The organism is Mycolicibacterium komossense, from assembly GCF_025822605.1.
Classification (GTDB): Bacteria; Actinomycetota; Actinomycetes; order Mycobacteriales; family Mycobacteriaceae; genus Mycobacterium; species Mycobacterium komossense.
The window spans coordinates 1-57,100 of sequence record NZ_JACKTY010000020.1 but is presented as its reverse complement, the minus strand read 5'-3'; the positions used below and the strand labels follow the sequence as shown (position 1 = coordinate 57,100).

Genomic DNA, 57,100 nt, shown 5'->3' with positions numbered 1-57,100 from the left:
GATGATCTACGAGCGGTACTCGCAGCCGTTCTTCGACGGCGACTATCGGGTGCTGCGCGGTGGCTCGTGGGCCGTCGGTGCCGATGTGCTGCGGCCCAGCTTCCGTAACTGGGACCATCCGATCCGCCGACAGATTTTCTCCGGCGTGCGACTGGCCTGGGATCTCTGATGTGCCGGCACCTCGGCTGGCTTGGGGCACCGGTCTCGGTGAGCAGTCTGCTACTGGACCCGCCGAGCGGTCTGCTCGTCCAGTCGTATGCCCCGCGCAGACAGAAGCACGGCGTGGTCAACGCCGACGGCTGGGGTGTCGGCTTCTTCGACGGTGCAGTGCCGCGGCGCTGGCGCAGCGCGTCCCCGATTTGGGGTGACGCCTCGCTGGCCTCCGTCGCGCCCGCACTGACGAGCGGTTGCGTGGTGGCCGCCGTCCGCTCGGCGACGATCGGCATGCCGATGGACGCCAGCGCCGCCGCCCCGTTCAGCGACGGCGAATGGCTGCTGTCGCACAACGGTGTGGTCGACCGAGCCGTGCTGCCGGTGAGCCCGGCCGCCGAATCGGTGGTCGACAGTGCGCAACTGGCGGCGCTGATCTTCGATCGTGGTCTCCACACGTTGGGTGACACGGTGAGCGAGGTCGGCTTGGCGGATCCGTCGGCTCGGCTGAACATCCTGGCCGCCAACGGTTCCCGGCTGTTGGCGACCACATGGGGGGACACCCTGTCGATCCTGCGGCGCTGCGACGGCGTGGTGCTTGCCAGCGAACCCTATGACGACCACCCCGAATGGCGCGACGTGCCCGATCGACACCTCGTCGATATCAACGGTGCCGACGTGACACTCACGCCCCTGACCGCGTACGAACGACCGCGTAAAAGAAAGGTGCCTCCCCGATGACGAGTGGGACCAACCTGTCGTTGGCCAATCATCTGGCGGCCGACTATGCCGCGCAGGCCCTGCGCCACGATGTCGCCGACGGCCTGACCCGGACGCCGAAAACCTTGCCGCCCAAGTGGTTCTACGACGCCACCGGTAGCGATCTGTTCGACCAGATCACCCGGCTGCCCGAGTACTATCCCACCCGCGCCGAAGCGTCGATCCTCGCCGAACAGGCCGCGGTGATCGCCGCGGCCAGCGGTGCGGACACCCTCGTCGAGCTCGGCAGTGGCACCTCGGAGAAGACCCGGATGCTGCTCGATGCGTTCCGCGATCAGGGATCGTTGCGCCGGTTCATCCCGTTCGACGTCGACGCGTCGATCCTGGAGGTGGCCGGCGCGGCAATCCTGGACGAGTACCCCGGCGTCGAAATCGATGCGGTCTGCGGCGACTTCGAGGAGCATCTCGGCGAAATACCCGATGGTGGAACTCGATTGGTGGCGTTCCTGGGGTCCACCATCGGCAACCTGACCACCGGTCCACGGGCGGAGTTCCTGGCTTCGCTGGCCGCAGTTCTGCAACCCGGCGACACGCTGCTGCTGGGTACCGACCTCGTCAAGGATCCGGTCCGGCTGGTGCAGGCCTACGACGACAGCGCCGGCGTGACGGCCAGGTTCAACCGCAACGTGCTGACCGTGGTGAACCGGGAGCTGCGCGCGGACTTCGACATCGCGGCCTTTGAGCATGTGGCGAAGTGGAACACCGATGAGGAACGCATCGAGATGTGGCTGCGAGCCCGCGGAGCGCAACAGGTCTTCATCGCCGCTCTCGACCTGACCGTCGATTTCATCGACGGTGAGGAGATGCTGACCGAAGTGTCGTGCAAATTCCGGCCCGACGGCGTCGCCGCCGAACTGGCGGCCGCGGGGCTCACGCGCAGCCACTGGTGGACCGACGTCCCGGGAGATTTCGCGCTCTCCCTCGCCGTCAAGTGACGACGCTCGCCGAGGACGATCTCGCCCGCGACTGGCGGTCGGCGCGGCCGGTCGCGGCCGGCGTACACGTGGATTCGGCGGCCTGCTCCCGGCAGAGCTTCGCCACCATCGACGCCGCAGCTCAGCACGCCCGCCATGAAGCCGAGGTCGGCGGCTACGTGGCCGCGGCGGCGGCACAGTCCGTGCTCGATGCGGGTCGGGCCGGGATCGGCGCGCTGATCGGCATGGGCGCCGACGACGTGGCGTTCACGACCGGCTCCAACCATGCGCTGGATCTTCTGCTGGGCAGCTGGCCGGGCCCCCGGACGGTGGCCTGTGCGCTCGGCGAGTATGGTCCGAATCTCGCCTTGATGGCCGCCCACGGCTTCACTGTCTCGCCTCTTGCGGTCGACGAGCACGGTCGGGTCCGAGCGGACGCGGTGGCGGCCGCCCTGCACGCAGACTCGCCGGCGTTGGTTCACCTCACCGGCATCGGCAGCCATCGCGGTGTGGCCCAGCCGCTGGCCGAGGTCGCCGACGCCTGCCGGACCGCCGGTGTGCCGCTGGTTCTGGATGCGGCTCAGGCGCTGGGCCAGCTCGACTGCGCGATCGGGGCCGATGCCGTCTATTCATCATCGCGGAAGTGGATGGCCGGGCCGCGCGGCGTCGGGTTCCTCGCTGTCCGGCCCGGGCTGGCGCAGCGGCTGCGACGACGGGTACCGCCCCCGGAGTGGGAGCTGCCAATCTCTGCGATGCAGAGCTTCGAGCAGCATGAGGCGAATCTAGCTGCGCGCGTGGGATTTTCCGTCGCGGTCGGGCAGCACCTGGCGGCTGGGCCGGCGGCAGTGCGGGCCCGACTGGCATCGATCGGTCGTGCCACCAGAACTCTGCTCGACGGTGTCGGTGGCTGGCGGGTCGTGGAGCCGCGCGATGAGCGGACCGCCATCACCACGTTGGCTCCGCCTGCCGGTGTGCAGCCCGCCGTCGTGCGGGACTGGCTGATCACCGAGCGCGGAATCGTCACCACCGTGGCCGAATCGGCGCGCGCGCCGTTCGAACTGACCGGGCCGGTGCTACGGCTGTCGCCGCACGTGGATGTCACGGCCGCGGATCTGCAGGCGTGCGCCGAGGCCCTGGAATCGGCGGCTACGACGCCCATACGTACCTGACCTGCGGGCGGCCGGCCCGACCGTACTCGGTGGCCCGCCCGACGGCACCGTCATCAGCCAGACGTTCCAGGTACCGCCAGGCGGTGACTCGGGAAATGCCGAGTCGGGCAGCTGCTTCGGAGGCATTCAACCCCGCCGGAGTGTCGCGGAGCGCACCGGCGATGAGGTCAAGGGTGTCAGCGGAGACGCCCTTGGGCATCGACGACCGCTGATCGGCGCTACGTAGGGCGTTGATGGCCCGGTCGATTTCATGCTGGCCCGCTGCTGCTCCGCCCGAGCCCAGGGCTTCCCGGTACTCGCGGTAGTGCTCCAACTTGTCCCGGAAGGCCGCGAAGGTGAACGGCTTCAACAGATACATCGCCACGCCGTGGGCGACAGCGGACCGAACCACCGCTAAGTCACGTTCCGAGGAGATCGCGATGATGTCCGGGGCGGGGCGGATACCTCCGAGGGCCGAGGCGACATCGATACCGCTGGCATCGGGCAGACCGATATCGAGCAGCACCAGGTCGACGGGTGTCCCGTCGGCGGCGGCCGTCGCGGCGGCGCGCAGTGCGGCATTGCCGGTTCCAGCGGTGGCATAAACCACGAAACCCGTTAACCGTTCGGTGTATTGGCGGTGTGCTTGTGCGATGAGCGGGTCATCCTCGACGATCAAGACACGGATCATCGGCGTGCCTGCGCAGACTGGTGGGCCGGAATCACGGCGGTGATCACCGACCCGTAGGTGTTCTCGGCCGTGATGGATCCGCCGTGCGCGGTGATGACCTGCCAGACCAACGCCAGCCCGAGGCCGCGCTCCCCGGATTTCGTCGAATAGCCGCGGGTGCGGGCCTGGTCGAACGCGTCGGCGGACATCCCGGGCCCGCTGTCCGCGACGATCACCATCAGCTCCGACTCGGATCCCCGGACCGTCACCTCCACCCAGCCGGGCAGGTCCGCGCGAGAGGCTGGGTTTGTTGCGCCCGGCCCTTCCTCGCCCTCGTTCCTCGAGCTCGTCGGCCGGGCGGCATCGATCGCGTTGTCGACGAGATTGCCGACCAGCGTGATCAATTCACCCTGGGTCAGTGCCACGGTCGCCGGATCGTCGAGCATCGATTCCTCGGTGACCGTCAGCTCGACCCCATGATCGCGCGCCTGGCTGATCTTGCCCAGCAGCAGTGCCGCCAGCGCGGGTTCGGCCACCGTCGACATCAACCGGTCGATCAGGTGCTGCGATACCGCCAGTTCCGCGGTCGCGAAGTCGACGGCCTCCGCGGATCGGCCGAGTTCGACCATGGTCACCACCGTGTGCAACCGGTTGTCCGCCTCGTGTGCCCGCGACCGCAGCGATTCGGCGAACTGGGTGACGGAGCTGAGTTCACCGGAAACCCGTTGCAGCTCAGTGCGATCCCGCAACGTCATGACCGTACCCACAGTGCGGTTCCCCCAGCGCACCGGTTGTTCGTTGACCACCAGTACCCGGTCGGCCGTGACATGGGTTTCGTCGGTCAGGACCTGCCCCTCCGCGGTCTGTAACGAAGCCGGCAGGTCGGCCCGCGTCACCGGACCGGCCGGCAACGAAAGCAGCCGGCGCGCTTCATCGTTGACGATCTCGGCGGATCCGTGGGTGTCGAACACCAACAGGCCTTCGCCGATGGCGTGCAGTACGGCTTCCCGCTGCTCGTAGAGGGCGCGCAGATCGGAAAAGGACAGCCCCAAGGTGCGGCGGCGCAGCCGGCGTTCCAACGCGATGGCGCCGACGAAGGCCAAGAGAAGCGCCGTGCCGACCGCCAGCCCGATCGCCGGCAGCGTAGACAGCACAATGGCCGATACTTTGGCCTGGGTGACACCCGCGGACACCAGGCCGATGATGGTTCCGCCGGGACCGCGGACCGGTGCCACCGCGCGGATCGACGGGCCGAGTGTGCCCGGGTAGGTCTCGGTGAACGTCTCACCCGCCAGCGCGCGGTCGATGTTGCCGGTGAACAGACCACCGATCCGGGTGACGTCGGTATGGGTGAATCGCGTTCGGTCCGGGGCCATCACGACGATGAAGTCCATCCCGGTGGCCTGGCGGATCGACTCGGTCTGCGGCTGCAGCACGGCCGTCGGGTCGGAGCTGTCGATGGCCGCCGCCGTCGACGTCATCCGCGCCACCGACTCCGTCACCGCGATGACTTTCTGCCTGGTGAGTTCATCGGCATCCCGACGCGCGTCGAGCACCGCGGCAGCGCCGGCCCCCAGGATCAGGATCAGTAGCAGCGCGAGCTGCCAGATGAACAGCTCGCGCGCGACGCTCCGGTCGACGTGCGCGTCACGGTTCGTGGTTCGCACGGTGGGCCTCCTTTCCGGTGTTCGTGAACGAAATGAACTTATTAGTGACTTGGCTCACGTTCGCATCGAGCATTGCATCACTGCACGTGATCCGCCCGATTCAAGGAGTGTCCGATGGCTGACCGAACCTCGACCGCAACGACGCCGCGAAAGCGGGACAAGACCCACTGGCTCTATCTGGCGGTGATCGTCGCAGTCGTCGCCGGCATCGTGGTGGGACTGGTGGCCCCGCACTTGGGATCGAGCCTCGGCGTGCTCGGCACCCTCTTCGTCAGCCTGATCAAGATGATGATCGCCCCGGTCATCTTCTGCACGATCGTCCTGGGAATCGGATCGGTCCGCAAAGCCGCCTCGGTCGGCAAGGTCGGTGGGATCGCCCTGGTCTATTTCCTGGTCATGTCGACGGTGGCGCTCGGCATCGGCCTACTGGTCGGCAACATCATCAGCCCCGGGACCGGGTTGAACATCGCGAGCAATCCTGGTGCGGGCGCGAAGCTGGCGGATACGGCACACGCGTCCGGCGGGACGATGGAATTCATCACCGGCATCATCCCGACGTCGCTGCTGAGCTCACTGACGGCGGGCAACATCCTGCAGGCCCTGTTCGTTGCGCTGCTGGTCGGATTCGGACTGCAGGCCATGGGCCCCACGGGTGAGCCGGTCCTGCGCGGTGTCGGGCTCATCCAGAAGCTGGTCTTCCGGATTCTGGCCGGCATCTTGTGGCTGGCGCCGATCGGTGCCTTCGGTGCCATTGCAAAGGTGGTCGGCGACACCGGTTTCGACGCAGTCATCCAGCTCGGCGTGTTGATGCTGGCGTTCTACCTCACCTGCGCGATCTTCGTGTTCGGTGTGCTGGGCTTGATCCTGCGCTTCGTCGCGCACACCTCGATTTTCAAGCTGGTTCGCTACCTGGCGCGGGAGTACCTGCTGATCGTGGCGACGTCGTCCTCGGAATCGGCCCTGCCGCGGTTGATGGCCAAGATGGAGCACGCTGGAGTGCAGCCCGCGACGGTCGGCATCGTGGTCCCCACCGGGTACTCGTTCAACCTGGATGGCACCGCGATCTACCTGACCATGGCATCGCTGTTCATCGCCGATGCGATGGGCAACCCGCTGGCGATCGGGGAGCAGCTTGCGCTGCTGGTCTTCATGATCGTCGCGTCGAAGGGTGCCGCTGGGGTCAGCGGCGCGGGTTTGGCGACCCTGGCCGGCGGACTGCAGGCGCACCGACCGGACATGCTCGACGGCATCGGCCTCATTGTCGGGATCGACCGGTTCATGTCGGAGGCCCGCGCGGTCACCAATTTCTCCGGGAACGCCGTCGCCACCATCCTGGTCGGGGCGTGGACCAAGTCGGTCGATCACCGCAAGCTCGCCGATGTCCTCGACGGCAAGGACCCATTCGACGAGCAGACCATGGTCGACGACCATTCGGGCCCGCAGGTCGAGACCACGAAGGAGCCGATTGCAGTCTGACCTTCTTTCCCGCCGCAAGCCGCCGCCCCTGCCCGAATGGGCAGGGGCGTGCCTGTCCGGTCGTGTCGACTTCCGCTGTCTGCGGACGAGTCTTGCCCTGAGACTGTTCCCTGCGTCACACCTACGTGCCTACGTTGGCCATTGACAGACCACTGACACGCTGTGCTGCATCGCGAAAGGACGACCGGACATGAAGGTCGAAGATCTACTCAAGCCATTCCCTATCAAGGAATTTCACCCTTTCCCACGCGCCATGATGGGCCCCGGCGCCCACGAGATGGTCGGGCCGGAAGCGCTCAAGATGGGCTTCAAGAAGACCCTGCTGATGTCGTCTGGTCTGCGCGGCACCGACATCGTGCACAACATGGCCGAGTCGCTGAAATGGCACGGCCTTGAGGTCGTGGTGTATGACCAGGTCGAGTCGAATCCCAAGGACTACAACGTCATGGATTCGGTGAAGCTGTACCAGGAGCAGGAATGCGACAGCTTCATCTCCATCGGCGGTGGCTCCACGCATGACGCCTGTAAGGGCGCGCGAATCTCGGTGGCGCACGACGGTCGCAATGTGAACGACTTCGAGGGCTTCAATATGTCCGAGAATCCGAAAAACCCACCGCACATTGCGATCTCCACCACCGCGGGTACCGGCTCGGAAACATCCTGGGCGTACGTCATCACCGACACCACAACAGATCCCGACAACCCGCACAAGTACGTGGCCTTCGATGACGCCTCGGTGGCGACGCTCGCCGTTGATGATCCGGTCCTTTATTACAGCTGCCCGATCGACTACACCGCGCAGTGCGGGTTCGACGTGCTGGCCCACGCTTCGGAGCCGTATGTCTCCCGGCTGAACTTCGAGCCGTCGCTGGGCAACGCGATCCGGGCCATCAAGCTGACCGCCGAGAACCTGCGCGAGGCGACCTGGAACGGTCAGGATCTCGCCGGCCGCCAAGGCATGATGTACGCGCAATACATTGCGGCGCAGGCCTTCAACTCCGGCGGCCTTGGCATCATCCACTCCATCTCGCATGCGGTCAGCGCGTTCTACGACACCCACCACGGGCTGAACAATGCGATCGCGCTCCCGCGGGTGTGGGCGTTCAACATGTCGGCGGCGTACAAGCGATTCGCCGATATCGCACAGGCGATGGGTGTCGACACCTACGGCATGACCGACGTGCAGGCTGCCGACGCCGCACTGGCCGCCGCGATCCGGCTGCTGCGTGACGTCAACATCATCGAGAAGTTCACCGACGTCAAACAGGACAGTTACTCCAAGAACCGCCTCGGTCAGGGCCCGACCAAGTACTACGAGAACGCGCCGGTGATCAAGGGCGACAAGGCTGACGTCGACCGGATCACCAACCACGTGCTCGGTGACGCCTGCACCCCCGGCAACGCCAAGGAGTGCACCTTCGACCTGGTCCGTCCCGTCGTCGACCACTGCATGAACGGCGACCTCGACGATCTCCTTTCCTGATGCTCGATTCAATCGACGAGGTGCGTGAGGCACTCGCCGGCGAGGGCTACATCGCCGACGAGCGCCTTGCGACAACGGTTTTCCTGCAGACTAAGCTCGACAAGCCGCTGCTGATCGAAGGACCGGCCGGGGTTGGCAAGACCGAGTTGGCCAAAGCCCTTGCCCTGGCGACCGGTCGGCGCCTGCTGCGGCTGCAGTGTTACGAGGGCCAGGACGAGACCAAGGCGTTGTACGAATGGGATTACGGCAAGCAGCTGCTGTACACCCAGATCCTGAAGGAGAAGATCGGCCAGATCGTGGCTGATGCGGGCACTCTGGATGAGGCCGTCGATCGGATCGGTAAGCAGGAGAGTGTGTTCTTCTCCGACCGGTTCCTGGCCTCTCGGCCCTTACTGGAAGCCGTCCGGTCCGAGGAGCCGGTGGTGCTGCTGATCGACGAGATCGACCGGGCCGACGAGGCACTGGAAGCGGTCCTGCTGGAATTGCTTGGTGAATACCAGGTTTCGGTACCCGAGATCGGGACCTTCACAGCCAGGCATGCGCCGTATGTCATCCTGACGTCGAACAACACTCGGGATCTGGCGGCCGCCCTGAAACGGCGCTGTCTGCACCTGTTCCTCGACTATCCTTCGGCCGAGCGGGAGTTGGAGATCGTGCGGTCCAAGAACACCGGGCTCACCGAGGCGGTGGCAGCGCAACTGGTCGACGTCGTCCGTGGCTTGCGCGAGCTGGATCTGCGTAAGGCGCCGAGCATTTCCGAGACCATCGACTGGGCCCGCACGTTGGCCGTTCTCGGGGTCGGGGAACTGTCTGCGCAGGTGCTGTCCGACACCGTCTCGGTGGTGGTCAAATATGACAAGGATGTTCGCAAGGCACTCGACGCGTTGCCCAGACTGGTCGACCCGAATGCGAAAGTTCCTGCCGCACTGCACAGTCATAACGGGCACGCGCATGAGCACGGTCACAGTCATGACCACGATCACGGTCATGATCACCCACACCCGCGCGAGGACACCGAGCCCGAACCGGACGGCAAGGCGATCCGGCAGGCGAAGGACAAGCCGGGCCGATTCAAGGACGGGTATTACGGAACACCCAGCAAGACAGCCTCGTTGGGCCGTCGCCGGCCGTTCTAGGTGATGTAGATGGAAGCAACGCTGCACCGATTCGTTCGGCTGCTTCGCCTCGGGGGGCTACGCGTCTCGATCCCCGAGGCGCTCGATGCGATGCGGTGCGCAGGGCAGCCCGGTGTCCTGTCCTCACGGGCTACCCTGCGCACCGCACTTCGGGTATCGCTGGTCAAGGATCAACGCGACGAGCCGATGTTCGACGAGATCTTCGAGGCCTTCTTCGCGTTGGTGCGGGTCGCCGGGGAGGAAACAGCGCACGGGCACAGCCATGCCCACGACGACCTCGTCGACGCCGGCGAACTGGAGTCCTTCACCTTGTCGGAGGAACCCAGTGACAAGCCGGAGGAGGGGCACGAGCACGGCAAGCCCAAAAGCATCCGCGAGTACTTCAAACAGGAAGACCTGGCACAGCAGTACAACCTGCATCAAGAAGCCAACAAGATCGACCTCGCGGCGCTGACCGACCAGATCGTCTTCTCGAAGGAGAGCGCGGGACTCGACGACAACAAGTACCGGGTGGAACTGTCCGCGGACCGGCTGCAAGGGGCGGGTCCGCCCGGCACCCTCTCATCCTCTTCGGGCGGCACCAGTGTCGACGCGTCGCTGACCATCGCCGAACAGGACGCACTTCTGGGTTGGCTCAACGCCATCGAGGACCTCGATGGCGAGGGCGACGAAGCGGATGCGGCCGCATTGCGCAAGCGCCTGACCGGCGTGCTGGAGAACCTGCCGGCGGCGTTGAAGCGACACCTCGAGGCGCTGCTTGCTCTGGAGAGCAAGATCGTCGAGACCCGCGAACTCCGCGAAGCGCGGCTAGATCGAATCGGTGAGACCGAACGAGCCGAACTCGAGGACTCCCTGCGCCGGCTGGCGCGCAGCCTGCACGGCGCCTTGACCCACCGGCGGCGGACCGCCGCGGCGGGCCGGGTGGACTCCGGTCAAACGATGCGTCGCAACATGCGGTTCGACGGGATCCCGTTCATGCCGGTCACTGTGCGCCGGGCCGAGGACCGACCGCGGCTGGTCGTCCTGGCCGATGTCAGCCTTTCGGTTCGGGCGACATCGCGGTTCACCCTCAACTTGGTACACGGCCTGCAGGACTTGTTCACCCAGGTCCGATCGTTCGCTTTCGTCGCGGATGTCGCCGAGACCACCGAGCTGTTCCGCGACTACAGCAGTGAGAAGGCCTTGGGTCTGATCTTCGGTGGCGACGTCATCGACACCGCCGAAAACTCCGATTACGGCAACACCTTCGGGGAGTTCCTCGCCGAGCACGCCTCTGCGGTGACCCGGCGGACCACCGTCGTCGTCCTCGGTGACGGCCGCAACAACGCCAACGACCCCAATCTGGCGGCGTTCGAGGAGATCACCCGACGCGCCAGGGAAACCGTGTGGCTGACGCCGGAGCCGCGGTATTCGTGGGGGCTGGGCAGCTGTGACCTGCCTGCCTACGCCGAATACTGCAGCCGGGTCCGGGTGGTCCGCGATCTGTCCGGGCTCGAACACGCTGCCCACGACTTCGCCGTCGGGACGGTCGGCAGGTGAGCCTGCGAGGTCGTAGGCTGGAACCTGATGTGTTACCCGGGTCACAGTCGGTGTACTCGGAGCACGGTGGGCGAGGCGGGATTGTGGCGAATCAAGAGCGGGTGCGCACCCGCTATCCGGCACTGTTGCCGGAAAGTGCGCACGCCCGCAGATCGCCGCAGCCCACCCGGTTGCTGAAGTTCCACGCGCCAGAGATCGTCTTCGGGATCGACTCGATGATGGAGGCAGCGCACGCGGCGGTCCGACTGGGCGCGCTGCGGCCGATGCTGGTTACCGATCCCGGTCTCATCGAGGCCGGCTGGGTGGACGAGATGGTCGGCCACCTCGCGGACCAAGGGGTGCAGTGTCGTCTGTGGAGCGCCCTGACGCCCAACCCCAAAGACCACGAGATCGCCGCCGGCTACGAACTCTATGCCGAGCAGGGCTGCGATGTGATCGTCGCGGTCGGTGGCGGCTCGGTGATCGACGCGGCGAAGGGTGTCGCGATCCTCGCGGCCAACGGCGGCCACATCCTCGACTACGAGGGCGTCGACAGAGCGCAGATGCCGATCCCACCACTGGTGGTCGTGCCGTCGACCTCCGGAACCGGCGCCGATGTCTCCCAGTTCTGCATCGTCACCGATACCGCGCGCAACGTAAAGATCACCATCCTCGGCCGCGCTCTGGTGCCCGATATCACCGTGATCGATCCCCGTCTGCTGACCACGATGCCCAGCTGGCTCAATGCAGCGACAGGACTCGACGCACTGACGCACGGTATCGAGGCCTTTGTCTCTCTCGGTCACAACCAGCTCACCGATCACCACGCGTTGAGGTCCATCCAGCTGGTCACCGAGAATCTGGTCTGCACGATGGAGCGCCCCACCGAGATGCCGGCACGGGTGCTGATGGCCCAGGCGGCACTGGAAGCCGGGCTGGCCTTCACCAACGCCATTCTCGGTGCGGCACATGCGATGAGTCATCAGGTGGGTGGTTTGCTCGACCTCCCGCACGGGGTGATCAACGGGATACTGCTGCCCCACGTGATCCGGTTCAACGCCGAGGCCGACCCCGAGCCGTATGCGGTGATCGCCACTTGCCTCGGGGTGGCCGATCCCGGTGCGCCTACTGCGGAAGCCGCACTTGCGCTTGCTGATCGGATCGACAAGTTGGCCATCGACGTCGGGGTGCCACGTGGGCTGGCACAATTGGGCGTCAGTAAGGAGAACCTGCCGATCCTGGCCCATAATGCGCTTCACGATGCCTGCATGAGCACCAATCCCCGCTCCGCAGACGAGGCGCAGATGCACGCGTTGTTCCTGGCGGCGATGTGACGTCCAGCCCGGACCTGGAGCAGCTGACCGGGCTCCGCTCGGGCAAGGGCACGTTCTACCCCGAATTCCGGGTCACCGCAAAGCGGTTGGACCGGGTGGTAGCCGCACTCGACACGATCTCCCGGGCCTTGGTTCAGACGACCGAGGGGCCGGAGAACCTCGTTCGCGCGGTCGCCGAGGCGGCGCGCGCCCACCTTGACGCCGACTGGGTGCTGTTGGCACTGGCCGACGGCGCGCTACCCGAAGCCAGCCCGCGACACCTGATCCTGGACTCTGCAGGAGCCCCGTATGCGTTCGAAGGGCTTTCCGGGGCACGAGATCCCGGACCACACCTGCCCGGTGTGGTACTCAACCGGCTCAACGACATCCTGCGCGGTCAGCTCGGCCAGTTCCGGCTGCCGGTGATCGAACGACAACACGCGCATGTTCCTATCGAACTTGACGGTGGGGTGATCGGCGCCTTCGCCGCCTGGACGCCGCCGCACCGCACACTCGACGCCACCGACGGGTCGGTGATGCGGATTCTGGCGAGTCAGACCGCCGTCGCCTTGCAGAATTCGGCGCTGTACTCGAAATCGAGGGTCTTGCTTGCCCAGTCGGAGGCGCGTAATGCCGAACTGCTGGCCACGCAACGCGAGTTGGGTGCGGTGCAGCGTCATCAGGTGCTCGACTCGGAACGGCATCGGATCGCGCGTGAACTCCACGACAGCGTCGCGCAGACTGTGCTCTCGGCCGGGATGCAGATCGAAGTGTGCCGAAGCGAGGTCGAATCTCTTTCCACTGCTGTCGAACTCGTCGATCGCCTGGATCTCGCCAAGGATCTGACGCGCTCGGCCACCGAGCAGTTGCGCTCCGCCATCTACGCGCTCAATCACCCCGGTGACTCGCACCGGTCCAGCCTGGCCGAGATGCTCGGTCAACTGGCGACTGTGCACATGCCCGAGGATCTGCGAGTTTCCCTGCGGGTCAACGGCGCGGCGGCCGAACTGCCCAGCGAGATCGAGCATGCGCTGCTGCGGATCGCCGGTGAGGCCTTGTTCAACACAGCCATGCACGGTCAGGCCACCCGGGCGATCGTCCGCCTGACCTACAGCCACGCCGCGGTCACTTTGTCGATCGCCGACGACGGTGTGGGCGAACCCGACAAGCTGCGCCTGATGTTGCGGCTGGCTGAGGCCGCCGATGTCGACGGCCGGCACCGCGGCCTGGCGAATATGCGGGCCAGGGCCCGCGAACACGGCGGCACATTCGATGTGCAGCGATCCCGGATCGGCGGGGTTCGAGTGGTGGCGCGTATTCCCCGCACGGCGGAAGGTCAGAACCCATGAACCCCATCCGGCTTGTCCTGGTCGACGACCATGCCATCTTGAGACAGGGCCTGCGCTCGCTGTTGGAGCGCGACGACGATCTCGTCGTGGTCGGAGAGGCGTCTTCCGAGGCCGAGGCCGAAGCCGTCGTGCGGGCAACCTCACCCGATGTGGTCCTGCTGGATCTGAAACTGTCCGCCGGTTCGGACTACGAGGGGTTGTCCTTGTGCACCAAGCTCTCTGGCGCATATCCCGATTTGGGGCTACTGGTGCTTACCACGTTTCTCGACGAAGACCTGGTGGTGCGAGCCGTCCATGCGGGCGCCCGTGGCTATGTCGTCAAGGATGTCGACACCACCGAACTGGTGCGAGCCATTCGGGCGATCTCCGGCGGAGAGAGCGCTTTCGACGCGCGCAGTGCCGCCGCGGTGGTGCGCTCGATGTCGGGCCGGACCGCCACCCGCCAGCAGCTCACCGACCGGGAACTCGAAGTGCTTCGACTACTGGCAGCGGGCCTGTCCAACAACACCATTGGTGAGAAGCTGTTCATTTCCGCGACGACGGCGAAGTTCCACGTCAGCAATATCATGCGCAAACTCGAGGTGAGTCGACGGGCGGAGGCCGTCTACGCGGCCAGTAAGCGCGGACTGATCTAGCGGTCGAGAACCAGCCAGCCCCCGTGATATTCGGCCACTGTCGCGGTCACGGTGGGATGCGTCGCACGCACAGTTGTTGCCAGCGCGTCCAAGGCGGGGAGATCGAACCTCTGCACGTGTCCGTAACAGGTACGGGGCTCCTGCTCAAACGGCACGGCGATCACGACTCGTCGGCGCGCCAGCCGCAGGGCCTCGTCGATCACCGCGTCGGCGAGCTCCGGCGCCAGGTGCTCGATGAGGTGTAGTGCCGTGACCGTGTCGGCTGCGCCGTCGGGCAGCGGCACCGCGGCGGCGTTGCAGCTCAAAGTTCGAACGGGCCGACACAACCGGTCACTGACCTGCGCCAGTAGGCCCATCGTCGGTGCACTCAGATCGGTCGCCAGCACCTCGATTCCGTGTCGAGCCATGCGCAGTGGGAAGAAACCGAAGCAGGACCCAAGGTCTATCAACCGCGGGCCGTCGACCAGCTCCGCGGCGTGCTGGTGAATCGGCGCGAATGCGGTGGTGCCGGATTCGAGTTTGCGCAGCGAATTTCGGTAGAAGCGCAACCAGGCCGCCATGCCGCCATCGACTGTGGACCGCACCACCCCGGTGAAAGCCAGCTCGAATTCCGACCGGCCGCGGATGGCACCTGTTTCTACGAGCTCGTCGAACAGGAGGACGGCGAGCTCGTCGCACAGCTCGTCAGGTGTGAGGTCGTGGTCGATTGTCAGGATGTTGCCGCGGCGCTGAACGCAGAATCGATTGGTGCACAGTCCTTCTCGGTGATTATGACGATGGTGCAGGTCGAATCTTCTGGCCACCCGAACACCGTGTCCGGCCCACATTCCCCGCGGTGCAGGGGCCAGCGGATCGATCGAGAGTGCGCCTGGATCAGTTGCAGCATCTGCCTGTAGCGCTGTAACCGTCATACTGGACAACGCTATTGAGTAGAGGCGGCGGGCGCGCGCACCGAACGGGCGCGATCGTCGACCCGTCCGGATGGGGAGGTGACTACCCGTTCGGCGAGTGCGCTGCCGATTGGGAGAGAAATCTAGTCCGGTTTGTGGGCACTGAGGAGGAAGGCCGGAAACTTCATGCGCCCCTTCTCGTCGCGGTCGTGCTGCGGCGGTTCAAACGAGGCGCTTTTCATCGCTTCGAGCGGCGGAGTGTTGGCGTGGATGAATGCCGGTCGGACCTCGTCGATGCTCCAGTATTTGCCCACTGCGGCCCGCAATTCATCTTCGTCGACCTCGTTCGGCTTCTGCTGCAGCTCGGCCGGAAAGGCGCCCTTGGCGAACACCAGGATGTAGTAATGGGCTCCGGGAGCGGCCGCCCGGAACACCGACTGCTGGTAGCCGTCGCGACCCTCAACCGGAAGCGAGTGGAACAATGTGCTGTCGAGAATAGTGGCGAACCGGCCGTCGAACCCGGTGAACTTCGTGATGTCATCCTGGACGAACGTGGCGTTCGACAACCCACGTTCTTCGGCGGCTTTGGTGGCTGCGACGACGGCGGTCGGCGTGAGTTCGATACCCACCACCGTGTAGCCGTCGGCTGCCAGGGCTAGTGATAGTTCCGCGTATCCGCACCCGGCGTCGAGGACCTCGCTACGGATCTTCCCTGCGGCGATCAGCGCGGCTAGCTCGGGCTGCGGCTCACCGATGTTCCACGGCGGCGGCCCCTGAAACTCACCGTCGCCCTGGTATGCACTGTCCCAGTCCATCACGTCAGTCATGATTTCGACGCTACGCCGGACCATCCCAGGTGTGCACGGGCTCGTTGCTGTGCATCCGCTCGCAATACAGCCGCAGCATCTCGGCCAGGGCCTGTGGCCTGGTCATCCCGCGTTCCTGCAATGCCTGCACGGTGGACACCTGCCAGGTGGCGCCGTTGCGGCCGGTCTTCGCACGTCCCTCGATGACGCCGAGGAACCTTTCCCGAACTTCGGCGGCGACACCCCAGCGACGCAATCCCTCGTGCGCCATCGGCAACAACCGACGCAGGACCAACTCGTCGGGGGTGACTTCTCCTTCGCCCGGCCAGTACAGGCGAGCGTCCATGCCGTCGCGGGCCGACGCGACGAAATTTGACTCTGCCGCAGCAAAACTCATCTTGGTCCAGACCGGACGGTCCTCCTCGGACAGTGTGCGCAGCATCCCGTAGTAGAAGGCGGAATTGGCCAGCATGTCGATCACTGTCGGCCCGGCCGGCAGTACCCGGTTCTCGACGCGCAGGTGGGGGCGGCCTTGCACCACGTCGTATACCGGGCGGTTCCACCGGTACACGGTGCCGTTATGTAGGCGCAGCTCAGAGAGATTCGGCGTCCGACCGGCGCCGAGTTCGGCCAGAGGATCTTCATCGGAGAGTTCAGGAAGCAGCGCGGGGAAGTAGCGGACGTTCTCCTCGAACAGGTCGAAGATCGAGGTGATCCAGCGTTCGCCGAACCAGACCCGCGGCCGGACGCCTTGGGATTTCAGTTCTTCCGGGCGGGTGTCGGTGGCCTGGGTGAACAGCTCGATCCGGGTCTCGGCCCACAGCTGGTGGCCGAAGAAGTACGGCGAGTTGGCGCCGAGCGCCAGCTGCGGGCCCGCCAGCACTTGCGCCGCATTCCAGTTGCTCGCAAAGCTCGCGGGCGAAACCTGAAGGTGCAGTTGCATACTGGTGCATGCTGATTCCGGCGCTATGGTGGCCGCGTGCAGGCTCAGCCGCTCCGGGCCGCTGATGTCGATCGCGATGTCCTCTCCCCGGGCGGTGAAGATCGAATCGTTGAGCGCCTGGTACCGCGTCGAGTCACTCATCCAACCGTCGGCCAGATGTTCGGGCATCAGCGTCGGCAGTATGCCGACCATCACTATGTGCGCGCCGCTGGCATTGGCCTTGGTCTCGGCGGCGTTGAGGCTGGCCCTGATGTCCGCCTCGAGCTCAAGGCCGGAGCGGCCCGGCAAAGGCCTTGGTGGGACATTGAATTCGATGTTGTAGGCGCCGAGTTCGGTCTGATAGGCCGGGTCGGCAATCGAGGCCAGCACGTCCTGGTTGGTCATCGCAGGCTGGTAGTCGGCATCGACCAGATTGCATTCGATCTCCATGCCGGTCAGCGGGCGCTCGAACTCGAAACTGGATTGGGTGAGCATCGTTTCGAACACATCGAGGCTCAGCTGCACCTTCCGCCGATAGTCCTGCCGCTGCGCCCGGCTGTACTCGGTCTGTTTGACCTCTTCGCCCACGGTGTCGATGGAACAGGGTTACTGGCGGCGAAGCAACAGAATCGCCGAGATTGGGTGACTAGCGCGTACACATTGCCACATGTATAAAAAAGTTGGGATTGTCGATCAAGGGGGCTCGCTGTCGTGTTGAAAGCCGATATCGAGCACCTCACCACGTCGGGTGTGGCGGTTACACACCACGGCGAGGATGTGGCAATGCAGCATGCGGCTGCGGACGAACGCATCGAGACGGCGCAGCGAGGATGGCAAGGGCTATCGGCTGTGGCGATGAGCGCTCGCGCCGAGGCTTGGCAAACGACTACATCGGCGCTGCTGACCCGCATGAGTGACCATGCACAGGGCCTCCATGGCACCGCGCTTGAGTTCGTCGAAATGGAATCTACAAATGCCGACCTATTCGAGTCGTTGGCTCCAGCGCCGCCACAACAATGACGCTCACCGTCGCTGATATCGAGCGCTGGGACGGGGGTGATGTGCGCGAGGTGTTCCATGCTGCGACCAGCCGTGCCCAGGCTGCCTTCGATGCGGCCGACGGTCTAGCGTCACTACCGGCATTCTCGTCGTGGGGTGGCGCCGCTGCCGAGGCGGCGCGTGAGGCAATTGGTCGGACGCGCAAGGACCTCGACGTTCATGGCAACGAGGCATTAGCGGTTGCTCAAGCGGCAGGCAGGGCGGCTGACAGCATCGACCAAATCAAGTCTGACCTTGCGGCGTTGAAAGCTGATGCGGAAGACTCAGGTCTCGAGATCGACCCCTATAGCAACAGAGTTGTACCGATTCCTGGTTCGACGCACGGACGCCGTGAGATGCAGTCGAAAATCCCAGGATTGCAGGTCCGGCTGAATTCTATAGTGGAACAGGCAGATTCGGTTGATTCGGCGCTCGCGGCAAGTATCAATATGGCAGACGGAAAGGTGCCGATACCGCCGCCAACATCGCCCGCTCAACTGTCACCGGCGGATGCGCAGCGCAGACAGAACGAAAGGGATGCTTTCAAGCAGGCCACTGGTCGCGATCCCGTGACCGCCAGCGATTGGGAGACGGCGGCGATGCTCGATCCACATAGCTATGACCCGAAAAATCAGGGAGTTCCGGCCAGCGTTGTCGTCGGCAGAATCCAGCCCGTACCTGGGCAAGGGATCGTGCGGACTAACCTATTTATCCCTGGTGAAAAGGCGTGGACACCCCTCGGTGACAATCTCGGCGACAACCGGGGATTCAACCCCGCAGCCGGACCCGAGGACTCTCGTGTCTCAATTGTGACCGATTACGACAACGGGCTCGTCGTCGTGAGGCAGAACCCGTCGATCTTTCTTGGAGACAACGGAAATCAGTTGAAAGCAGGCCACCCTGATGTTCGAGTGAGCCAAAGCCCAAACGGATCTGTACTTATCAACTACGCGGCAGCCGACCCGTTTTCGCCGGGCGGTGAGAGCTTAGCCAAAGCTACTCCATGGAACGTTCAGGGCCGTCTGGCAATCTCCCCCGGGCTAAACGGCCCGGTTGCCGGCGGGTTGATCTCAGATTTTCCTGCTGTCGAGATATACCGAGACTCCGGTGGGCAGGCCGTCGAGTTGGGCAAGATCATGCCCCAAAATACAAGCCTGTACGGACCCGTTGCCGGGCTTCATCTCACACAGTCCATTGGCCAAACTGACCTGCTCGACCAATTTCCTGCCGCAGTATCGCCGACACCGATGGCCCGCATCCCCCCTGTGATACTGCCTTATCCTTCCGTTTCACTCGGACCGGTAGCTGAATTGACACAGGTACCCGTCGGCAGATGAGCGACCTGAGCTGGCAAGCTGACCGAGCGAAAGGGGTATGAAGAGTGCTAAGTGAGTCGACGATGCCGCAGGCGCCTAGAGACTTGGTGAGCTGGCGAGTAGGTGTCTATTGCGGCGCGGTTCTGGGCGGCCTCGTCTGGGGTTGCGTATCGCTCTTCACGATCGGAGCCCCGGGCGATCAAGCTCAACACGATGCCGCCGACGGAAGTCGGTTGCTACTGGCCGCGCTTGTCTGTCTGACGTGCATGGTCGCAGGAGGATGTCTGCTCGCATTCGGTCGGGTGCGCGTTCTGCGCACTCTCGGGATATCGCTAAGTGTGGGGCCCTTGGGCGGATGGCTCATCGTTGCGTCACTTGCTGCGCAACACTACGTTTTCGGCTGGGCTTGAGAAGTGACGTCCAGGGACGGGAATTTCCTTGATCCAGGTCGGCCGCGCCCGCCCGGATCACCATGGATGATTGTGGGCTTTGGTCTCGGATTGTTGGCGCTATCCCCAGCTGTTGTGCTCTATTACTGGTTCTTCGCCCCGATAGTGCCTCTATTACTTGCAGGGATCGCAAGGGTGCTCAGTAGCAGCAGGAAGCCGCTCTATCCCATAGCCGAAGGCCTCGTCGCTGCAGCACTTTTCGGTGTCGTCGCGGTCATCGTGTTCTTCGCAGGAGTGGCTACCGTCTACCGCTGACTGCCCGACTCGCCACCACGATCTGCGGGCTCACCAGCCCGCCGCGCAACTCCACCGTGATCGCCGGGTCGGCGTGATGCGCCAATTCGCGTAGTGCGGACGGGCTGTAGCACCGCAGCGAGCTGATGACCCCGTCGTGCACCAATGGCACGAACGGCGCCAGCGGCAGCATGGTCGCCAACCGCACCAGGTGCAGCGGCGCCGGTGGCCGCGGCAGGTCGATGATCAGCAGCTGCTTGGCGACCCTCGTCCCTTCGGCGAATACCCGAGAGGCCTGCTCGGGCGCCAGACGGTGAAACGACAACGCGAACAACGCCAGGTCGAAGCTGTCGTCGGCGGCGTCGATGGCGGTGGCGTCCATCTCCCGAACCACGGCCCGCGGATGGCTACCGAGGTCGCCCGCGGCGATAGCGGCGACCGACGCGGGGTTGATATCGGTGACTGTGACCTCGGCGGTCGGATGGTTCTCCAGCAGGGTTCGCGATACCGCGCCATGTCCCGCCCCGAGCTCGAGAATCTTCGGATCGGCGGTGTCGGCGAGCAGGTCGAGTGCTATCCCAGCGACCTGCTCGTGGTTCTTGAACACCCGGCCCACCCAATCCAGGGCGTCGGTGACCTGACGCTTCACGCTGTCGTCGACGTCGTCGCGGTCGAGGTATTCGGGTCGGTCGGTCTGCAGCAGCCGGTCCAGACAGGAGGCGTCGAAGCCGCCGCGGGGCATGGTCGCGATATCGACGACGCGCGTTTCCGTAGCCATGCTCTCTACGATGCCAGCATGAGCGCACCGTTTTCGTGGGAGCTGCCGTATCGGTGGCCGCGCAAGCCCGTTCTGGCGCGCAACCTGGTCTGCACGTCGCAACCGCTGGCGGCCGAGGCCGGGCTGCAGATGCTCGCCGAGGGCGGCAATGCGGTCGATGCGGCGCTGGCCGCCGCGATCACACTCACTTTGGTTGAACCGGTGTCGAACGGGATCGGCTCCGACGCGTTCGCCATCGTCTGGGACGGCGCGACGCTGCACGGTCTGAATGCTTCGGGCCGCTCGCCGGCGGCCTGGACGCCGGAGTATTTCCACGGTGGCCCGGTGCCCGAACGGGGCTGGAACGCGGTCACGGTCCCCGGTGCCGTCTCGGCATGGGCTGAATTGCACAGGCGTTTCGGCAGATTGCCGTTCGAGAAGCTCTTCCAGCGCGCCATCCGGTACGGCCGCGAAGGATTTCTGGTTTCACCGACAGTGGCCGGTCAGTGGGCGGCGTTGACCCCAGGGGTGCGCGATCAACCGGGATTTGCCGACGCGTTCCTGCCTGGCGGCGTACCGCCGAAACCAGGTCAGCTCTTCAGTTTTCCCGATCACGCCGCAACACTGGAGCGGATCGCGGCCACCGGCGGCGCCGACTTTTACACCGGCGATCTGGCCGAGCGGATGCAGGCGCACGCGTCGTCGCATGGTGGGGCGATGACCAAAGCCGACCTGGCCGCACACCGCGCCGACTGGGTCGACCCGATCACCATGGACTACCGCGGCTACACCGTGCACGAGATACCACCGAACGGGCAAGGTGTGGTCGCGTTGATCGCGCTAGGTATCCTGTCGAGTTTCGACATGCCCTCCCTGGCACCGGATTCCGCGGACAGCATGCACTTGCAGATCGAGGCGCTCAAGCTGGCCTTCGCCGACGCGCAGGCCTATGTGGCCGACCCGGCGTATATGGATATCCGTCCTGAGGAGCTGCTCGATAGTGAGTATCTGCGGCAGCGCGCGGCACTGATCGACCCTGGGCGGGCCAAGCCGATGACCGCGGGAACCCCGCGCGGCGGCACCGTGTACCTCACGGCAGCCGATGCCGGCGGGATGATGATCTCGATGATCCAGTCGAACTACGATGGGTTCGGCTCCGGTGTCGTCGTTCCCGGCACCGGAATCTCGCTGCAGAACCGCGGCACGAATTTCTCTGCAGCCATGGGACATCCGAACCGGGTCGGACCGAACAAACGGCCGTTCCACACCATCATCCCGGCGTTCCTGACCAAAGACGGTGCACCGGTGATGAGCTTCGGTGTGATGGGTGGCCATATGCAACCGCAGGGTCACGTCCAGGTTCTGGTCCGCATCACCGATTACGGGCAAAACCCGCAAACTGCATGCGATGCACCGAGATTCCGAGTGATCAGCGGTCTGCGGGTCAATGTCGAAGCGGGTATGCCGTCGGCGACGATGGACGGTCTACGCGACCGAGGCCATCACGTCGTGCTGCCCGACGGACACGACGAATTCGGGAGCTGCCAGGGGATCTGGCGGCTCCCGAACGGGTATCTCGGTGTCAGCGACCCCCGCCGCGATGGGCAGGTGGCCGCGTTTTAGCTGCGAAATCCCAAGCTTAGGGGGCGAAGTCGGCCGGCAGTTCGATATCGGCGACCGCCAGGTTCTCTTCGAGGTGTGCCACCGACGATGTGCCGGGGATCAGCAGCACGTTCGGTGCGACGGACAGCGTCCACGCCAGCGCGATCTGGGCCGGCGTCTTGCCGAGATCCACGGCGGCTTGCTTGACCGCGGGATTGCCCAGCACCGGATTCTCGGCGTTGAATGCCGAGCCGAGCGGAAAGAACGGGACGAAGGAGATGCCGTGCTCGGTGCACGCGTCGAGCACCGGCTGCGATGTCTTGTCAGCCAGGTTGTACGCGTTCTGCACGGTGACAATCTCGGTGCGGTCCAGCGCGATCTGCAGGTGCTCGAGCGAGATGCTGGACAAGCCGATACCGCCGATCAGTCCTTCGTCGCGGGCGGCGATCATTGCGGTGAGCTGGCGATCGAACAGTCCGCGGTCGATGTCGGCGGGCGCGCTGGGATCGTCGGAATTGTGGATGCGTAGGTTGACCGCGGCCAACTGGTCGACGCCGAGCTCGCGGAGGTTCAACTCGATATCGGCACGCAGGTCATCGGGTTGCGACGCTGGAATCCAGTTGCCCTTGTCGTCGCGACGGGCACCGACCTTGGAGACCAGAGCGAGGTTGTCGGCATAGGGGTGCAACGCCTCGCGGATGAGTTGGTTGGCTACGTCGGGGCCGTAGAATTGCGCGGTGTCGATGTGGTCGACGCCCAGTTCGACGGCTCGCCGTAGCACGGCAACGGCCTGGCCGTGGTCTTTGGGCGGGCCGAAAACCCCGGGTCCGGGGAGCTGCATCGCGCCGAAACCGACGCGGTGGACGGTGAACTTGCCGAGCTTGTAAGTCGTCATGACTTCATCCAACAGCGAAGGGGGCGCATTCAGTTCCGACTGCGCCCCTAGGTTCCACATGTCGACGATCCGAACGGGTAAGGGAACCCGGAAACTGGGACCTCCGCGTTCTAGCTTGGCAGCGCCGGCCAGCCCGGCACCGGGGCGGGGGATTGTCGAGCACCGGGCCAGGAAGTTGAAGGCCGGGTGTCTGAATGTCGTTGGCGCACTGATTTTTAGGACGACGGTTTCGGGGCCAGTAGACGCTTTCCTGTCCGGGGTAAACCAGACAGGCAAGACATTTGCTTCGGCGGCGACCCACGGGCCGAAGACATTCTCGAACGGAGCCGCAGTCTTCGCCCACGATGTCGATGCAACGGGGCTGCCGACGGCCGGCTAGCTTAGCTGGATAACAGCATCGCCGAGATTTGGGATGGCTGAGAGTTGTTCCGGGTTAGATCGTCGTCGCTGGCTTGCGACGAACGCAAGCGGCCAACACACCGAGCACGATCAACGCTGGAACCGTGGCCCACCAAGCTGTTAAAAGGAAAATTGGGCCCCAGAGGGTTACCGAGGTCACCAGAAGTCGGACATACTCACCTTTGGGCACTGGTTCGGATCCACCGTAACCGAGAGTGAATCCGATCGATAGAGCTATCCCGGTGATGACACAGGCAACGACGGTAACGACAATGATTGAACAAAGCGCCCGCCCAAATGAAGGCCTCGCGACCTGTAGTTTCAACGTCCCACCGCCACAGTCGGAATGCTGCCCTCGAATGGATTAACTAGCTGCGTTGTGTGCGACGTGAAGGGATCGTCGCCGAAAACATCTTCGGCAGGGGCGGGCAGCGGACCCCGTTGGGGTGCGGTCGGACTGGAGGGCGCAGTGGCACCGGCCGTGGACTGGTTGGTGAAATCAATACGGATTACCCGAAAACATCTTCGGCAGGGGCGGGCAGCGGACCCCGTTGGGGTGCGGTCGGACTGGAGGGCGCAGTGGCACCGGCCGTGGACTGGTTGGTGAAATCAATACGGATTACAGCTGGTCCGAGGGATGTGCTCTTCCAACGCGGTACATACTTGCCGTCGGGGCCGATGAGGTAGAGGCCGGCACGAGTGTCGCAGACCAGTGTGGAAAAGCCGGTGGGAGTGGGCGTTATCCGCATGATGAGCAGGTACATGGTGCCGTAGAGCGGCTTATTCACGTAGTCGCCGTAGTTGGAGATAACCGAAGTGCCCTGCGGTCTCGGATTGTTGAACCGGCGCTTACCGACTTGGTCAGGGGGGACGCTGATCGCTCGACTGAACCCGGGATAGCCGGCATCGGGGTCTGCCAGCAGGTTGATGATGTAGAAGGACTCGGAGTAAGCGCGGATCGGAACGGCTGGCCCGCTGTACAGGTCGATTCCGGGTTCAGCGCTCCAATGGAAACGCATGTCTTGAGCCANGGGCGCCAGGTTCGGGAACCGTTGTGCCGCAGTGGTCGACGTTGGTGATGTAGTTGCGGTCGTATTCTCGCTGCAGCCTGTCATCGTCAGAATGACGGCGATCGCCGCGCAGAGCAGAGACTTATTTTGCATTGTTGTAGCCCTCGTTGTACTTCGTCCACAAGGGGTCGAGGTCCCCGAAGTCAGCGCTGTCCAGGTAGGCCTGGACATCGTTCTCAAGGTTTCGAGCGGCGTCGGTGTTGACGATGTCGGAATACTGTTCCAGGATTGACGTAGCGATCCAGCTTGTCAGTGTTGCCGACCCCGCTGTTGTACAGCTCGGCGGCGATGGCGTACTGCATCGGCAATGAGGCCCGGGGTACCCCGTTCTGGAATGGCTGCGCAGTCGGTGAATCCCCCACGAACATCTGGTCAAGTGCATATGCCGCCGTACTGGCATATTGACCCGCCAACGGCACCGAAGAGCCAACGCCATCTAGGCCGTCGATCCACGACTTCTTTCGCTCCCAAGCCTCCTGAGCCGCCTGGTTTGCGTCGTGGATCCGGTCGTTGACTTCAACAAGATTGGCATGATCACGCACCCCGTACATTTCCCCAATGGTGGTCGCATCTTTCCAGTCGATCTTGGAGGGGTCTCCGCCGGCGTCGGCGATCGTCTGGGAGAGCTCGTGTTGCCATAACTTGGTGTAATCCTCGGCCGCCTTGTTGATGTAACCCGATGCTGTGGGATCGCTGTTCAGTACCGCGAACAGGTTCTTGGTCTCGGGAAGGGAACCATTTATGACGTTCTCGCGGCTGTCGAGCAGGTCGAATCCGCGAGTATCTTCCAGTCGATTGTCCATCATGTCAGGAATGTAATGCGACATAGCATGCGAAAGGCTTTGTGTCAGATTGGGATTCATCTGCCCCAGGCTATCGCCAGCCGCGTTGAGATTGAGGAGTTTCGGGTCACCGAGTTGCCCCGCCAGTGAGTGCGCGGTTTGTCCGGCGCGCTCCGCGAGCGCGACCTCGGTGGCATTGCTCGAATCATGCACCACCGCTTGACCTTCGATGTTGTCAAATAAGCCACCGACGGACTTGCCGCCGTCTGCGTAGTCGTGGTTGAACATGTCGGCGAGAAACTTCTGCCCGCGGCCCGGATCGGTGGCCAGGCCGTCAACCCCGGCACCCGTTGCGGCGTCATGAACGACCAGGGAGTCGCCGTGCACCACGTTGAGCATGTGTTGCAGCGTGGGATCAACGCTGTTCTTGGCCCAAATTGTGCGATCGAGTTCCGCGCCGGCTGGCCCCATCGGAAGCGCCTGATCATTGGACGCCGTGACCAGCGCGTGCGCCTTGTCCAAAACCAGGGCGTCCAAGCCAGAACCCATATGGGTTGCCCCATTACCCTGGCCGGCGATATTGGCCAAGGCCATAAGTTCCTTACTGGCCATCGGCGGCCCAAGGGGTTGTGGCATTCCACCGCCGGGTTCACCCGTCGGCAAACCAGGCGTGGGAAATTGTTGGTCCATCAATCTCGCATTGGTGAGCCCTGTCGGCAGGGCGAACTTGCCACCGCGTTCCGGCACATACCCCACACTGCCGGGCTTACCTTGGCCGGGAACGCCAGTGCTGATGTAGGGGTTCGACGCGAGGTGCAGAGCGTCGGCCAACTTGGCGCCATCCGGTCCGAGCTTCGACATCAGCTCGGCCACCTGGGTGGGAGTCTTGTCGCCGAGAGATTGCGACAACCCGATGAGATAGCCGAGCTGATCTGGGGGCAGAACCAGATCACCACGTTGCAGAGCATCGAGTTGTTCCGATGACAGCGTGGTGGCCTCGGTCAGACGTTGCCGTTGCTGGTCGGTCATGGTGCTGCCCTGCTGGATGGCTGCCCCGTCGCCAGCACCGGTTCCGTTGTCCATCGGAGTGTGCGGGCCGTCGTTCAGCTCACGATTCACATCGTCGACCGACATCGCCCCGGTCGCCCCGTCAATGGCGGCCGCGAGATCGCGATCAGCGTTGTCCGCACGGGCGAGCAAGTCCACAATTTCGTCGTGGACGATGTCCATCCGGCGCTCGACTTCGGCGACGTCATCCGGATCTGTCGGCGGTGGATTCGGGGGCAGGATTTCGCTGGTGTTGATGTCAATGGTCAGGCCCCATCGGTCTGCCATCCGACAGACCTTCTGCCAGTCGGATTTGATCCCACGAACTTCCGTCTCGGCGGTCTTCGCCGCATTGGCGACCGCATCGAGCTGTTGGGCCTGAAGATTGAGGTCAGCCTGGATGCCATTGCTGGCCCGCTGTGCAGCTTCGTAGGCCTCGCCGTCCCACGGCACCGAATTCATCACCTGGCCAAGACCCTGTGAGGTCTGCCGGGTTACCTCGGAATGATCGGTAGCTGCAGCGAACACCTGATGTATGGCATCGGGATCCCACTTGTCCAGATCCGACAACGACATACTCAACCGATCAACCTCCCCAAGTCATCAACAGTGACCGTGCTCAGTCAGTCCCCGGTTCAGGCAGAGGAAGGAGGCTGCACGGCATCGGCGACTTGGCCAATCTTGGTCAACTCGTTGGCCCGTTGTTCTTCCGTCGATGTGAAAGTGTGGACTGCGGTGTGCATCTGTCGGCTGTGATTGTCGATTTTGGTGACGAGTGCGGCCGATTGAGTCTTCAACTTTGTCGCCCACGCGTTCAGAGACTGGGCCGACTGGCCGGACCAGCCTCCGCTGGCTGATGAAACACGCGTGTTGGCCGTGGTGTGGCCAATCGCGAGATCATCACTGTGGCTTTGGACCTGAACTGCTGACGTGCGCAAACCTTCCGGGTCGACAAATAATTTGTCTGCCATGGTTGCCCCCCGTTCGTGAATGTCCTTAGCCCGAGTATGGCGAATGGGCGCAGGGTTAGTCACTTCACCTGTGCACTTTCGTCCCGCGAGCAGACGCAAAAGTCCCCCGACACGTCGTGTGCCGGAGGACCTTTGCGTCTGCTCACGCAGAGTGAGTGAGCTACTCCTCGCCGAGGATCTGGTAGATCTCGCGGCGGGCGTTGTTGACGATGTCGACGATCCGCTGCTGCTTCTCGGCGGGGGTGGTGAAGGCCGCCTGACGCACGGCGCCCATCAGCTGGACGACCGCGTTACGCAGGTTGACGGTACCGGGGTCAGCGCCCTCGGTGATCTCGTCCCACGGAGCCGTCTCGATCTTCTCGGCGGCGGCGCGGCCGTCGTCGGTGAGCTCGAAAAGCTTTTTGCTGCCTTCACTTTCGCCGGCGACGATGAGACCTTCATCGACCAGCAGCTGCAACGTGGGGTAGACCGAGCCGGGGCTCGGCTTCCACAGGTCGTTACTGCGTGCGGCTATCTCCTGAATCATCTCGTAGCCGTGCATCGGCCGCTCGGTGAGCAGGGTCAAAATAGCGGCGCGGACGTCACCGCGCCTGCCACGGCCACGGCCACGGCCGCCAGGGCCGCCGCCACCGCGACGCGGGCCCGGTCCGAAACCGAAGCCGGGGCCACCGAAGCCGGGGCCACCGAAGCCGGGGCCACCGAAGCCGGGGCCGAAGCCGCCTGGTCCACCTGGACCGAAGCCGCGGCCGCCAAAGTCATGGCCGAAATCGTCTCCTTCGGCGACGTGCTCACGAACGTGGTCACGGAAATCGCGGCGGGCATTGCGGCGGTGTTCGTGCAGGGCGCGACGGTCGACTGGACCTCTAAAACCGGCATTGAAACCGAAACCGAAGGGACCGCCTGGGGGTGTGAATGGGGGAGTCATGTCGTTCTTCTTTCTTGTAGGCAGGAAGCACGATCCGAGCTTCCGATACGTTGACGATATATCGGTAACTATCGCGATGCAACCTTTATTTCCTGCCTATCGGTCTGACCTGCCCCGATCGTCGTGGTGATCCATGCGCGCGAGCAGGTCTCGGGCCCATTGCGCCTCCATTACCGCGTTGCGCAGGCCGAACTCCAGGGCTGCCCGCGGAAAGAAGCCAGCTCCCGTGCCTCCCCAGATCGGCGCATCGCGTAGCTCTTGGAGTCGGCTCAACTCGGAATCGGCGTGCTCGGCCAGGGCCATCACGTACTTGCGGGCGTCGTCGAGCGGGATCTCGTCGAGCAGGAACACCCGCAGCAGGTCGGGGAGCCGGATCGGTGGATCGTCACTGGGATCGGTGATCCACCGCAGAAGTTCGGCGCGCCCGGACTCGGTGATCCGGTACTCCTTGCGCCCGCGTGGACCGAGGTCGCCGGTCTCGATCAGGCCGGCTTTGGCGAGTTTGTTCAGTTCGCCGTAGAGCTGGCTCTGCGTCGCGGGCCACACGTTGGCCATCGACTTTTCGAAGCGTTTAAGCAGGTCATAGCCACTGCCGGGATGTTGGGCCAGAAGCCCTAGTGCGGCGATCCGAAGGCTCACAGGGAAATACTACGGCCCGACATTCCAGTTGTGGAATGTCGGGCCGAAGAGTGTTGGCGATCAGTTCGCGACGAGCGTGGCCCCTTCGGCGACCCGCAGGGCGGCCATCTTCCACGGGCCGTTCATCGCCAGTACGTAGTAGAGGGCGAATGCCACGCCGCAGCCGATGAACCAGCTGTACTGTGCGGCGCCGGCCATGCCGAACACGACACCGCCGAGCAGCACGGGTGCCATGGCGAGGATTGCGCCGATGATGGTGGCGACCACGGCCACCGGGTTGTAGCCGCCTCTGTACCAGTAGTTCGAGGTCTTCGACATCGTGAAGAGGTCGTCGACGACGATCTTCTGTTTGCGCACCCGGTAGAAGTCGGCCAGCAGTACGCCGAACAGCGGGCCGATGAAGGCGCCCAACGTCTCCAGCGTGTAATGGATGACCTCGGGATTGCTGTAGAGGTTCCACGGAGTGAGCAGCACCGATCCGACGGCGGCGATCATGCCACCCATGCGCCAGCTGATCCTCTGCGGACTGACGTTGGAGAAGTCGAACGCGGGCGAAATGAAGTTGGCCACGATGTTGATGCCGATGGTGGCGATGCTGAACGTCAAGGCGCCCAACACGATTGCGGTCACGCTGTCGATCCGCGCGACGGTCTGCACCGGGTCGGTGAGCAGTTCGCCGAATACGGGCACCGTCGCCGCCGCAGTGATGACCACCAGCAGCGAGAACACCAGGAAGTTGACCGGCAGGCCGAGGAAGTTGCCCTTCTTGACGACCTTGAAGCTCCGGCCGTAGCGGGCGAAGTCGCCGAAGTTCAGCATCGGTCCGGAGAAGTAGGACACCACCAGCGCGATCGCACCGAGCATGATGACCAGCGTGTTGCCCTTCTTTTCACCGCCGAGGCTCAGGCTGACGTGCCAGCCCGATTTCCACAGCAGATAGCCACAGAGGATGAACATCACGACGTAGACGGCGGGGCCGCAGAAATCGATGAACTTGCGGATCGACTCCATGCCACGCCAGAAGACCGCGGCCTGAAGGATCCACAGCAGGGTGAAGCTGCCCCAGCCGAGCAGGGACAGACCTGTGAAGCCGTATTGGTCGACGTCGGCGTAGGGCGCCAGGCCGGGGAACAGCTTGAGCAGCACCACATCCAACGCCGCCGAGGCCAGGTAGGTCTGAATGCCGTACCACGCCACCGCGATCAGGCCACGGATGATGGCGGGGATGTTGGCGCCGAGCACACCGAACGGACTGCGGCACACCACCGGATAGGGCACGCCGGCTTGCTGGCTGGGTTTGGCGACCAGGTTGCACAGAAAGTAGACGATGACGATGCCCACCAACAACGCGATGAGTACCTGCCAGCTGGCCAGGCCCAGTGCAAAAAGGCTGCCTGCGGTCACGTAGCCGCCGACGCTGTGCACATCTGACATCCAGAACGCAAAGATGTTGTAGGACGACCACGACTGCTTGGCCAACGGTGCCAGGTCCTCGTTGGTCAGCCGCGGGTCGTAGTGATCTTTGATCAATCCGCCGCCGACAGGATGCCCAGCGGCTTCGACGATGTCACCGGCGCCGACGACCGCACTCGGTGGTAGATCTCGGGTGTCTGTCATGGGTTTGCTTCCTGTCAAAGAGAAAACTCGATGGACGGAAGGTAGCCAGCAGATATTTCACAGCCGTTGCCCCGAGAATATATTTTCGAAAGTTCAGCCTTGCTGATCATCGACGATCAGGCCGGAACCTGACGGCAGGGTGGCGACCACCGCATTGAGCCGGGTGTGGTGGATAACGGCTGCGGTCAGTAGCCTCTCGACGTCGCGGGACAGGAACGCATCCAACATGTCGTTGTGATCTTCGTGCAACAGGGTTCGATCGGCCTGCGGCACGTGCACCATCAGTTGCACGGGTTCGGTGATGTTCCAGGCAGATTCGAGCATGTGCACCAGGCGATGCATCCGCGACGGCCGAGTCAGGCCGAGGTGAAAGTGCCGGCTCTGTCGGTGGTAGGTCTGCGAATCATTTTCCTGGACAGCCTTTTCCAGTAGGCGATTGACCTCGGCGACGTGTTCGCGGTCAGCGTCGGAGGCGTTCACCACGGCTGCGGCAAGCGCCGCTGATTCCAGTGTCTCCCTGACGACGTACATCTCTGCCAGCTCGCTGACCGTCAGTTGGGCCACGGCGTAACCGGCGTTGGTGCGGTGCTGGACCAGACCTTCGCCTTTGAGTGTCTTGAGGCTCTCGCGCACCGGGATCGCACTGACGCCAAACATCTCGGCGATCTCGCCGACCGGAATCGCCGTACCCGGCGGTACCGCGCCGTCGAGGATGACACGACGGAGCTCGTCGACGATGGCCTGTTGCGACGTACCCGTCGTGTTCATCGCGACCTTGAACAACACCGCGGAGGAGTGGCGGCGGGAGGACATCCTGGGATCTTCCTATGTTTTGCCTGGCTGCGCCCGACGGATAATATTCCACTATTGACATGTCATAGTTGGACTGTCACTGTGGTGGGATGACCGAGACCACTGACGCCGCGTCTGCACTGTTCGGCACCGGCGACTTCTTTCGGCGAGGCAACTATGCACCCGTCGCCGACGAGCTGACCGAATTCGATCTGGCTGTCGAGGGTGCGATTCCTGCTGAGATCTCCGGCTGGTACCTGCGCAACGGGCCGAACCCGCGTGAAGCGTCTGGGCATTGGTTCACCGGAGACGGCATGATCCACGGAGTCCGGATCGAAAACGGTCGTGCCGGCTGGTACCGCAACCGCTGGGTGCGTACCGACAGCTTCAAGGAAAAATTCTCGCTGTACAACGCCGACGGCAGCCGCAATCTGCGGGCCAGCACCGCCAATACCCACATCGTGAACCACGCGGGCAAAACCCTCGCCCTGGTCGAGTCGTCGCTTCCCTACGAGATCACCAACGAGCTGGAGACCGTCGGCGCCTACGACTTCGGCGGCAAGCTGGCCGACGCGATGACTGCGCACCCCAAGATCTGCCCGACCACCGGTGAGCTGCACTTTTTCGGCTATGGCAACCTCTTCGAGCCGCATGTCACCTATCACCGGGCCGACGCCAACGGGGAACTGACCGTCAATCGGCCGCTACAGGTGCCTGCGCTGACGATGATGCACGACTTCGCCATGACCGCCGAGCACATCATCTTCATGGACCTGCCGATTGTGTTCAACCTCGACATCGCTGCCAGTGGCACGGGCGACATGCCCTACCGCTGGGACGACAATTACGGGGCCCGGCTCGGCGTGCTGCGGCGCGATAAGCCGTTCGGCGACGTAGTTTGGTTCGAAATCGACCCGTGCTACGTCTTCCATGTCGCCAACGCTCATGACACCGATGACGGGAAAAAGATTGTGCTGCAGGCAGTTCGGTACGAGGAGCTGTGGCGAAACAACGGCGGATTCGACGCCGACGGGACGCTGTGGAGCTGGACGCTCGACTTCGCCGCGGGCACCGTCAGTGAGCGACAACTCGACGATCGGGCGGTGGAGTTCCCCCGCATCGACGACCGGCTCGCTGGCCTGGCCGCCCGCTACGCGGTCACCCCGGCCGACCACAGCGTCCTGCGTTACGACCTCTCCGCCGGCGCCGTCGAGGAACATCTGTTCGGCGACGGTGTGCCGGGCGAGGCGGTCTTCGTACCGTCGAATTCGGGGCCGGCCGATGAGAGCAACGGCTGGTACCTGGCCTACGTCTACGACCCCGGCCGAAACGGCAGTGATCTGGTGATCCTGGATGCCGCCGATTTCGCCGGGGAACCGGTGGCGCGGATAGCGATGCCGCGGCGGGTGCCATTCGGGTTCCATGGCAACTGGATCGGCGACTGAATCAACAACAGATCATCAGCTACCCGGATTACTGTGGCCGGATGGCTGTCATCTGGCTCGCTGCCCCTGAAGCGCACGACTACGACGCCGCGGCCGATTACCTGAGCCTGCTCGCGGATGCGGATACGGTCAGCAAGACCGTGGCCGGACTCAAGGCCGCAAAACCCGTGTACCGCAAGGCCAAGGATATTCTCCGGGCCGGCAGTCTGGCTTTGCTGCCGGAAACTAACGTGCGGGTGCGCAGTGATCTGCAAAAGATCAGCGACGGCAAGAAGCTGTCGCCGATCCTGTTGGTCCGCGGCAACGGTCCCAAGGCAGTGCAACTCCAGATCGCCGACGGCTACCACCGAGTCTGCGCAAGCTACCTGACCGACGAGAACACCGATATCCCCTGCCATTTGGCGCCCTGGGGATGACGTTCGGGTTCGATACCCTGGCCCTGCTGGTCGTCGTGGGCCTGGCCGGGCCGCTGTTGGCGGCGGTACCGCACCTGCGACTCCCGGTCGTGGTCGGCGAATTGATCGTCGGTGTGCTGCTCGGCAAGACCGGCTTCGGGATCCTCGACCACACCGACCCGACGTTCACCCTGTTCGCCGATATTGGGTTCGCCCTGGTGATGTTCGTCGTCGGCACCCATGTTCCGGTGCGGGACAAGGAGATGCGGTCGTCGATACCCGGCGCGCTCGCGCGCGCCGCTCTGGTGGGTGCGGTGGCCGCCGGGCTCGGCGTCGGCGTCGCAGCGATCTTCGGGACCGGGCACGCGGCCCTCTACGCGGTGCTGATGGCGTCGTCGTCAGCGGCACTCGCACTACCGATCATCGACAACCTGCGCTTGTCCGGGCCGCCAGTGCTCTCGGTGACCGCACAGATCGCGGTTGCTGACACCGCCTGCATTGTGTTGCTGCCGTTGGTGATTGACCCCACGCGGGCGGTGCGCGCAGCACTGGGCTCCCTGGCCGTCGCCGTGTGTGCAGCCGTGCTGTTCCTCATCTTGCGCCGTGCCGACGCCAACGGTCTGCGCGGGCGATTGCACAAGTATTCGCAGAAGCATCAGCTCGCCTTGGAACTGCGGATCAGCCTGGCGATCCTGTTTTGCCTCGCTGCCCTGGCGGTCAGCACTCATGTCTCGATCATGCTGGCGGGCTTTGCCCTTGGCGTGGTGATCGCGGGGATCGGTGAGCCCCGCCGGCTGGCCCGCCAATTGTTCGGGGTGACCGAGGGATTCTTCGGGCCGTTGTTCTTCGTCTGGCTCGGAGCGTCGCTGCAGGTGCGTGACCTCGGGGCCAATCCCGGTTTCATCCTGCTCGGTGTCTGCCTCGGGTTGGGAGCCGTGTTGGCCCACGCCGTCGGCCGGCTCCTCGGACAGCCCCTGAATCTGGCCGTGTTCACCGCCGCACAGTTGGGTGTGCCGGTTGCGGCGGCCACCATTGGGACCCAGGAACACCTTCTTGCGCCTGGGGAGCCGGCGGCGCTGATGCTCGGTGCCATCCTGACGATCGCCGCGACGTCGGTCGCCGGTGCGTTGGCAGCACGCAGCAAGCCGGCGGAGGACTCGGCTGCCGAACCGGGTTTGTGACGCCCGAACCTGGGTAGGCCACCACAGTGAACTCAATGACGCCAGAACACACCGGTCGCAGAACCACCCTGACGAACTGGGTGCTGGCGTTGCTGACGATCCCCGGCGCTGCCGCGGCGATGTTCTTTGCCTATGGCGCGGTCCTGGGCACGTCGGCGTGCAGCGCGCAGGCGTGTGAACATTTGCCTTCTGAGACGGCGTACACCGTGATGTTGTACGGCCCGCCGGTTATTGCTGTGGTGGCGGTAGTGCTGTCCTTCTTCACCGCGCGGCTTCCGCGTGGATACCTGGTGCCGGTGGTGGCCTGGATCCTGCTGATCGTCGATGTCGTGGTGATGTTCTTCGCGTTCCAGCACTGAAGGGCACGCCGGCAGGGCACGTCGGCCGCGTATGCCTGCTACACCTTCGGCATGCGGTGCGCTATCGCTGGGACCTGGGTGCCTTGCCCCGGAATGTCCGCCCCACCACGACCGCCGCGATCAGAGTCAGCGAGCCGGCGATGGCCGCCGTCGGTGCGATACCGGAGTCGAACGCCACCCGCGCCGAGTCCATCAGTAGCTTCGATGCACCTGCAGGCAGGGTCTGTGCCACCGCACTCGCACCGCTGATGCTCTCGGCGGCATCGGCGGTCTGGGTCGGCGTCATACCGCTCGGAACGTCGACGTTGGCGCGGTAGAAGGCGCTGAAAATCGTGCCCAGCACCGCGGTGCCGACGACGGCGCCCAATTCGTAGGCGGTCTCGGAGACAGCGGATGCGGCGCCGGACTTCGCCGCCGGTACCGACGCCACGATGGTGTCGTTGGAGATGGTCTGCGACATTCCCACACCGAACTCGAGAACGATGAACGAGATGACCACCGCGGTGATCGACAGATTGTGGCGGAAGAGCAGGATCATGAAGAAGCCGATCGATACCGCGATCAACCCGGCCACGATAAGGGTCTGTGGTGCAAAGTGTTTCGCGAGCCGGACCACGCCGATTCCGGCGATCACCGACACCACCGCGCCTGGCAGTGTGACGAGACCGGCGGCCAACGGACTGAGCCCGAGCACCAGCTGAAGGTGCTGGGACATGAAGAAGATGAAGCCGATCAGGCCGACGATGGACAAAAAGTTCGCGAGCACCGACGAGCTGAACGGCGCGTGCTTGAACAGATCCATATCGAGCATCGGTGTCGCGCTGCGCTTCTGGCGACGCACAAACAGCACACCGGATACAGCTCCGACGACGAATGCGGCGACTACGGCAGCCGACGGGCCGTCGTGCGCGACGGTTTTGATCGCCCAGACGAACGGCAGCATCGCCACGAAGGACAGCACGATGCTGATCGGGTCCAGCGGGCCCGGATTGGGATCGCGTGATTCAGGCACCAGCCGCGGAGCGAGCACCAATAGCGGTAGCAGGATCGGGATGGCGATCAGGAACACCGCACCCCAGTGGAAGTGTTGCAGCAGAATGCCACCGATGATCGGGCCGAGAGCCGAGCCGGCGGTGAAGCACGAGGCCCAGATCGCGATCGCGAGCCGTCGTGATGCCGCGTCGGCGAAGATGTTGCGGATCAACGACATGGTCGAGGGCATCAGCATCGCGCCGAATACGCCGAGGGCGGCACGGGCGATGACGAGAAACTCGGCACTGGGCGCAAAAGCCGCCACCGCAGAAACCGCGGCGAAACCGGTGGACCCGATGATCAGCAGGCGGCGTCTGCCGAGCCGGTCGCCGAGGCTGCCCATCGCCACCAGCAGTGCGGCGAGGACCAGCGAGTAGACGTCGACTATCCACAGCTGCGTGGACGCCGCCGGCCGGAAGTCCTCAGCGATAACCGGCAGGGCGAACGCCAGCACGGTGTTGTCGATCGCGACCAACAGCACCGGAAGCAGCAGCACAGCCAGTGCCAGCCAGGCACTGCGCGGGGCGCTCGGCGTTGAAGAATTCGCCACGGAGTCGAGGCGGGTTGACATGTGGTGCTCCTGAAGTGCGAAGAAATATGGGGTAGGGCGTCAGCCCTGGTTCGGGTTGATGGCGCCTTCGGTGAGGCTGTCGATGATCGCGTCGACGATCTGGTGCTTGGGTGTCCCATCGGCCCTGGCGGCCTCGGCGCCGGCCTGGATCAGGGCCCAGAACACCCGTCGGGCCCAGCCGGGCGGTGTCGCCGTACACGACATCCTGGTCAGCACCTCCCCGATGGCCTCGTCACCGGTGTCGAGGTGAGCCCTGAGTTCGGGATCGGCCATCACGGTCGGCTCGTTGTAGACGTAAAGGAAAATCGGGCCCAGATCGAGTTGGCATTCGACGACGCGCCGCAGTGCGGCGATCGGCGGGCCGCTGAGCGGCTCAGCCTCCTCGATGGCGGTGGTGCTCAGTGCGTGCACGTGCCTGGCGAGGGCGTGAATCAGATCTGTGCGTTCGGGGAAGTGGCGGTGCAGCGTGCTGCGTCCGACACCGGCCGCGGTGGCTATCTCATTCAGCGGCGCCGCGGGACTCTCGGCGAGAACCGTCATGGCGGCCTCGAGGATCGCCTTGCGGGTGCGGGCACGAGGCCCACTATCCTCACCCAGCTGCGCGGTCATGCGCCAAAATATAACACGAACCATTCAAAATGGGACAGTCATGTCCCATTTACGGTTTGTTCATGTCGGCGGAGCGAAGCCGGAGTGGTCCTGCGGCGGGGCTGGTGGGGGCGGCCCCTGTGACGCTTGGTTTTGAGGTGGGCCCCAGTAGGGCGCGGGCGGCAGCGGCGGCGATGGCGGCTGCACCTGGCTGGCGACTGTCGCCGACGGAGCCAGCCGGGCCAGCTCCCGGCGGTGTCTCTCGGCCAGTACCGCGGCCAGGACAAATTGCGGCGGTGCGCCCGGGGGCGGTGGCGGCGAGATCTGCGCGGACACCTCGCCGGCGATCCGGTAAGCCATCTGGTCGCGCAATGCGGGTTCGAGTTGGGGCGCGCGATTGAGGAACTGGCGAGCCAGCTCGACCTGTTCGGTCCTCAGGCCGGACAGCTGAAGCGACTCCGCCCACCACTGCAGGCCCGGTGGCATCGTCGGCGGTGGCCCCAGCTTCGGTCCACGCTCGCTGATCACCAGGGTCCCGGCGAAGACATCGCCAATTCGTTTGCCCTTCGCCGAAACCAGGCTGCAGATCACCGCGGGCCCCCCGGCGAACGACCAGATCTCCACCACGGAGGCCAGCGCGCGAAAGAGGGCTTGGCGGAACCGTTCCGGGCCACCGTCTTCGGCGACGACGCGCAGGCCCATCGCCATCTTGCCCAACGAGCGGCCCCTGGTCGCTACTTCGAACACCACCGGATAGCCAACGATCACCAACACCGTGTAGATGATCAGCACCGCCCCCGACAGGGCGGAGTCGAACTCGCTGAGCGTCATCGCCCACAGGACCACCCCGAGGATGTAGCCGAGGAACATCACCGTCACGTCGATCAGCGCGCCGAGCGCCCGCACCGGTAGTTGAGCGATCTGCACGTCGAGCACGACGGCGTCCCCGGTCACCACCGTGCCTGAAGGCACGGGCGACGTATACGGCGTGGCCATACCGGCGACGCTACTAGACTTTGCCTGGTGGATGTCGACGCGTTCGTGCTAGCCCACCGGGCGACGTGGGACCGGCTTGAGGCGCTGGTCAAAAGGCGTCGACGGCTCACCGGCGCCGAGGTCGACGAGTTGGTCGAGCTTTACCAGCGAGTGTCCACGCACCTGTCCGTGGTGCGGTCCACCTCCTCGGATTCGGTCCTGATCGGCAAACTCTCGACACTGGTCGCGCGGGCCCGCTCAGTGGTGACGGGTGCGCACGCCCCGCTGTGGCGGGAATTCGTCCGGTTCTGGACGGTCTCGTTCCCGGTGGTCGCCTACCGGTCCTGGCGTTGGTGGTTGGGTTCCGCGGTCGGGTTCTTCCTCGTGGTCGCCGTGATCGGTGTCTGGGTTGCCAACAACCCCGAGGTGCAATCGGCCCTCGGAAGCCCTTCTGACATAGATCAATTGATTAACCATGACGTCGAGTCCTACTACAGCGAGCACCCGGCGGCGTCGTTCGCACTGCAGGTGTGGGTGAACAACTCCTGGGTGGCCGCCCAGTGCATCGCATCGTCGATCCTGCTCGGCGTCACCATCCCAGGTGTGCTCTTCGACAACGCAGAGAACCTCGGGGTCATCGGCGGGCTGATGTTCCACGCCGACAAGGGACCACTTTTCGTGGGACTCCTGTTGCCGCACGGACTTCTTGAATTGACTGCGGTCTTCCTGGCCGCCGCAGTCGGAATGCGCCTGGGCTGGTCGGTGATCTCACCCGGGAACCGGCCACGCGGGCAGGTGCTTGCTGAGCAGGGGCGGGCAGTCGTCTCCGTCGCTGTCGGATTGGTTGTGGTATTGCTGATCTCGGGCCTCATCGAGGCGTTGGTGACACCGTCGCCGTTGCCGACCTTAGTGCGAATCGGCATTGGTGTGCTCGCCGAAGCCGCATTCCTCGGCTACGTCGTGTATTTCGGGCGCCGTGCGGTGCGCGCCGGTGAGACCGGCGACGTCGAAGACGCCCCCGACGTGGCGTTGGCGAGCTAGAGCTTCCCGCTGGCTTTCATCGCCAAGTAACGGTCGGCCAACGCGGGCGCAAGTTCCTCCGGCGGTGCGTCGACCACCTCGACGCCGCTACGCCGCAACCGGGACGCGATCGCTCGCCGGTCGTTACGGGACCGTTCAGCGGCGGCCGCGTCGTACACCTGGGCGGCATCGTTGCGCCCGGCGGCGAGGTCGTCGACCCGCGGATCGGCGACTGCGGCGACGATCACCTGATGCTTGGCCGACAGTCGCGGCAGCACCGGCAGCAGCCCCTCGTCCAGCGCGGACGAGTTCAGATCGGTCAACAGCACCACCAGCGCCTGTCTGCGCGTACGGCGCAGGATGGTGGCCACCGTTGCAGCCGCATCGGATTCGACGAGCGCAGGTTGCAGTGGAGCCATCGCCGTGACCAGCTGCGCCAGCAGTTCGGTGCGGGATGCCCCGACCACCGTGGCCCGGGGTACCTGGTCGTGGGCGAGGAAGTCGACATGGTCGCCGGCCCGCGCCGCCAAGGCGGCGAGCAGCAGCGCGGCATCCAGCGACCAGTCCAGCCGCGGCCAGCCGCCCGGGTCGGACGCGGTCGGGTCGACGCCGACCCGGCCCGCGGAGGTCCGGCCGGTATCGACGACGATGACGACGCGCCGGTCACGTTCGGGCCGCCAGGTGCGCACCACGACATCAGCGCGGCGAGCAGTGGCCCGCCAGTCGATGGAGCGTACGTCGTCGCCGACGACATACTCACGCAGGGAATCGAATTCGGTGCCCTGTCCGCGGATCAGTACCGGCAACAGACCGTCGAGCTCGCGCAGTTTCGCCAACCGCGACGGCAGGTGCTTGCGGGACAGGAACGGCGGCAGGATGCGCGCCGTCCACGGCACCCGGTGCGAGCTCTGCCGGCCCGCCAGGCCCAGCGGCCCGATCGAGCGGGCGGTCACCACCGCCGACTGCTGATCGCCGCGGCGCACGGGTCGCAGCCGGGTATCCACCCGCTGGCGTTGTCCGGCAGCGATATCCACTGCGTGTGTGCGTGGTTCGGCTCTGGCGCTGGGCGCCCACGCATCGCGCACCAGTCCGCGGAACCGGCGCCCGCCGGTGTTGGTCACCCACAGCGCGATGTCGACGGGTTCGCCCAGCCGTGCAGACGTGTCACCGCTGCGGGTCAGGTCCAAGCTCTTGGTACTGGCGGCCAGCGCGACATCTGCGGCGATGGCGACCACCAGGACAGTCAGCAGTGCCGCGAATGCGATTGCAGGCCAAGGCGCTACCGCGATGGGCAGGATGCAGACCAGTGCGACCAACCCGGCGCGGCGGGTAAGGACCACTACCGGGGCACCGGGACTGCGGCCAGGATGCCGTCGAGCACACCGTCCGTCGTCGCGCCTTCGAGTTCCGCCTCGGGACGCAGGGCGATTCGGTGTCGCAGTGTCGGTTTGGCCATTGCCTTGACATCGTCGGGAGTCACGTAGTTGCGGCCCGACAACCAGGCCCACGAGCGCGCCGTGCCCAGCAGCGCGGTCGACCCGCGCGGGGAGACACCCAGTTGCAGCGACGGTGACTGCCGCGTGGCACCCACGACATCGACGATGTACCCCAGCACCTCATCGGCGACGAGCACCTGCCGGACGGCTTCGCGACCTGCGGCCAGTTCGGCCGGTCCGGCCACCGGGCGGATCGAGGACAGGTCACGCGGATCGAAGCCGTGGGCATGCCGGTTGAGGATCGCGATCTCCTGGTCCCGCGGCGGCAGTGGCACATTCAGTTTGAGCAGGAACCGGTCCAGCTGAGCCTCCGGCAACTGGTACGTACCCTCATATTCGATCGGGTTCTGGGTGGCCGCGACGATGAACGGATCGGGCAGCGGGCGGGGATCCCCGTCGACGCTGACCTGGCGCTCCTCCATGGCCTCCAGCAGTGCGGCCTGCGTTTTCGGCGGGGTGCGGTTGATCTCGTCGGCCAGCATCAGGTTGGTGAACACCGGACCCTCGCGGAATGCGAACGCGGCGGTGCGCGCGTCGTACACCAGGGACCCGGTGACGTCGCCCGGCATCAGGTCCGGAGTGAATTGGACGCGTTTGAACTCCAGTTGCAGCGCGGCGGCCAGCGTCCGTACCAGCAGTGTCTTAGCCACGCCGGGAACGCCTTCGAGCAGGACGTGGCCGCGGCACAGCAGTGCGATGACCAGACCGCTGACCACGGCTTCCTGGCCGACGACGGCCTTGGCGATCTCGGCGCGCAGATCGAGCAGGGCGGCACGTGCCGATTCCGCTGTGGCAGTTCCGGTCTGGGTGGATGCGGGTGCTGGCTGTGTCACGAGTGTGCGACCTGCCTTTCGATGTCGTCGAGTGCGTGGGCGAGCTGGACCAGGTCGTCGTCGGTGCTGGGTGTCGGTCCGAACAGACTGTGCTGCAGGGCTTGTGGATCGGTGAGCTGACCGCCGCTGCGCGCCATGATGGTGGCGATGATCGCGGGTGGCTGGGCATTGGCGCCCAGTCCGAGCCGCGGCGAAAGTCGTTGCAGGGTGGCGGTGCGCAGTGCCTCGGCCGCCCGGTCGCGAGCCCGACGGGACCGGTAGAGACGGCCGCGCCCCTCGACGGTCTCCGAGGCCCGTACCACCACCGGCAGGTCCTCGGTGACCAGCGGGCCCATGCGACGCACCTTCCACAATGCGATCAGACCCACCGCCAACCATGCCTGCCAGACGATCCAGCTGACTTGTTCGGGGACGAGGTCGGATATCGATGCACCGGGACTGGTTTCGCCATCGGGATGCTGCGGCGCGTACCAGATCAGCCGAGGCTGCGCACCCGCCAGATTCATCGCGAGAGCGGCGTTGCCTTCCTGAAGCAGAGTCGAATTGGTCAGGAAGTCCGCGCTGCCGACCACGGTGATCTGGCGCCCGCCGGCGTGATATCGGACCAGCGCACCGCCGTAACAGCTGGTGATGTGGGTCGTGTCGTCGGTCGCGGCATAGGCATCGGGCGTCCCGAGCGAGACGGTTCCGGCCCGATCCGCTTCGGGGAGGTCACAATCGGGTGCCCCGCTGAGCCCGATGGCCGGTGCCCTTCGCAATTCGGGTGCCAAGGCTTCTCTGGTACGCGCGGCCGGCTCGATCAGCAGCAGGTCTCCGGGTGCGTCGGCCAGCGGTCGCAACAATTCCGGGGCAGCGGTGTATCCGGTCTGCGCCACCAGCAGCAGCGAGCCGTCGCGGACAGCCTGTCGCGCTTCGGAGGCGGTATCGGCGACCACCACCTCCACCCCCTGGTCGCGCAACAGCGCGATCAGTGCCCGCGCCCCGTCGGACGAGGTCGACTCCGGGTCCATTCGTCCGCCGGGGCGCGGTGCGGTCAGCCACGCGCTGGCGAGTGCGATGAGAGCAATGACGACGAGCGCCAGTCCGGCCCAACGCCAGGTGCGCCACTGACGTGCGGCGGTCGGAGTTACCGGCCCGGCCGTCATCGCACGTCCGCCCAGTTGTCGCCAGATGGTGCCGGTAGAGCCTCGGCATTCCCAGCGACCACCGTGTGGGTGCGCAGGTGCTCGTCGAGATCGGCGACGGCACGGTAGGCCGCTGACGTCCCCGGGACCTCACCGTAGGTGACATCGTTGAACGTCGTTGCAGCGCCGGACAGTTCCCTAGCAAGCCGGGGTAGCGACTGTCCGGCGTCCCGGGCCAGCTCGTTGGCGGTGCGCCCCGGTACCGGAGTGAGCACGCCGGTCTCTTCGAGTTGACGGGCGATGGCTCGCAGGCGATGCCGGATCGCAGCGGCCCAGTCGCCCCGTGCCGCGCACTGCTCTGCGGTCGCCCGGTGCTCGGCGGCGCTGAGTTCGGCGGCACCGAACAACTGGTAATCCCCGCCACGATTGGTCCGCATCGTCCGTCGGGCTATGCGGACGGCGATGAATATCGCCACTGCGAGCAGGACCAGCAGCAGCACAATAGTGAACCAGCCGCCCGGAACCGTGGAACCCTTGAGCAGAAGCCGATACAGAATCTCGTCGAGCCATCGCGAAAGCCGTTCGGTCAGATCCCCTTTCGGATAAATCGGCTTGCTCAGCTCGCGCTGGGCCGCTTCGTGGGCGGCGTCGCGATCGATGTCTACCGTCGGCACAGCGTGCTGATCCTCACTGCCGGGTGAGCCACAGGTGATCGGTCGAGTCCGACGGTGCCGCGGGACCCGTGGCACCGGTGCGCAATACGAGATCGAACGCCTCGGCGCGCATGCGCCGGTCGGTGTAGAGCAACACGAGCACACCGGCGAGGAACGGCGTCGTGATGATCTGCCCGATGATCGCGCCGATGGTGGCCACGACGGTGCCGATCAGGACCGCCGAGGTGGAGTCGGTGCCGGTGACGGCGGAGACGATGGCGAACGGGATCGCGATGGCCCCGGCCACCACCCAGGTGACCACGCTGGCCAGCAGCCGGATGCCAAGCACGCGCATGAAGTCGTTGCGCACCAACGCAAACGAGCGTCGAATTGCGGCGATGATGGGCAACCGTTCCAGGACGATCGTCACGGGTGCGAACGACAGCACGGTGCCCAGATAGATCAGCGCCACCAAAAGACCGAAGCCGAGCGGGATTCCGATGACTGCGGCCACCACGCCGTTGGCTGCCGCCGCGGCAGCGACAATAACCAGCACGACGACGCCGACCAGGAGCGCAGCACCGACCCCTTCCAGGAGAGCCAGTCCGATCAACGGCAGGATGCGCCCGCGGATCCTGGTCCAGGCGGCGCCGATGGTGATCGACGAGCCGAATACGGCGCGACCGACGATCACCGTGAGCATGCCGCTGAGCACGAGCGCGGCCAACGCCTGAATGACCGCGCTGACGATCGACGTCGCCGATGCGCCGATCACGGCGGTCATGGAAGTGCTCTCACCCCGCAGGGCGTCCAGCTGACCGATGGCTGCCAGCGGCCCGACCTGCAGGATCAGCCCGAGAACCTGACTGATGATGACGACGACGGCGGTCAGTCCGAGCGTCGCCTTCGGATTGCGCCGGGCGTAGATGACGGCGCCGTTGAAGATGTCACTGAGACTCAGCGGCCGCAGGGGGATGATCCCGGGCTTGAGATCCATCGGTGGTGCGGCCGGATAGCCGGGCGGTGGATACCCGGGTGGTGGGTATCCCGGCGGCGGATACCCGGGATAGCCCTGAGGTGGATACCCCGGGTAGCCCGAAGGCGGCGGGTAGCCAGGTGGCGGATAACCCTGAGGCGGTGGATAGCCGGGGGGCGGGTAGCCGGGGGGCGGGTAGCCGGGCGGGGGATAGCCCTGCGGGGGATAGCCCGGTGGTGGATAGCCCGGTGGACCTTGGTGCGGGGGCCCATACCCCGGCGGCGGTGGCGGATAAGCCTCTGGCGGCCAACCGGGGCCCGTTGGGGGCATGCTCACCGGCCGACACCCCCGTCGTCGTTGCTCATGGTGACCATCCTGTCGATGACTGCCGGAATTGACAACGTGCGTCTGCGCCGGGCCGCATGCCCAGGCGCGTAGCGTCTCGGGCATGGCCGAACTCAAAGACCGGCTGCGATCTGATCTGACCGCGGCGATGAAGGCACAGGACAAGCTGCGCACGGCGACCCTGCGGATGCTGTTGGCGGCAATCCAGACCGAGGAGGTCGCAGGCAAGGTGCCGCGCGAGCTCACCGACGAGGACGTGACCAAGGTGCTGGCTCGCGAGGCCAGAAAGCGCGGAGAGGCCGCGCAGATCTACATCACCAACGGCCGTGGCGAGTTGGCGGCCAACGAACGTGCCGAGGCCAGCGTCATCGACGAGTATCTGCCAACGCAGCTCAACGACGACGAATTGGCCAATGTGGTCAACACGGCTATGGCTCAGGTCGCGGAGGAAATCGGCGAACGGCCCGGACCCAAGCAGATGGGACTGGTTATGAAGGCCGCCAACGCAATTGCGGCGGGCAAGGCCGATGGCGCGCGCATTTCAGCCGCAGTCAAGGACCGTCTGTAGATTCCTCAGATCCGCCAGAGCGCTTCCTGCGCGGTATTCGCGATGAGTGTTCCCGCCCTGTCGTAGAGCGCACCGTGCACCAACCCGCGGGAATCGCTGCTGTTGGCCTGGTTCACCTCGTAGCGGTGCCACTGCTGCGGGTCGAAGGGACGGTGAAACCAGACGGAATGGTCGAGGCTGGCGGCGAAGCCGAGGCCGGGCCGGAGCGGTGTCCCCGGCGGACGTGCCACCGGCACCGGGCCGAGATCGGACATGAACGTCAACGTGGCCGCCCGGGTCAACGGGTCGTCCTCGATCGCGTCTTTGGTCCGGATCCAAAATGGCGGAACCGCGAATAGCGACGTGTCGGTCGGCGTTGCGCGGATATCGAATCGGCTGGCGAATTCGAGATCGGGAGTTTTCGGTATCGCTGCGTCGAATTCGACGGCGGGCGTTGCGGCCGCGAACCAATCGGCGCCGGCTTCGGGGCGGTGAAATGAGGCGATCATCTCGAGAATGACCTTCCCCTGTTGCACTGCGGTCACCCGTCGGGTGTCGAACGAGCGACCGTCGCGCGTGCGCTCGACCCGCAGTTCGATATCGACGCCGTACTGCCCGCCGCGAACAAAATAGAGATGTAGCGACTGCGGGAGCTTGTCCGGTTCGACGGTGGCACCGGCAGCACCGAGCGCCTGGGCGGCAATCATTCCGCCGAACAGCCGCGGTCCCGGACCGCCCTTCGGATCGGGGTAGACGAACACGTCACCGTCGCGGTCGAACTGTAGAAGCTGCTGGATCCAGCTCTTCGTGGCACCTGTCATCAGGTGCCGACCCTATCGGTTGCTGTGGCGGGGGCGTCGGCCGCTATGCGGTGATCGGTAGTGGTCGCGCTGACAATCGAACTCAAGTCGATGGGCGGCAAGGGCGAGTGGAGCGGCCAGCGGCGGGTTTGGTTCGGGATCAACGAACCGAAGGGGATCGGCGGGGTTTTAGGTTTGGGGATGCTCACCGGGTGGGTCAGCTCGCTGGTCGAGGCTGCGGTGAAGTTCGGCGTTGATGGTGCGGGCTTCGGCGAGTTGGTCTTCGAGGATGATGATGCGGCACGCGGCATCGAGTGCGGTGCCGTTGTCGACGAGTTCGCGGGCTCTGGCCGCGATCCGCAGTTGATAGCGCGAGTAGCGGCGGTGCCCGCCGTCGGATCGCTGGGGGGTGAGCAGTTTCGCCTCATCGAGGCTGCGTAGGAATCCTGGAGTGGTTCCTAGAATTCGGGCGGCGCTACCCATGCTGTACGCGGGGTAGTCCTCGTCGTCGATCTTGTCATTCGGGTTACCGTCGGCAGAACCGCTATTCGATTGTTCCACAACACCTTTCGAAACATCTTGCTGGAGCACAAAGAAGGGCCGGCAACCCCGGAGCGCACAATCACACCGGGGCCGCCGGCCCTGAGGAGATAACTACCATCTATCGACACTGCTGAAAAAATGCGGTATCGACCCGACTTACCATCACGGGCGATCCGACGGTAACTCCTCCCTTCTTCTTGCCTTGCGCGAGAGAGGTACTGCACTTCGGGTACTGCTTCACTTCGGGTACTGCACTTGCGGGTACTGCTTCACTTCGGGTACTGCACTTGCGGGTACTGCTTCACTTCGGGTACTGCATCTCTGCTAGACGGTCCGAACCGCTGTGTACTGCAACGCTTCTCGCGGTTCTCTCCGTCTCCGATCTTCGTACTGCCACGGGCAGTTCGTCTCTCCCGTGCCATCATCCTCTGTTCTGTCTACGAGAGAGAATATAACCATTCCGGCGGCGCATGTCTACCCCCGCGACATGAGATTTTCTCCTCCTTGCGCGACCTACTTCGGGTTCTGCGCCGTGAACTTCTTCGCCGATGTGCCCGCGTGGACGAAGGCCGGCATCACCGAACCCTTTGTCGGGCGCCGCTTGTCTCCGCGTGAGCGCACGGGCACTCGGTCACCCCCCCCGGAGGGCTGCACCAGGGCTCGGGCCGCACTGGCGGGAAGTGGGTGTTCTCGGGGGTCGGCGATTCGCGGTCAGAAAATTACGGGGCCGCTCCTTGCCTATAGGTGGCTCAGGTGCTATACAAAATGTATGCCATGTGGCATAGATAAATTGAGTGTCTGACATCAGATTGGAGAGTTGGAGGTGGCGACCATGTTGGTGCGTACCGATCCGTTCCGTGACCTCGACCGCTTCGCCCACCAGGTGTTGGGGACCGCGGCGCGCCCGACGGTGATGCCGATGGATGCCTGGCGCGCAGGCGAAGAATTCGTCGTCGAATTCGATCTGCCCGGGATCGAGGAAGAGTCGTTGGATCTGGATATCGAGCGCAATGTGGTGACGGTGCGTGCGGAACGGCCAGATGTTGATCCCGGGCGGGAGATGCTGGCCAGTGAACGCCCTCGTGGGGTGTTCAGCCGGCAGTTGGTGCTGGGAGAGAATCTCGATACCGACAGGATCGACGCGTCCTACGACGGCGGGGTCCTACGGCTGCGGATTCCGGTGGCCGAAAAGGCCAAGCCTCGCAAGATCTCGATCGGCCGCAACGATCACGATCGTGGACGCAAGGTCATCAACGCCTAGCTGGGCCATGAGAGACGACGGGCGCAACGAGCGGGCGACGATGACAGCGATCGAGGGCACCGTCATCGGTATCGACCGGGAGATCTGGTTCCTGGATCCCGATGTCGTGGCGCTGTTCGCCGAGGTGGACGACATCTTGTCCGCGGCTGCACTCACCGCGCACCGCCGGCCACCAGCGCCACCAACGGCCACCGTCGCTCCCCTGCTCCGCTCGCGATCGGCTCGCCGGTACTTCGGTGTGATGATTCGCCCCTGGCGCGGACCCGCGCACCCCGTGCGCGCAGTCCAACGCAGCCCACCTACTGCGACAGCCGCGACCGCGGTCACGCCCACCGTCAAGTGAAAGGCAGGTGATGGAATCACCACAGAAATGAACCGAGCGGTCCGCACCCCCGGCCACACCTGTGGACGCGCCTCACATCAGTGAGGACACGCCACGTGCCCAGCCAGGCGACTTCCCCGGGGGCGGGCCGTTCGTTTCTTGCGCGACCTCATCGTCGATTGAGTGCTGGCTTCGCATTTTTCACAAGGTCGGCCGTGGACACTCAATCAACGCGCGGCGCAGCACCCAGCCCTTGGTGGCGGTTGACCACCCGCAACAGAAAAAGACCCCGACCAGAATGACCAGTCAGGGCCTCTCACCTGCATCAACGCGAGTCGGGGTGGCGGGATTCGAACCCACGACCTCTTCGTCCCGAACGATCGCTACCAGGCAGTTTGCTGACGACGGATGATGATGGCAAATGGCGGTTTATGCAGGTAAGACGCTATTCGCCGTCATCTGCCATCAGTGCCCGTCGGGGGAAAAACGTACCGAACTGCGTACCGTCCTCCCGCCCCGTCGGTACGTCGGCGTCAAGAGTGTATGCATTGCCGCATACATCCATTCCGCTACGCACTTTCGGCCGCTACGTTCAGTCAACATGCGAGACATCACCGCCACGTGGCGTGACGACACTTCCCGACTGACACCGCAGCAAGTCAAATTCCTAGAGCGCTGCGACGCCAACCCCGATCACCCGAACGGACCCGAGGGTCACCGGTTGGGCATGCTCGTCATCGCTGAAATGCTCGGCGGCTGCGGGCCAGGCGGGCTGAACTAGATGCACGGAGGTTCGCAGTTGGAGTTTGTCGAGAGGCACCAGCCGTTCGAATTGTCCGACGAATACAAGTTTGGATGGCAACGGACTCACGACGAGCCCGACAAACGTTGGTACGAGGAAGTGCTAGATGGCGGCCTAGTTGTGGCGCGCGTCGAGCTTCACAACACCCTCGACGTAGGCGGTCTCCCCGGCTATGAAGCGCCCGACATCGGCGCAGTGACACTGAGGATTCACCTGCTTGAGGTTGCCAGCCAATATCGCGGGCGAGGCATCGGCACCAGGATTGTGGCCGCGCTTGTCGCGCGGTATCCAGAGCGACGCCTCGTCGCCTTCAGTGAGGCTGATGACTTCTGGGGGTTAAAGCTTCGATGGGACCGATCGCTAGCCCAGGAGAAAGGGAGGGTCGGCCACAGCACGGACAAGCCCTCTACATACAGCCGTGCGTAAGCGGACCTGCCTAGTGCCACAACGACAACCGCCCCCGTCAATGCGACGGGGGCGGTTTTGCGTTTGGTCTACTCCTGCGGAGGTTCGTCCAGATGCTCCGTAATGGTGATGGTGGAATCCTTGACAGAGCTGATGCGGAAACGCATGTCCAGCATGTGGGTGATCTTCAGAAGCAACTCAAACGGGTCGATACCGTTGTGAATCTGGATGTCGACCGCTCGGATCTCGGACAGCTCCGTAGGCGGCCATTCCGATTTTCGTACGGCGATGACATGAGGGTTGAACGTCCCCGATTCACCAGCCCCGAAATCAAGCCCGATGATCATCCACTCTTCTTGGTCGATGCCGGTGAGGTCATAGACGCTTGCGCCCATTCTCTTATCGAGCTGCGCCGTGCCACGCCAGTCGGGGTAACTCACTTGTGCGTGACCCCATTCGTATTCGTTCATTGCATACCCCTTTCGTTATCCCCCGCACAACAAGGCGGCAGCGATGAGGGTATAGGCAGGTACCGACGAAACCGCGGGCGAGCTAGCATCATGAGAGGGGGGTACATCGTGGACTGGTCATTTGTAGCTGGTGCGCTGACGGCCATTGCGGCGGCCATCGCGGGCCAGATAGTTCCGTTCTTCACGAGACGCGAAGATCGAAAGCACGAGGCGCTGCTGGAGTTTGAGCGGCGGAATGCAGACGACAAGCGCAAGACGCTGCTCGCGGTGATCCACTGGGCTAACGGCATCCGAGCAGCAGCCGCCGCGAGTCCCGATCCTATTGTCGCGTCCTACGTGCGCGCGGACATCCTGGCTTTCGCCGCCGCTAACCAACTGGACCATAGCGACGAGATAACCGCCTATACGAGTCAAGAGGTCCAGCGGGGTTACCAGCACCTCAATCAACTGTTGGAACGTGCGCTAATCGCGCCGATTCGGATGATGCTCTCTCACCTTGAAGATAAGGACAGGTCTCACACGGAGGCGATCATGTCCTACTCCGCAGAAATGCAATGGGAAGGAAAGGACTACGACCTCCGCGACCTAATGACCGCCGGGGAGAGCGCCGCCCTCGCGATGCGGTTGCGGGCAGAAATCGATAAGGCTGTGGCGTCAACGGTTGATGCGAACGAACTGCATCGTCTGGCAAGTGAGTTGATAGAGGCCGCCAAAGCCGATTTGCGCGGACATTCCGGTAAAGCATTGCCCCCCAGAATCTTCCGCCGCTCTACCCCTAAACAGCTTCCCTAGACCGCTGCCCACAACCGCCGAAATGGCGCAATGCTGGCCAGCACATCGGCGTCGAGATCTGCGGTCCCAGCGGACCATCGCATCTCGACGTCATCGACGCGATTAAGAGTCGGTGCGCCCGCGGGGCTTTCCCGGCGTTCGTAGAAGCGGCTTCCCTGAATGAGCGTGGCCAGCTTCACTGCATCGGGCGCTGCGGTCCATCCCCACGTTGCGGTGATCTGGACACGGCCATGTAGCGGCGTGGTTGTCTCCAGACGGGTCCACGGCCGACCATTAGCCGCGCCATTCAGCGGGGTCAGATCAAAGTCAGTGACCGACTGGTATGCGCCGCCCACATCCACCAAGACCTCTAGACCATCGGTGGTCATCAGATCATCGATGTCGACGCCGTGGCGGTGGCGCAGGTATCCCCCGCCGAAGTAAGGCAGGTAGCCGAAATGTCGGTGTTCGTGCCGCGGGCGGTCGGGGTGATAGAAGCGGGCCACGGGTTCATCTGCCACGCCGAACTGGCGGCCGGTGGCCTTGTCTATAGCGCGTGATGCTGCCTCGGTGGCCAAGGCCAGCGCGGGATCATCGGGATCGATCCCGCGCCAGCTTGCCAGGTCGGCAGCGGTTGCATAGCTAGGCTGCCAGCTCACTTAGACGTCCTGAGTGGCGAGAACCGTGTAGGCCTTGCGGTTCTGGATTGCGCCGCCCGCGCGCTGCCAAGCGGTGAATTCGACTTCACCGTTGTTAGCGCGGGTGTACGGATTCACCACCACGGCAAGCTGTTCCACGGAGCGCCAGACGTAGGCCTCTCGAAGATCGCCCAGCACAGCGAAATTGGCGCTGTCACCGATGCCATTCGGGAAAGTCTGGTCCAGAACGACGGGATATCCGAGCAACGTCTTCTGCGGTGCGCCAGCGATACCGGAGGCAGCCTGATCGAAGATCAGCGGTCGGCCGTTGTCGTCTTCCAACTTGCGGATAGCGGTCCACGTCGCCTTATTGAAAACCCACTTGGCATTCTGTTCGTAGCTCGGGTCCAGCTTGGCCTCAAGGTCCAACAGATCCGCGTAGGTGATCGTGGTGGTAGTAGTCAGCGCCTTGTCTTCGGTCAGGCCTGCGTGGCAGATACCGAAGATCTCGCTGCTTCCGGAGCCGACTGCGGCCTCGGCCGCCATCTTGCGCATGATGCGGGTGCCGAGCTTCTTAGCGATGTGCGCCTCAATAGGAAAGAACGCGTCCTGAATCAGCTCGACGGGAACGCGCAGCGGCAGACTTCCAGTGCCCGCCGACGTGAACTTGTACGTAGGCAGCGACACGGTGCCGTAGGCCAGATCGTCTCCGCCGCCGAACACTGCCGACTCAGCGGTGATAGCACCCTGATTCGCCGTGTCGTCGTTGGACGGGTACTCGATGGTCGCACCGTTCTGAGTCGGCAACTGCTCAACCTCGTTGAGCAATCCGCCGAAGGCCTTCTGTACCTCTACCAGCTTGTCGCGGAAACCGGGCGGGATAAGGTAGCCGCCCGCACTGTCGCCGCTGCCCAGTGCGCGGAGCTCGGTCATATCTGAATTCGACTGTCCGGTGCGAAGATACGACCGGAACGCAACGTCTAGCCCGTCGTCACCCTTGGCGGTAGCGACGTGGACACCGGCCTGCAACGAGGCATTAGGCGCAACGTATGCAGCGGTGCGGCTACGCAGTTCGGCGGTCTTCTGGGCGGCCTTCAACTGGCCCTCCAGTTCCTCGTAAGAGGTGACCTCTTCATCAGTGAGCGAGCGGGTTTCACCGAGTGCGGAGATTTCCTGGAGCTTGGCCAGGATCTGTTCAATAGTCAATCAATTGCCTTTCGTAAGGTTGGCCTTGGCGCGTGCCAGGATCATTTGAGTACGGCTGTCGATAAGGGTTGTGGTACTTGGCTTGGAGCGGAGAGAGACCGAAGTCCCCTGGTACGCAGGCAGACTGACCGGACTTATTTCAATCAATCGCGACACACTGTGATGCGTGCGGAGGTCTCTGCCCTCGTGAACGCTCCACTCGTCCTTACCGGACTGGAACGCGAACGAAACCCCGGTCAGGTCGCCGCGGGCGATCAATTCGCGGGCATCGCGTCCTGGGCCGGTGTCGGGCAAATCAACCTCGAAATGCAGGCCCCGGCTATCTGGGACAGCCGCAACGTGGACGACGATTGGCGGCCCAGTAGCTTGCCGGAATCGTGGTCCAGAAACGCGCGCACATCGGTCGCCGGATCGGCTAGCACGGCATCGAACGCGGTCCGTGCGATCACTTCCAGGAACGGGCCGATATCTGCGCGTTCGTTAAACACGCTGGCGTACCCACTGATTCGGTTACCTTTGACTTCGGAGCGGAGTTCTAGACAGCGCCGTTCAATATCACTCACCTGCGGCCACCGACTGAATGGCTGGAGTCAGTTGGTCGCCGTCAGGCAATGCAGGCATGTTCCTGATTCGGCGCGCCTCATTCTTGGTTAGGAGACCGGCCTGTACTTGGGCGATCAGTAGCGTGATCTCAGTTTCGGGATCGGGCTGCACGAGGCCGGAATAGTCGAACTCGCATGCGAGGTTTGGCGATAGGAGGCGAGAGAGACGCGCCTCAATGCGACTTGTCCACGCAGACAACGTGTACCGAGCGTAGCCGCGGTTCTGTTCGGTGAGACCTGCACCGAAGGACGTTTGCTTTTGGGTTTGACCGAGTAGGTGCGGCGGGATGCCGAACCACCGGGATACCTCGTCCACCTGGAACGCGCGCGACTCTAGGAACTGGGCATCCGCCGGGCTGATAGACCACGGGGTGATGGTCACGCTGCGGTTGATGAAGGCGATTTCACCGGCGTTATTCACCCCGGCCAGCTTGCGGTCCAGGCCCTCTTTAATGGCCTTGGCGTCTTCTTCTGGCAGCTGTTCGTCCACTGTCGCGATAGCGCTGGCCAGCAGACCAGAACCGAACAGCCGCGAGGACGCTTTCTCCCCTGCGATGGACGTGCCAAAAGAGTTGCGAGCAACAGTGATCGGACTCAGTCCACGGATACCGTCGGAACTCAGCGCCGGGATATGAACTACGTCGCGGTCAGTGAGTTCGGTGGACGTGCCGTTGGCCAGTTGGATTCGGTAGACCTTGCGGCCGTCCTTCACCTCTATGCCAACCGCCGTAGGGTGGACCGGCTGGAGTCCAAGCAACTGGCCAGCGCCGCCGTAGATCTTGAGTCCGAAGAAATTGCCCTGCAACAGCAAGTGCAACAGCATGGTCTCTACGAACTCGTAGTCCGTGATTCCATCCGGTCCCGCGGGAGTGTCGAGCCAGCTGGTTGTCCGCTGCGTGGTGCCGTCGGGACGGGTCTGCACGGTGCGAAGTGGTAGCGCTGCGATAGATCCGGCAATGAGACTTACCGAACGGAACACCGCCGATAGACCAAGTGCGGATGTCTCGTTGACAGTGACCCCGGCCAGCGACGGGGCACCGCCGAACAGGGCGAACATGTTGGGATCGGAGATTGAATAGTTGCGTTGCTCCACCGGTGGTGGCGGATCTGGGGTGCGGAATGTCCGCGTGAAAGGTGACAAATGGTGCTCCAATTATGTTGTTACAGAACGAATGCCGGTGCCTTCTGGGGAGCCGGCCGTTGTGCGCGGGCGTGCATCAGCGTCAAAGCGATTGCGGCGTCGATTTTTCCGCGGCTCTTGCGCTTCTCTAGGGTGAATCCGTGCTCACCGAGGCGTGGCTTGGCGTTGAGAATCTGCCGCTTGTACAGCTCGTCCCCGTTGTGCGAGATCTCTCTGCGCATGATCGCCTCGTAGATCTCTTTGCACGCCGGGGTCATCCGCTCAACCGACTGTGGAAAGTCCACCATCGGGAGACCTTCATCAGCCAGGATCTGCGCGGGCAGTTCGAATAGTCTTTTGTCGTAGGCGATCTCGGATAGCCTGTACGTCCGGTCTAGTTCGCGCAGGTAGCCCATGATGTCGGCAAGGTCCACGGTGCCGTCTGCCGTCGGGTGCCAGATCTTGCATTCGGTATAGAGCACACCATCGGGTTGGTACTGACCGATGACGACTGCCGTTGTGTCGCTGGACAATCCGACGTCTATCCCGACTGTCGCAGGCTCACCAGGTACTAGGCGATGGTCTAGAGAATTGAGGTCCGACCACACGCGGTCACCGTTGGTGCCTAGCCAGCAGTCCACGCCTTCCACGAATTGAGCCAGCCGGTACAGGCGGAACTCGGATTCGATCATCATCGCGACGTCATTGCGAAGGGCATCGATGCCGAGGTAACCCTCATCGATGGCCGGGTTGGCTAGCCGCCACATCGCTTCATCGCGGTAGTCACACCCTTCGGGCGCGGATAGCTCGGTAAAACTCACACCGGCCGGTGCGCGGCCGTCTAGGTGTGCTTCCCGCAGGCTCCACAGCGCCGACTCGCGGTGATCGGGTCCAGGTGTACCGATACTCACCACGAGGGAAGCCGTCCGCTTACCAGAAGCCATGACTAAGGCGTTCCAGACTGCGACAGGCTGAAACCCAATCTCATCCACAATCGCTAGCGACGGGTCTAGGCCCTGGAGCGTGTCGACGTCGTTAGCGATCGGAGAGCACTCCCCGCCGCCGCATTCGTCATTCGCGACGAACCGGGTATCCCCAATGCCCTTGTAGATGTTGGCCCGGTTAGCGAGTTCGGGCTCACTCTTGACCATCTTCAAAGCGACGTTGTAGATCGCCTTCTTAGCCTGCCCAACCGACTTGGCCACGATGACTACCTGCGGCTCACCAGTGGGGTTCTTATCGAACGTCGCCCACACCGCCATGGCGGCCAACAGAGTTGATTTACCCGCGCCTCGTGGGGCCTGGAATGCGGCCTGGCGGATACCGGGCTTCAGGATGTCCCGAATCCATGACTTCTGGAATTCGGCGAGCTTGAGCGGCTTGCCATGGCCCACGCCCTTGGGACTTCTGCAGTAGGTCTCGATGAACCTGATGCACCGCTCTGCCGGATCACCTTTGCCCTTGAAGTTCCAACGGAACCACGGGCCAGCGGTGATGTCTTTGACCTTCATTGTGGCGTTTCCGGTCAACGAATCACCTCCTCATCTTCTCTGTGACCTGCGGGTTTGCGAGTGGTAGCGGGTTCCGTTTCAGCGCAGCACAAGTCGCCTACCAGCACGTTTGCTGGAAATGCCGCCGCTGCGAAGCGTCCCGTTGTATGTGGAAGGAACGCCGGGTCGGTCAGGCGTGACCTGCGGTTTCGCAACTTTCTGGGGGTGGGTGGAGCGCGCTACCTCGCCAGAGACACGCTCGACACCCACCCCGGCCCTATGCCACCGACGAATACGACAGACCGACCGTGTACGTACTCGATTTGCAGAGCAGTTGGTCATCCTTGAGCTCAATCCAATGAGGCAAAGGGGACTGCCCCGAGTTCAGTTGACTCGCGGGGTGTGAATTTCAGGCCGCGGTTGCGACTGGTGTGTGGAGCAGTTCGAACTCTATCGGGGTGAGTCGCCCNGGGACTGCCCCGAGTTCAGTTGACTCGCGGGGTGTGAATTTCAGGCCGCGGTTGCGACTGGTGTGTGGAGCAGTTCGAACTCTATCGGGGTGAGTCGCCCGAGTGCGCGTTGCCGGCGGCGTCGGTGGTAGGTCCGCTCGATCCAGGCCACGATCGCCAGGCGTAGTTCGGCTCGGGTGGACCAGCGTCGCCGGTCGAGCACGTTGCGCTGCAGAAGGGCGAAGAAAGACTCCATGGCGGCGTTGTCCCCGCATGCACCGACGCGGCCCATCGATCCATTTAAACCGTTGTGCGACAGTGCATGGACGAACTTTCGAGACCGAAATTGGCTTCCCCTGTCGGAGTGAACGATCGTCGCCACAGGTGAGCGTAGTGCCACGGCGTGATCCAGGGCGGCCACCGCGAGTGAGGACTTCATCCGTGAGTCGATCGAGTAGCCCACGATCCGGTTGGAGTACACGTCTTTGATGGCGCACAGGTAGAGCTTGCCTTCGTCGGTGCGGTGCTCGGTGATGTCGGCCAGCCAGACCTGGTTGGCCGCTTGGGCGCTGAACTGACGTTGCACGAGGTCGTCGTGCACTGGTGGCCCGGACCGACGGTTCAGCCCACGTTTCTTGGCGAAGATCGACCAGATGCGCTCCTGGGAACACAGCCGTGCGACGCGGTTCTCGCCGGCGGTGATCCCACGCCCGGGGAGCTCATCAGCGATGAATCGGTAGCCGAAGGCGGGGTCATCGGCATGGATGTCACGGGCGGCGTTGATCAGGTGTGCGTCGTCCCAATCGCGCTGCGCCAGGGGTGTTTTGCGCCATTTGTAGAACGCCTGGGTCGAGAATCCCAGGACCCGGCAGGTCACCGTGACGGGCACGCCGTCGTCGGCAAGGTCGAGGACCAGCGGGTACATCATTTTGGGTTGGCGTCCCGGGACAGGTAGCCGACAGCGCGGCGCATCACTTCGGCCTCCTGCTCGAGGAGTTTGATCCTCTTGTGCGCTTCGCGCAGCTGCGCGGCTACATCGTCAGCAGCGGCTGACGGTGTGCCGGTCCGCCCGGCGCCGTCCTCACGGTCGGCGATTTTGAGCCAGCGATGCAGGCAGGCCTCCGAGATCCCGAAGTCCTTCGCGATCTGGCGCAGCGGCGCCTCGCCTTTGCGGGCCACAGCGATGACGTCGGCTCGGAACTCGGCAGGAAACGGTTTCGGCACGAGATTGATCCTTCCAGCAAGGACGAATCCTCACAGGTCAGGAGTCAACCAAACTGGGGGCAGTCCC

General features: G+C 64.1%; 55 protein-coding genes and 2 pseudogenes (1 of these 57 cut by a window edge). 25 read left to right on the top strand and 32 right to left on the bottom strand.

All coding sequences use genetic code 11. The annotated features are described in order from the left end of the window. The 4 genes in view from egtB to egtE are tightly spaced (each overlapping or abutting the next) and all read left to right on the top strand, a layout consistent with a single transcriptional unit that may run on beyond the window. Positions 1-169, top strand: the 3' portion of a protein-coding gene (gene egtB / locus H7J73_RS07745; protein WP_264066746.1) for an ergothioneine biosynthesis protein EgtB. Its footprint begins 1,136 nt before the window's first position; the window shows 169 of its 1,305 coding nt (coding positions 1,137-1,305); its start codon lies off the left edge, out of view; it ends in the stop codon at positions 167-169. Beyond that, positions 169-891, top strand: coding sequence for an ergothioneine biosynthesis protein EgtC (gene egtC / locus H7J73_RS07740; RefSeq protein ID WP_264066745.1), 723 nt, complete (start codon positions 169-171; stop codon positions 889-891). The genes egtB and egtC overlap by 1 nt, the downstream gene beginning before the upstream one ends. After that, a complete protein-coding gene (egtD, locus tag H7J73_RS07735) occupies positions 888-1,865 on the top strand; it encodes an L-histidine N(alpha)-methyltransferase (RefSeq protein ID WP_264066744.1) in 978 nt (325 codons plus the stop codon). The genes egtC and egtD overlap by 4 nt, the downstream gene beginning before the upstream one ends. Beyond that, a complete protein-coding gene (gene egtE, locus H7J73_RS07730) occupies positions 1,862-3,013 on the top strand; it encodes an ergothioneine biosynthesis PLP-dependent enzyme EgtE (RefSeq protein WP_264066743.1) in 1,152 nt (383 codons plus the stop codon). The genes egtD and egtE overlap by 4 nt, the downstream gene beginning before the upstream one ends. Here egtE and H7J73_RS07725 read toward each other — a convergent pair. Together H7J73_RS07725 and H7J73_RS07720 are read right to left on the bottom strand one after the other, a co-directional pair. Then, positions 2,991-3,683 (bottom strand): response regulator, encoded by a 693-nt coding sequence (locus H7J73_RS07725; protein WP_264066742.1) that lies wholly within the window; start codon positions 3,681-3,683, stop codon positions 2,991-2,993. The two genes, egtE and H7J73_RS07725, sit on opposite strands and share 23 nt — an antisense overlap. After that, positions 3,680-5,329: a sensor histidine kinase gene (locus H7J73_RS07720; RefSeq protein ID WP_264066741.1), complete on the bottom strand. Its 1,650-nt coding sequence runs from the start codon at positions 5,327-5,329 to the stop codon at positions 3,680-3,682. The genes H7J73_RS07725 and H7J73_RS07720 overlap by 4 nt, the downstream gene beginning before the upstream one ends. A 114-nt stretch (positions 5,330-5,443) precedes the next feature. On the opposite strand from H7J73_RS07720, the gene H7J73_RS07715 reads away from it, so the two are divergent. From H7J73_RS07715 to H7J73_RS07685, 7 genes are all read left to right on the top strand, one after another. Continuing rightward, a complete protein-coding gene (locus H7J73_RS07715; RefSeq protein WP_264066740.1) occupies positions 5,444-6,805 on the top strand; it encodes a cation:dicarboxylate symporter family transporter in 1,362 nt (453 codons plus the stop codon). Between the two features lie 190 nt (positions 6,806-6,995). Further along, the gene (gene mdo / locus H7J73_RS07710) at positions 6,996-8,288 is read left to right on the top strand and encodes an NDMA-dependent methanol dehydrogenase (protein ID WP_264066739.1); all 1,293 of its coding nucleotides are present in this window, start codon (positions 6,996-6,998) and stop codon (positions 8,286-8,288) included. Continuing rightward, on the top strand, positions 8,288-9,424 hold the full coding sequence (locus H7J73_RS07705) for an AAA family ATPase (RefSeq protein ID WP_264066738.1): 1,137 nt from the start codon (positions 8,288-8,290) through the stop codon (positions 9,422-9,424). Before mdo ends, H7J73_RS07705 begins: the two co-directional genes overlap by 1 nt. 9 nt (positions 9,425-9,433) lie before the next feature. Further along, positions 9,434-10,963, top strand: coding sequence for a VWA domain-containing protein (locus H7J73_RS07700; protein ID WP_264066737.1), 1,530 nt, complete (start codon positions 9,434-9,436; stop codon positions 10,961-10,963). Positions 10,964-11,085: 122 nt separating this feature from the next. Then, positions 11,086-12,276 carry an iron-containing alcohol dehydrogenase gene (locus H7J73_RS07695; RefSeq protein WP_264067092.1) on the top strand — a complete coding sequence of 397 codons (1,191 nt, stop codon included), beginning with the start codon at positions 11,086-11,088 and terminating at the stop codon, positions 12,274-12,276. Then, on the top strand, positions 12,273-13,604 hold the full coding sequence (locus tag H7J73_RS07690; protein ID WP_308207398.1) for a MadS family sensor histidine kinase: 1,332 nt from the start codon (positions 12,273-12,275) through the stop codon (positions 13,602-13,604). The genes H7J73_RS07695 and H7J73_RS07690 overlap by 4 nt, the downstream gene beginning before the upstream one ends. Then, the gene (locus H7J73_RS07685) at positions 13,601-14,239 is read left to right on the top strand and encodes a MadR family response regulator transcription factor (RefSeq protein ID WP_264066736.1); all 639 of its coding nucleotides are present in this window, start codon (positions 13,601-13,603) and stop codon (positions 14,237-14,239) included. The genes H7J73_RS07690 and H7J73_RS07685 overlap by 4 nt, the downstream gene beginning before the upstream one ends. Here the strand turns inward: H7J73_RS07685 and mftM are convergent. The 3 genes from mftM to H7J73_RS07670 all read right to left on the bottom strand — a co-directional run bounded on the left by mftM (position 14,236) and on the right by H7J73_RS07670 (position 17,445). Further along, on the bottom strand, positions 14,236-15,150 hold the full coding sequence (gene mftM / locus H7J73_RS07680) for a mycofactocin oligosaccharide methyltransferase MftM (RefSeq protein ID WP_264066735.1): 915 nt from the start codon (positions 15,148-15,150) through the stop codon (positions 14,236-14,238). The two genes, H7J73_RS07685 and mftM, sit on opposite strands and share 4 nt — an antisense overlap. 122 nt (positions 15,151-15,272) lie before the next feature. After that, complete coding sequence (locus H7J73_RS07675; protein ID WP_264066734.1) at positions 15,273-15,956, bottom strand: class I SAM-dependent methyltransferase; 684 nt, start codon at positions 15,954-15,956, stop codon at positions 15,273-15,275. A gap of 10 nt (positions 15,957-15,966) precedes the next feature. Then, on the bottom strand, positions 15,967-17,445 hold the full coding sequence (locus H7J73_RS07670; protein ID WP_264066732.1) for a glutamate-cysteine ligase family protein: 1,479 nt from the start codon (positions 17,443-17,445) through the stop codon (positions 15,967-15,969). Between the two features lie 123 nt (positions 17,446-17,568). On the opposite strand from H7J73_RS07670, the gene H7J73_RS07665 reads away from it, so the two are divergent. Both H7J73_RS07665 and H7J73_RS07660 read left to right on the top strand, forming a co-directional pair. Then, positions 17,569-17,877, top strand: coding sequence for a hypothetical protein (locus H7J73_RS07665; protein WP_264066731.1), 309 nt, complete (start codon positions 17,569-17,571; stop codon positions 17,875-17,877). Continuing rightward, entirely contained in the window at positions 17,874-19,232 is a 1,359-nt protein-coding gene (locus H7J73_RS07660) for an Rv0964c family protein (RefSeq protein ID WP_264066730.1), read from the top strand. Before H7J73_RS07665 ends, H7J73_RS07660 begins: the two co-directional genes overlap by 4 nt. Positions 19,233-19,898: 666 nt before the next feature. Here the strand turns inward: H7J73_RS07660 and H7J73_RS07655 are convergent. Beyond that, complete coding sequence (locus H7J73_RS07655) at positions 19,899-20,672, bottom strand: class I SAM-dependent methyltransferase (protein ID WP_264066729.1); 774 nt, start codon at positions 20,670-20,672, stop codon at positions 19,899-19,901. Between the two features lie 18 nt (positions 20,673-20,690). Here H7J73_RS07655 and H7J73_RS07650 point away from each other — a divergent pair, with 18 nt between their 5' ends. Then, positions 20,691-22,274, top strand: a complete 1,584-nt coding sequence (locus H7J73_RS07650; RefSeq protein ID WP_264066728.1) for a gamma-glutamyltransferase family protein — start codon at positions 20,691-20,693, stop codon at positions 22,272-22,274. 16 nt (positions 22,275-22,290) lie between these two features. Here the strand turns inward: H7J73_RS07650 and H7J73_RS07645 are convergent, their stop codons facing one another. The 9 genes and pseudogenes from H7J73_RS07645 to H7J73_RS07605 form a co-directional block, all read right to left on the bottom strand. Beyond that, on the bottom strand, positions 22,291-23,148 hold the full coding sequence (locus H7J73_RS07645) for an oxidoreductase (protein WP_264066727.1): 858 nt from the start codon (positions 23,146-23,148) through the stop codon (positions 22,291-22,293). 908 nt (positions 23,149-24,056) lie between these two features. Next, on the bottom strand, positions 24,057-24,566 hold the full coding sequence (locus H7J73_RS07640; RefSeq protein ID WP_264066726.1) for a hypothetical protein: 510 nt from the start codon (positions 24,564-24,566) through the stop codon (positions 24,057-24,059). Positions 24,567-24,793: 227 nt separating this feature from the next. Beyond that, positions 24,794-26,428: a TPR repeat domain-containing protein gene (locus H7J73_RS07635; protein ID WP_264066725.1), complete on the bottom strand. Its 1,635-nt coding sequence runs from the start codon at positions 26,426-26,428 to the stop codon at positions 24,794-24,796. A gap of 165 nt (positions 26,429-26,593) precedes the next feature. Beyond that, positions 26,594-26,908: pseudogene (locus H7J73_RS34060) on the bottom strand (hypothetical protein); the annotation flags it as partial. Positions 26,909-27,081: 173 nt separating this feature from the next. Next, positions 27,082-27,417: a WXG100 family type VII secretion target gene (locus H7J73_RS07625; protein ID WP_264066723.1), complete on the bottom strand. Its 336-nt coding sequence runs from the start codon at positions 27,415-27,417 to the stop codon at positions 27,082-27,084. Between the two features lie 160 nt (positions 27,418-27,577). After that, on the bottom strand, positions 27,578-28,342 hold the full coding sequence (locus H7J73_RS07620; RefSeq protein WP_264066722.1) for a PadR family transcriptional regulator: 765 nt from the start codon (positions 28,340-28,342) through the stop codon (positions 27,578-27,580). A gap of 96 nt (positions 28,343-28,438) precedes the next feature. Continuing rightward, on the bottom strand, positions 28,439-28,981 hold the full coding sequence (locus H7J73_RS07615) for a PadR family transcriptional regulator (protein ID WP_264066721.1): 543 nt from the start codon (positions 28,979-28,981) through the stop codon (positions 28,439-28,441). 60 nt (positions 28,982-29,041) lie between these two features. Then, positions 29,042-30,598, bottom strand: coding sequence for an NCS1 family nucleobase:cation symporter-1 (locus H7J73_RS07610; protein WP_264066720.1), 1,557 nt, complete (start codon positions 30,596-30,598; stop codon positions 29,042-29,044). 93 nt (positions 30,599-30,691) lie between these two features. Further along, complete coding sequence (locus tag H7J73_RS07605) at positions 30,692-31,411, bottom strand: GntR family transcriptional regulator (RefSeq protein WP_264066719.1); 720 nt, start codon at positions 31,409-31,411, stop codon at positions 30,692-30,694. Positions 31,412-31,500: 89 nt separating this feature from the next. Between H7J73_RS07605 and H7J73_RS07600 the strand changes: the two genes are divergently transcribed. From H7J73_RS07600 to H7J73_RS07585, 4 genes are read left to right on the top strand one after another with little or no spacing between them, the layout of a single operon-like run. Continuing rightward, a complete protein-coding gene (locus H7J73_RS07600) occupies positions 31,501-32,835 on the top strand; it encodes a carotenoid oxygenase family protein (protein ID WP_264066718.1) in 1,335 nt (444 codons plus the stop codon). Positions 32,836-32,876: 41 nt separating this feature from the next. Further along, a complete protein-coding gene (locus H7J73_RS07595) occupies positions 32,877-33,251 on the top strand; it encodes a hypothetical protein (RefSeq protein ID WP_264066717.1) in 375 nt (124 codons plus the stop codon). Further along, the gene (locus tag H7J73_RS07590; RefSeq protein ID WP_264066716.1) at positions 33,248-34,411 is read left to right on the top strand and encodes a cation:proton antiporter; all 1,164 of its coding nucleotides are present in this window, start codon (positions 33,248-33,250) and stop codon (positions 34,409-34,411) included. The genes H7J73_RS07595 and H7J73_RS07590 overlap by 4 nt, the downstream gene beginning before the upstream one ends. Positions 34,412-34,446: 35 nt before the next feature. After that, complete coding sequence (locus tag H7J73_RS07585) at positions 34,447-34,770, top strand: hypothetical protein (RefSeq protein ID WP_264066715.1); 324 nt, start codon at positions 34,447-34,449, stop codon at positions 34,768-34,770. A gap of 61 nt (positions 34,771-34,831) precedes the next feature. Here the strand turns inward: H7J73_RS07585 and lfrA are convergent, their stop codons facing one another. Genes lfrA through H7J73_RS07570 form a run of 3 tightly spaced genes read right to left on the bottom strand, consistent with a single transcriptional unit; the run spans position 34,832 to position 37,957 of the window. Next, positions 34,832-36,373, bottom strand: a complete 1,542-nt coding sequence (gene lfrA, locus H7J73_RS07580) for an efflux MFS transporter LfrA (RefSeq protein WP_264066714.1) — start codon at positions 36,371-36,373, stop codon at positions 34,832-34,834. 39 nt (positions 36,374-36,412) lie between these two features. Continuing rightward, the gene (locus H7J73_RS07575) at positions 36,413-36,982 is read right to left on the bottom strand and encodes a TetR/AcrR family transcriptional regulator (protein WP_264066713.1); all 570 of its coding nucleotides are present in this window, start codon (positions 36,980-36,982) and stop codon (positions 36,413-36,415) included. A gap of 60 nt (positions 36,983-37,042) precedes the next feature. Then, positions 37,043-37,957: an RDD family protein gene (locus tag H7J73_RS07570; protein ID WP_264066712.1), complete on the bottom strand. Its 915-nt coding sequence runs from the start codon at positions 37,955-37,957 to the stop codon at positions 37,043-37,045. A gap of 27 nt (positions 37,958-37,984) precedes the next feature. Here H7J73_RS07570 and H7J73_RS07565 point away from each other — a divergent pair, with 27 nt between their 5' ends. Next, positions 37,985-38,977 (top strand): stage II sporulation protein M, encoded by a 993-nt coding sequence (locus H7J73_RS07565; protein ID WP_264066711.1) that lies wholly within the window; start codon positions 37,985-37,987, stop codon positions 38,975-38,977. Here the strand turns inward: H7J73_RS07565 and H7J73_RS07560 are convergent. Genes H7J73_RS07560 through H7J73_RS07540 form a run of 5 tightly spaced genes read right to left on the bottom strand, consistent with a single transcriptional unit; the run spans position 38,974 to position 44,488 of the window. Beyond that, on the bottom strand, positions 38,974-40,296 hold the full coding sequence (locus tag H7J73_RS07560; protein ID WP_264066710.1) for a DUF58 domain-containing protein: 1,323 nt from the start codon (positions 40,294-40,296) through the stop codon (positions 38,974-38,976). The two genes, H7J73_RS07565 and H7J73_RS07560, sit on opposite strands and share 4 nt — an antisense overlap. Then, positions 40,296-41,285 (bottom strand): AAA family ATPase, encoded by a 990-nt coding sequence (locus tag H7J73_RS07555; RefSeq protein WP_264066709.1) that lies wholly within the window; start codon positions 41,283-41,285, stop codon positions 40,296-40,298. Before H7J73_RS07555 ends, H7J73_RS07560 begins: the two co-directional genes overlap by 1 nt. Continuing rightward, on the bottom strand, positions 41,282-42,430 hold the full coding sequence (locus tag H7J73_RS07550) for a DUF4350 domain-containing protein (RefSeq protein WP_264066708.1): 1,149 nt from the start codon (positions 42,428-42,430) through the stop codon (positions 41,282-41,284). The genes H7J73_RS07555 and H7J73_RS07550 overlap by 4 nt, the downstream gene beginning before the upstream one ends. Further along, the gene (locus H7J73_RS07545) at positions 42,427-43,083 is read right to left on the bottom strand and encodes a DUF4129 domain-containing protein (protein WP_264066707.1); all 657 of its coding nucleotides are present in this window, start codon (positions 43,081-43,083) and stop codon (positions 42,427-42,429) included. Before H7J73_RS07545 ends, H7J73_RS07550 begins: the two co-directional genes overlap by 4 nt. 13 nt (positions 43,084-43,096) lie before the next feature. Then, entirely contained in the window at positions 43,097-44,488 is a 1,392-nt protein-coding gene (locus H7J73_RS07540) for a DUF7847 domain-containing protein (RefSeq protein ID WP_435405444.1), read from the bottom strand. Between H7J73_RS07540 and H7J73_RS07535 the strand changes: the two genes are divergently transcribed. Beyond that, positions 44,487-44,951, top strand: a complete 465-nt coding sequence (locus H7J73_RS07535; RefSeq protein WP_264066706.1) for a GatB/YqeY domain-containing protein — start codon at positions 44,487-44,489, stop codon at positions 44,949-44,951. The two genes, H7J73_RS07540 and H7J73_RS07535, sit on opposite strands and share 2 nt — an antisense overlap. 5 nt (positions 44,952-44,956) lie before the next feature. Here the strand turns inward: H7J73_RS07535 and H7J73_RS07530 are convergent, their stop codons facing one another. Both H7J73_RS07530 and H7J73_RS07525 read right to left on the bottom strand, forming a co-directional pair. Beyond that, positions 44,957-45,751 carry an acyl-CoA thioesterase gene (locus H7J73_RS07530; protein WP_264066705.1) on the bottom strand — a complete coding sequence of 265 codons (795 nt, stop codon included), beginning with the start codon at positions 45,749-45,751 and terminating at the stop codon, positions 44,957-44,959. A 168-nt stretch (positions 45,752-45,919) separates the two neighbouring features. Beyond that, positions 45,920-46,291, bottom strand: coding sequence for a helix-turn-helix domain-containing protein (locus tag H7J73_RS07525; protein ID WP_264066704.1), 372 nt, complete (start codon positions 46,289-46,291; stop codon positions 45,920-45,922). Positions 46,292-47,105: 814 nt separating this feature from the next. On the opposite strand from H7J73_RS07525, the gene H7J73_RS07520 reads away from it, so the two are divergent. The 4 genes from H7J73_RS07520 to H7J73_RS07505 all read left to right on the top strand — a co-directional run bounded on the left by H7J73_RS07520 (position 47,106) and on the right by H7J73_RS07505 (position 49,084). Further along, a complete protein-coding gene (locus H7J73_RS07520; protein ID WP_264066703.1) occupies positions 47,106-47,534 on the top strand; it encodes an Hsp20/alpha crystallin family protein in 429 nt (142 codons plus the stop codon). A gap of 7 nt (positions 47,535-47,541) precedes the next feature. Further along, complete coding sequence (locus H7J73_RS07515) at positions 47,542-47,877, top strand: hypothetical protein (protein ID WP_264066702.1); 336 nt, start codon at positions 47,542-47,544, stop codon at positions 47,875-47,877. 580 nt (positions 47,878-48,457) lie between these two features. Continuing rightward, the gene (locus tag H7J73_RS07510) at positions 48,458-48,637 is read left to right on the top strand and encodes a hypothetical protein (protein ID WP_264066701.1); all 180 of its coding nucleotides are present in this window, start codon (positions 48,458-48,460) and stop codon (positions 48,635-48,637) included. 18 nt (positions 48,638-48,655) lie between these two features. Further along, positions 48,656-49,084, top strand: coding sequence for a GNAT family N-acetyltransferase (locus H7J73_RS07505; protein WP_264066700.1), 429 nt, complete (start codon positions 48,656-48,658; stop codon positions 49,082-49,084). A gap of 68 nt (positions 49,085-49,152) precedes the next feature. Here H7J73_RS07505 and H7J73_RS07500 read toward each other — a convergent pair whose 3' ends face one another. Then, positions 49,153-49,533: a hypothetical protein gene (locus H7J73_RS07500; RefSeq protein ID WP_264066699.1), complete on the bottom strand. Its 381-nt coding sequence runs from the start codon at positions 49,531-49,533 to the stop codon at positions 49,153-49,155. A 108-nt stretch (positions 49,534-49,641) separates the two neighbouring features. On the opposite strand from H7J73_RS07500, the gene H7J73_RS07495 reads away from it, so the two are divergent. Next, a complete protein-coding gene (locus tag H7J73_RS07495; protein ID WP_264066698.1) occupies positions 49,642-50,325 on the top strand; it encodes a hypothetical protein in 684 nt (227 codons plus the stop codon). Here H7J73_RS07495 and H7J73_RS07490 read toward each other — a convergent pair. The 6 genes and pseudogenes from H7J73_RS07490 to H7J73_RS07465 form a co-directional block, all read right to left on the bottom strand. After that, on the bottom strand, positions 50,322-50,963 hold the full coding sequence (locus tag H7J73_RS07490) for a hypothetical protein (RefSeq protein ID WP_264066697.1): 642 nt from the start codon (positions 50,961-50,963) through the stop codon (positions 50,322-50,324). The two genes, H7J73_RS07495 and H7J73_RS07490, sit on opposite strands and share 4 nt — an antisense overlap. Then, a complete protein-coding gene (locus H7J73_RS07485) occupies positions 50,964-52,148 on the bottom strand; it encodes a phage major capsid protein (RefSeq protein ID WP_264066696.1) in 1,185 nt (394 codons plus the stop codon). It lies immediately after the preceding gene. Further along, positions 52,149-52,636 (bottom strand): annotated as a pseudogene (locus H7J73_RS33825) (HK97 family phage prohead protease). It lies immediately after the preceding gene. 67 nt (positions 52,637-52,703) lie between these two features. Continuing rightward, entirely contained in the window at positions 52,704-53,843 is a 1,140-nt protein-coding gene (locus H7J73_RS07475; RefSeq protein WP_264066694.1) for a phage portal protein, read from the bottom strand. A 68-nt stretch (positions 53,844-53,911) separates the two neighbouring features. Then, a complete protein-coding gene (locus tag H7J73_RS07470; protein ID WP_264066693.1) occupies positions 53,912-55,399 on the bottom strand; it encodes a terminase TerL endonuclease subunit in 1,488 nt (495 codons plus the stop codon). A 471-nt stretch (positions 55,400-55,870) separates the two neighbouring features. Then, a protein-coding gene (locus tag H7J73_RS07465; protein ID WP_264066692.1) for an IS3 family transposase occupies positions 55,871-57,033 on the bottom strand; the annotation gives its coding sequence in 2 pieces (ribosomal slippage) (positions 55,871-56,739 and positions 56,739-57,033; 1,164 coding nt in all). Positions 57,034-57,100 lie beyond the last annotated feature (67 nt).

Bases quoted from the DNA above. Each gene is read 5' to 3' on its own strand.
- H7J73_RS07540 (WP_435405444.1), bottom strand. From the start codon at position 44,488: ATGCCCGAGACGCTACGCGCCTGGGCATGCGGCCCGGCGCAGACGCAC.
- H7J73_RS07640 (WP_264066726.1), bottom strand. From the start codon at position 24,566: ATGCGTTTCCATTGGAGCGCTGAACCCGGAATCGACCTGTACAGCGGG.
- H7J73_RS07535 (WP_264066706.1), top strand. From the start codon at position 44,487: ATGGCCGAACTCAAAGACCGGCTGCGATCTGATCTGACCGCGGCGATG.
- H7J73_RS07605 (WP_264066719.1), bottom strand. From the start codon at position 31,411: ATGTCCTCCCGCCGCCACTCCTCCGCGGTGTTGTTCAAGGTCGCGATG.
- H7J73_RS07705 (WP_264066738.1), top strand. From the start codon at position 8,288: ATGCTCGATTCAATCGACGAGGTGCGTGAGGCACTCGCCGGCGAGGGC.
- mftM (WP_264066735.1), bottom strand. From the start codon at position 15,150: ATGACGGTTACAGCGCTACAGGCAGATGCTGCAACTGATCCAGGCGCA.
- H7J73_RS07700 (WP_264066737.1), top strand. From the start codon at position 9,434: ATGGAAGCAACGCTGCACCGATTCGTTCGGCTGCTTCGCCTCGGGGGG.
- egtD (WP_264066744.1), top strand. From the start codon at position 888: ATGACGAGTGGGACCAACCTGTCGTTGGCCAATCATCTGGCGGCCGAC.
- H7J73_RS07635 (WP_264066725.1), bottom strand. From the start codon at position 26,428: ATGACCGACCAGCAACGGCAACGTCTGACCGAGGCCACCACGCTGTCA.
- mdo (WP_264066739.1), top strand. From the start codon at position 6,996: ATGAAGGTCGAAGATCTACTCAAGCCATTCCCTATCAAGGAATTTCAC.
- H7J73_RS07515 (WP_264066702.1), top strand. From the start codon at position 47,542: ATGAGAGACGACGGGCGCAACGAGCGGGCGACGATGACAGCGATCGAG.
- H7J73_RS07585 (WP_264066715.1), top strand. From the start codon at position 34,447: ATGACGCCAGAACACACCGGTCGCAGAACCACCCTGACGAACTGGGTG.
- H7J73_RS07625 (WP_264066723.1), bottom strand. From the start codon at position 27,417: ATGGCAGACAAATTATTTGTCGACCCGGAAGGTTTGCGCACGTCAGCA.
- H7J73_RS07500 (WP_264066699.1), bottom strand. From the start codon at position 49,533: ATGAACGAATACGAATGGGGTCACGCACAAGTGAGTTACCCCGACTGG.
- H7J73_RS07620 (WP_264066722.1), bottom strand. From the start codon at position 28,342: ATGACTCCCCCATTCACACCCCCAGGCGGTCCCTTCGGTTTCGGTTTC.
- H7J73_RS07725 (WP_264066742.1), bottom strand. From the start codon at position 3,683: ATGATCCGTGTCTTGATCGTCGAGGATGACCCGCTCATCGCACAAGCA.
- H7J73_RS07645 (WP_264066727.1), bottom strand. From the start codon at position 23,148: ATGACGACTTACAAGCTCGGCAAGTTCACCGTCCACCGCGTCGGTTTC.
- H7J73_RS07520 (WP_264066703.1), top strand. From the start codon at position 47,106: ATGTTGGTGCGTACCGATCCGTTCCGTGACCTCGACCGCTTCGCCCAC.
- H7J73_RS07675 (WP_264066734.1), bottom strand. From the start codon at position 15,956: ATGACTGACGTGATGGACTGGGACAGTGCATACCAGGGCGACGGTGAG.
- H7J73_RS07510 (WP_264066701.1), top strand. From the start codon at position 48,458: ATGCGAGACATCACCGCCACGTGGCGTGACGACACTTCCCGACTGACA.
- H7J73_RS07530 (WP_264066705.1), bottom strand. From the start codon at position 45,751: ATGACAGGTGCCACGAAGAGCTGGATCCAGCAGCTTCTACAGTTCGAC.
- H7J73_RS07660 (WP_264066730.1), top strand. From the start codon at position 17,874: ATGACGCTCACCGTCGCTGATATCGAGCGCTGGGACGGGGGTGATGTG.
- H7J73_RS07575 (WP_264066713.1), bottom strand. From the start codon at position 36,982: ATGACCGCGCAGCTGGGTGAGGATAGTGGGCCTCGTGCCCGCACCCGC.
- H7J73_RS07550 (WP_264066708.1), bottom strand. From the start codon at position 42,430: ATGACGGCCGGGCCGGTAACTCCGACCGCCGCACGTCAGTGGCGCACC.
- H7J73_RS07595 (WP_264066717.1), top strand. From the start codon at position 32,877: ATGGCTGTCATCTGGCTCGCTGCCCCTGAAGCGCACGACTACGACGCC.
- H7J73_RS07655 (WP_264066729.1), bottom strand. From the start codon at position 20,672: ATGGCTACGGAAACGCGCGTCGTCGATATCGCGACCATGCCCCGCGGC.
- H7J73_RS07650 (WP_264066728.1), top strand. From the start codon at position 20,691: ATGAGCGCACCGTTTTCGTGGGAGCTGCCGTATCGGTGGCCGCGCAAG.
- H7J73_RS07570 (WP_264066712.1), bottom strand. From the start codon at position 37,957: ATGGCCACGCCGTATACGTCGCCCGTGCCTTCAGGCACGGTGGTGACC.
- lfrA (WP_264066714.1), bottom strand. From the start codon at position 36,373: ATGTCAACCCGCCTCGACTCCGTGGCGAATTCTTCAACGCCGAGCGCC.
- egtC (WP_264066745.1), top strand. From the start codon at position 169: ATGTGCCGGCACCTCGGCTGGCTTGGGGCACCGGTCTCGGTGAGCAGT.
- H7J73_RS07715 (WP_264066740.1), top strand. From the start codon at position 5,444: ATGGCTGACCGAACCTCGACCGCAACGACGCCGCGAAAGCGGGACAAG.
- H7J73_RS07590 (WP_264066716.1), top strand. From the start codon at position 33,248: ATGACGTTCGGGTTCGATACCCTGGCCCTGCTGGTCGTCGTGGGCCTG.
- H7J73_RS07610 (WP_264066720.1), bottom strand. From the start codon at position 30,598: ATGACAGACACCCGAGATCTACCACCGAGTGCGGTCGTCGGCGCCGGT.
- H7J73_RS07685 (WP_264066736.1), top strand. From the start codon at position 13,601: ATGAACCCCATCCGGCTTGTCCTGGTCGACGACCATGCCATCTTGAGA.
- H7J73_RS07600 (WP_264066718.1), top strand. From the start codon at position 31,501: ATGACCGAGACCACTGACGCCGCGTCTGCACTGTTCGGCACCGGCGAC.